The organism is Paraburkholderia edwinii (assembly GCF_019428685.1).
GTDB classification, from domain to species: Bacteria; Pseudomonadota; Gammaproteobacteria; order Burkholderiales; family Burkholderiaceae; genus Paraburkholderia; species Paraburkholderia edwinii.
Window position 1 is genome coordinate 3,791,990 of the sequence record NZ_CP080095.1, and the last position, 57,671, is coordinate 3,849,660.

The 57,671-nt window shown below is 61.2% G+C and carries 49 protein-coding genes and 4 pseudogenes (2 of these 53 running past the window's edge); 19 read left to right on the plus strand and 34 right to left on the minus strand.

Features of this window, described 5'->3' with window-relative positions; all coding sequences use genetic code 11:
* Positions 1-153, plus strand: partial view of a helix-turn-helix domain-containing protein gene (locus tag KZJ38_RS16770; protein ID WP_219797311.1) — the end only. Its footprint begins 819 nt before the window's first position; the window shows 153 of its 972 coding nt (coding positions 820-972); its start codon lies off the left edge, out of view; the stop codon is at positions 151-153.
* 300 nt (positions 154-453) lie between these two features.
* On the opposite strand, the gene KZJ38_RS16775 is transcribed toward KZJ38_RS16770, so the two are convergent.
* The 3 genes and pseudogenes from KZJ38_RS16775 to KZJ38_RS16785 all read right to left on the minus strand — a co-directional run.
* Entirely contained in the window at positions 454-1,038 is a 585-nt protein-coding gene (locus KZJ38_RS16775; protein ID WP_219797313.1) for a methyltransferase family protein, read from the minus strand.
* A gap of 130 nt (positions 1,039-1,168) precedes the next feature.
* On the minus strand, positions 1,169-1,519 hold the full coding sequence (locus KZJ38_RS16780) for a response regulator (protein WP_246641787.1): 351 nt from the start codon (positions 1,517-1,519) through the stop codon (positions 1,169-1,171).
* Between the two features lie 89 nt (positions 1,520-1,608).
* Positions 1,609-1,890, minus strand: a pseudogene (locus KZJ38_RS16785) (LysE family translocator); the annotation flags it as partial.
* A gap of 377 nt (positions 1,891-2,267) precedes the next feature.
* Here KZJ38_RS16785 and KZJ38_RS16790 point away from each other — a divergent pair.
* Positions 2,268-2,777, plus strand: a complete 510-nt coding sequence (locus KZJ38_RS16790) for a nucleotidyltransferase family protein (protein ID WP_219797317.1) — start codon at positions 2,268-2,270, stop codon at positions 2,775-2,777.
* Between the two features lie 294 nt (positions 2,778-3,071).
* Here the strand turns inward: KZJ38_RS16790 and KZJ38_RS16795 are convergent, their stop codons facing one another.
* The 5 genes from KZJ38_RS16795 to KZJ38_RS16815 all read right to left on the minus strand — a co-directional run bounded on the left by KZJ38_RS16795 (position 3,072) and on the right by KZJ38_RS16815 (position 11,374).
* A complete protein-coding gene (locus KZJ38_RS16795) occupies positions 3,072-3,572 on the minus strand; it encodes a TetR/AcrR family transcriptional regulator (protein WP_246641514.1) in 501 nt (166 codons plus the stop codon).
* A gap of 218 nt (positions 3,573-3,790) precedes the next feature.
* Positions 3,791-4,210: an outer membrane protein assembly factor BamE gene (locus KZJ38_RS16800; RefSeq protein ID WP_219797319.1), complete on the minus strand. Its 420-nt coding sequence runs from the start codon at positions 4,208-4,210 to the stop codon at positions 3,791-3,793.
* Between the two features lie 131 nt (positions 4,211-4,341).
* Complete coding sequence (locus KZJ38_RS16805) at positions 4,342-9,222, minus strand: beta strand repeat-containing protein (RefSeq protein WP_219797320.1); 4,881 nt, start codon at positions 9,220-9,222, stop codon at positions 4,342-4,344.
* Positions 9,223-9,992: 770 nt separating this feature from the next.
* The gene (locus KZJ38_RS16810) at positions 9,993-10,244 is read right to left on the minus strand and encodes a hypothetical protein (RefSeq protein WP_219797322.1); all 252 of its coding nucleotides are present in this window, start codon (positions 10,242-10,244) and stop codon (positions 9,993-9,995) included.
* Between the two features lie 689 nt (positions 10,245-10,933).
* On the minus strand, positions 10,934-11,374 hold the full coding sequence (locus KZJ38_RS16815; RefSeq protein ID WP_219797323.1) for a globin domain-containing protein: 441 nt from the start codon (positions 11,372-11,374) through the stop codon (positions 10,934-10,936).
* A gap of 808 nt (positions 11,375-12,182) precedes the next feature.
* Here KZJ38_RS16815 and KZJ38_RS16820 point away from each other — a divergent pair.
* A complete protein-coding gene (locus tag KZJ38_RS16820; protein WP_219797325.1) occupies positions 12,183-13,274 on the plus strand; it encodes a helix-turn-helix transcriptional regulator in 1,092 nt (363 codons plus the stop codon).
* Positions 13,275-13,620: 346 nt separating this feature from the next.
* Positions 13,621-14,166, plus strand: a complete 546-nt coding sequence (locus KZJ38_RS16825) for a carboxymuconolactone decarboxylase family protein (protein WP_219797327.1) — start codon at positions 13,621-13,623, stop codon at positions 14,164-14,166.
* Positions 14,167-14,476: 310 nt separating this feature from the next.
* On the opposite strand, the gene KZJ38_RS16830 is transcribed toward KZJ38_RS16825, so the two are convergent.
* Positions 14,477-14,929: an Lrp/AsnC family transcriptional regulator gene (locus KZJ38_RS16830; RefSeq protein ID WP_219797329.1), complete on the minus strand. Its 453-nt coding sequence runs from the start codon at positions 14,927-14,929 to the stop codon at positions 14,477-14,479.
* A 251-nt stretch (positions 14,930-15,180) separates the two neighbouring features.
* On the opposite strand from KZJ38_RS16830, the gene KZJ38_RS16835 reads away from it, so the two are divergent.
* Both KZJ38_RS16835 and KZJ38_RS16840 read left to right on the plus strand, forming a co-directional pair.
* Positions 15,181-16,002, plus strand: a complete 822-nt coding sequence (locus tag KZJ38_RS16835) for an HpcH/HpaI aldolase family protein (protein WP_219797330.1) — start codon at positions 15,181-15,183, stop codon at positions 16,000-16,002.
* A gap of 201 nt (positions 16,003-16,203) precedes the next feature.
* Positions 16,204-16,824 carry a LysE family translocator gene (locus tag KZJ38_RS16840; RefSeq protein ID WP_219797332.1) on the plus strand — a complete coding sequence of 207 codons (621 nt, stop codon included), beginning with the start codon at positions 16,204-16,206 and terminating at the stop codon, positions 16,822-16,824.
* A 42-nt stretch (positions 16,825-16,866) separates the two neighbouring features.
* On the opposite strand, the gene KZJ38_RS16845 is transcribed toward KZJ38_RS16840, so the two are convergent.
* Together KZJ38_RS16845 and KZJ38_RS16850 are read right to left on the minus strand one after the other, a co-directional pair.
* Complete coding sequence (locus KZJ38_RS16845; RefSeq protein ID WP_219797333.1) at positions 16,867-17,013, minus strand: hypothetical protein; 147 nt, start codon at positions 17,011-17,013, stop codon at positions 16,867-16,869.
* Between the two features lie 406 nt (positions 17,014-17,419).
* A complete protein-coding gene (locus KZJ38_RS16850; RefSeq protein ID WP_219797335.1) occupies positions 17,420-18,061 on the minus strand; it encodes an HD domain-containing protein in 642 nt (213 codons plus the stop codon).
* 142 nt (positions 18,062-18,203) lie between these two features.
* Here KZJ38_RS16850 and KZJ38_RS16855 point away from each other — a divergent pair, with 142 nt between their 5' ends.
* Positions 18,204-19,190 (plus strand): GlxA family transcriptional regulator, encoded by a 987-nt coding sequence (locus tag KZJ38_RS16855; protein WP_219797337.1) that lies wholly within the window; start codon positions 18,204-18,206, stop codon positions 19,188-19,190.
* Positions 19,191-19,218: 28 nt separating this feature from the next.
* Here the strand turns inward: KZJ38_RS16855 and KZJ38_RS37020 are convergent.
* Together KZJ38_RS37020 and KZJ38_RS16860 are read right to left on the minus strand one after the other, a co-directional pair.
* Positions 19,219-19,305 (minus strand): annotated as a pseudogene (locus KZJ38_RS37020) (CGNR zinc finger domain-containing protein); the annotation flags it as partial.
* Between the two features lie 24 nt (positions 19,306-19,329).
* The gene (locus KZJ38_RS16860; protein ID WP_246641788.1) at positions 19,330-19,488 is read right to left on the minus strand and encodes a hypothetical protein; all 159 of its coding nucleotides are present in this window, start codon (positions 19,486-19,488) and stop codon (positions 19,330-19,332) included.
* 708 nt (positions 19,489-20,196) lie between these two features.
* Here KZJ38_RS16860 and KZJ38_RS16865 point away from each other — a divergent pair.
* Positions 20,197-21,285 (plus strand): FUSC family protein, encoded by a 1,089-nt coding sequence (locus KZJ38_RS16865; RefSeq protein WP_219797338.1) that lies wholly within the window; start codon positions 20,197-20,199, stop codon positions 21,283-21,285.
* Between the two features lie 171 nt (positions 21,286-21,456).
* Entirely contained in the window at positions 21,457-22,548 is a 1,092-nt protein-coding gene (locus KZJ38_RS16870) for an alpha/beta hydrolase (protein WP_219797340.1), read from the plus strand.
* 137 nt (positions 22,549-22,685) lie between these two features.
* On the opposite strand, the gene KZJ38_RS16875 is transcribed toward KZJ38_RS16870, so the two are convergent.
* The 3 genes from KZJ38_RS16875 to KZJ38_RS16885 are packed head-to-tail and all read right to left on the minus strand — an operon-like array spanning position 22,686 to position 26,435.
* Positions 22,686-23,912: a hypothetical protein gene (locus tag KZJ38_RS16875; protein WP_425518365.1), complete on the minus strand. Its 1,227-nt coding sequence runs from the start codon at positions 23,910-23,912 to the stop codon at positions 22,686-22,688.
* Positions 23,899-25,149: an LssY C-terminal domain-containing protein gene (locus tag KZJ38_RS16880; protein WP_219797342.1), complete on the minus strand. Its 1,251-nt coding sequence runs from the start codon at positions 25,147-25,149 to the stop codon at positions 23,899-23,901. The genes KZJ38_RS16875 and KZJ38_RS16880 overlap by 14 nt, the downstream gene beginning before the upstream one ends.
* Positions 25,146-26,435 (minus strand): LssY C-terminal domain-containing protein, encoded by a 1,290-nt coding sequence (locus KZJ38_RS16885; protein WP_219800401.1) that lies wholly within the window; start codon positions 26,433-26,435, stop codon positions 25,146-25,148. Before KZJ38_RS16885 ends, KZJ38_RS16880 begins: the two co-directional genes overlap by 4 nt.
* Before the next feature lie 553 nt (positions 26,436-26,988).
* On the opposite strand from KZJ38_RS16885, the gene KZJ38_RS36920 reads away from it, so the two are divergent.
* Positions 26,989-27,222 carry a lycopene cyclase family protein gene (locus KZJ38_RS36920; protein WP_281425783.1) on the plus strand — a complete coding sequence of 78 codons (234 nt, stop codon included), beginning with the start codon at positions 26,989-26,991 and terminating at the stop codon, positions 27,220-27,222.
* Positions 27,219-28,508, plus strand: a complete 1,290-nt coding sequence (locus KZJ38_RS36925; protein ID WP_281425784.1) for a GMC family oxidoreductase — start codon at positions 27,219-27,221, stop codon at positions 28,506-28,508. The genes KZJ38_RS36920 and KZJ38_RS36925 overlap by 4 nt, the downstream gene beginning before the upstream one ends.
* A gap of 420 nt (positions 28,509-28,928) precedes the next feature.
* Here KZJ38_RS36925 and KZJ38_RS16895 read toward each other — a convergent pair whose 3' ends face one another.
* Positions 28,929-29,771: a sensor histidine kinase gene (locus tag KZJ38_RS16895; protein WP_246641516.1), complete on the minus strand. Its 843-nt coding sequence runs from the start codon at positions 29,769-29,771 to the stop codon at positions 28,929-28,931.
* A gap of 820 nt (positions 29,772-30,591) precedes the next feature.
* Complete coding sequence (locus KZJ38_RS16900) at positions 30,592-30,834, minus strand: hypothetical protein (protein WP_219797344.1); 243 nt, start codon at positions 30,832-30,834, stop codon at positions 30,592-30,594.
* Between the two features lie 254 nt (positions 30,835-31,088).
* Between KZJ38_RS16900 and KZJ38_RS16905 the strand changes: the two genes are divergently transcribed.
* Positions 31,089-31,493 (plus strand): transposase, encoded by a 405-nt coding sequence (locus KZJ38_RS16905; RefSeq protein WP_219797346.1) that lies wholly within the window; start codon positions 31,089-31,091, stop codon positions 31,491-31,493.
* A 34-nt stretch (positions 31,494-31,527) separates the two neighbouring features.
* On the opposite strand, the gene KZJ38_RS16910 is transcribed toward KZJ38_RS16905, so the two are convergent.
* Positions 31,528-32,409 (minus strand): LysR family transcriptional regulator, encoded by an 882-nt coding sequence (locus KZJ38_RS16910; protein WP_219797347.1) that lies wholly within the window; start codon positions 32,407-32,409, stop codon positions 31,528-31,530.
* Positions 32,410-32,585: 176 nt separating this feature from the next.
* On the opposite strand from KZJ38_RS16910, the gene KZJ38_RS16915 reads away from it, so the two are divergent.
* From KZJ38_RS16915 to KZJ38_RS16930, 4 genes are all read left to right on the plus strand, one after another.
* A complete protein-coding gene (locus KZJ38_RS16915) occupies positions 32,586-33,380 on the plus strand; it encodes a TerC family protein (protein ID WP_219797349.1) in 795 nt (264 codons plus the stop codon).
* A 145-nt stretch (positions 33,381-33,525) separates the two neighbouring features.
* Positions 33,526-33,849, plus strand: a complete 324-nt coding sequence (locus KZJ38_RS16920) for a TFIIB-type zinc ribbon-containing protein (protein WP_219797351.1) — start codon at positions 33,526-33,528, stop codon at positions 33,847-33,849.
* 359 nt (positions 33,850-34,208) lie between these two features.
* A complete protein-coding gene (locus tag KZJ38_RS16925; RefSeq protein WP_219797353.1) occupies positions 34,209-34,565 on the plus strand; it encodes a BON domain-containing protein in 357 nt (118 codons plus the stop codon).
* Positions 34,566-34,832: 267 nt separating this feature from the next.
* Positions 34,833-35,711: an alpha/beta fold hydrolase gene (locus tag KZJ38_RS16930; RefSeq protein WP_219797355.1), complete on the plus strand. Its 879-nt coding sequence runs from the start codon at positions 34,833-34,835 to the stop codon at positions 35,709-35,711.
* 233 nt (positions 35,712-35,944) lie between these two features.
* Here the strand turns inward: KZJ38_RS16930 and KZJ38_RS16935 are convergent, their stop codons facing one another.
* From KZJ38_RS16935 to KZJ38_RS16955, 5 genes are all read right to left on the minus strand, one after another.
* On the minus strand, positions 35,945-36,298 hold the full coding sequence (locus KZJ38_RS16935; protein WP_219797356.1) for a copper-binding protein: 354 nt from the start codon (positions 36,296-36,298) through the stop codon (positions 35,945-35,947).
* Complete coding sequence (locus KZJ38_RS16940) at positions 36,295-39,528, minus strand: efflux RND transporter permease subunit (protein WP_219797358.1); 3,234 nt, start codon at positions 39,526-39,528, stop codon at positions 36,295-36,297. Before KZJ38_RS16940 ends, KZJ38_RS16935 begins: the two co-directional genes overlap by 4 nt.
* Complete coding sequence (locus KZJ38_RS16945) at positions 39,525-41,144, minus strand: efflux RND transporter periplasmic adaptor subunit (RefSeq protein WP_219797360.1); 1,620 nt, start codon at positions 41,142-41,144, stop codon at positions 39,525-39,527. The genes KZJ38_RS16940 and KZJ38_RS16945 overlap by 4 nt, the downstream gene beginning before the upstream one ends.
* An 8-nt stretch (positions 41,145-41,152) precedes the next feature.
* A complete protein-coding gene (locus tag KZJ38_RS16950; protein ID WP_246641517.1) occupies positions 41,153-42,469 on the minus strand; it encodes a TolC family protein in 1,317 nt (438 codons plus the stop codon).
* A 109-nt stretch (positions 42,470-42,578) separates the two neighbouring features.
* Positions 42,579-42,950 (minus strand): hypothetical protein, encoded by a 372-nt coding sequence (locus KZJ38_RS16955; protein ID WP_343223827.1) that lies wholly within the window; start codon positions 42,948-42,950, stop codon positions 42,579-42,581.
* Between the two features lie 238 nt (positions 42,951-43,188).
* On the opposite strand from KZJ38_RS16955, the pseudogene KZJ38_RS16960 reads away from it, so the two are divergent.
* Positions 43,189-43,758: pseudogene (locus KZJ38_RS16960) on the plus strand (HAD-IC family P-type ATPase); the annotation flags it as partial.
* 481 nt (positions 43,759-44,239) lie between these two features.
* On the opposite strand, the pseudogene KZJ38_RS16965 reads toward KZJ38_RS16960, so the two are convergent.
* The 5 genes and pseudogenes from KZJ38_RS16965 to KZJ38_RS16985 form a co-directional block, all read right to left on the minus strand.
* Positions 44,240-45,291 (minus strand): annotated as a pseudogene (locus tag KZJ38_RS16965) (HoxN/HupN/NixA family nickel/cobalt transporter).
* Between the two features lie 160 nt (positions 45,292-45,451).
* Positions 45,452-45,898, minus strand: a complete 447-nt coding sequence (locus KZJ38_RS16970; protein ID WP_425518254.1) for a copper chaperone PCu(A)C — start codon at positions 45,896-45,898, stop codon at positions 45,452-45,454.
* Between the two features lie 26 nt (positions 45,899-45,924).
* Positions 45,925-47,394: a PepSY-associated TM helix domain-containing protein gene (locus KZJ38_RS16975; RefSeq protein WP_219797362.1), complete on the minus strand. Its 1,470-nt coding sequence runs from the start codon at positions 47,392-47,394 to the stop codon at positions 45,925-45,927.
* Positions 47,395-47,408: 14 nt separating this feature from the next.
* Positions 47,409-49,784 carry a TonB-dependent receptor gene (locus KZJ38_RS16980; protein WP_219797364.1) on the minus strand — a complete coding sequence of 792 codons (2,376 nt, stop codon included), beginning with the start codon at positions 49,782-49,784 and terminating at the stop codon, positions 47,409-47,411.
* 102 nt (positions 49,785-49,886) lie between these two features.
* Positions 49,887-50,204 (minus strand): DUF2946 domain-containing protein, encoded by a 318-nt coding sequence (locus KZJ38_RS16985; RefSeq protein WP_281425785.1) that lies wholly within the window; start codon positions 50,202-50,204, stop codon positions 49,887-49,889.
* A 438-nt stretch (positions 50,205-50,642) separates the two neighbouring features.
* Here KZJ38_RS16985 and KZJ38_RS16990 point away from each other — a divergent pair, with 438 nt between their 5' ends.
* Together KZJ38_RS16990 and KZJ38_RS16995 are read left to right on the plus strand one after the other, a co-directional pair.
* Positions 50,643-51,545 carry a hypothetical protein gene (locus KZJ38_RS16990; RefSeq protein ID WP_219797367.1) on the plus strand — a complete coding sequence of 301 codons (903 nt, stop codon included), beginning with the start codon at positions 50,643-50,645 and terminating at the stop codon, positions 51,543-51,545.
* 11 nt (positions 51,546-51,556) lie between these two features.
* Complete coding sequence (locus KZJ38_RS16995; protein ID WP_219797369.1) at positions 51,557-51,931, plus strand: copper resistance CopC family protein; 375 nt, start codon at positions 51,557-51,559, stop codon at positions 51,929-51,931.
* Between the two features lie 576 nt (positions 51,932-52,507).
* Here the strand turns inward: KZJ38_RS16995 and KZJ38_RS17000 are convergent.
* From KZJ38_RS17000 to kdpA, 5 genes are all read right to left on the minus strand, one after another.
* Positions 52,508-52,855, minus strand: coding sequence for a hypothetical protein (locus KZJ38_RS17000; RefSeq protein ID WP_219797370.1), 348 nt, complete (start codon positions 52,853-52,855; stop codon positions 52,508-52,510).
* Positions 52,856-53,531: 676 nt separating this feature from the next.
* Positions 53,532-54,227, minus strand: coding sequence for a response regulator (locus tag KZJ38_RS17005; RefSeq protein ID WP_219797372.1), 696 nt, complete (start codon positions 54,225-54,227; stop codon positions 53,532-53,534).
* Positions 54,228-54,423: 196 nt separating this feature from the next.
* Positions 54,424-55,005, minus strand: coding sequence for a potassium-transporting ATPase subunit KdpC (gene kdpC / locus KZJ38_RS17010; protein WP_219797373.1), 582 nt, complete (start codon positions 55,003-55,005; stop codon positions 54,424-54,426).
* Between the two features lie 85 nt (positions 55,006-55,090).
* Entirely contained in the window at positions 55,091-57,148 is a 2,058-nt protein-coding gene (gene kdpB / locus KZJ38_RS17015) for a potassium-transporting ATPase subunit KdpB (RefSeq protein WP_219800407.1), read from the minus strand.
* A gap of 85 nt (positions 57,149-57,233) precedes the next feature.
* Positions 57,234-57,671, minus strand: partial view of a potassium-transporting ATPase subunit KdpA gene (kdpA, locus tag KZJ38_RS17020; RefSeq protein WP_219797374.1) — the 3' end only. The gene runs 1,371 nt beyond the window's last position; the window shows 438 of its 1,809 coding nt (coding positions 1,372-1,809); its start codon lies off the right edge, out of view; the stop codon is at positions 57,234-57,236.

A 57,671-nucleotide genomic window follows, 5' to 3' on the forward strand; every position in this document is an offset into this window, starting at 1 on the left:
CGGGCAAAGCAGCTCCTCCGGGATCCTAAGCGCAGCGTCATTGATGCTGGACTTGACGCAGGATTCAGCAACCAGAGCCACTTCTGCCGGGTGTTTCGCAAGTTTGTAGGGGAAACTCCCTCAACATTTAGGTCCGAGGCACAGGCGCGCTGAGCCAACTCGAACGACCACCTTGCGACAACCGGTAAGATGGGAGACGATAAGCCCCCCGCAGGTCCTGAAACAAAGCCATGACACCCCTTTATGACGCATCGGAGTCGTCCAGCGGCTCGTCGCCGCCGAGTCGGACGCAACGGTTGTCAAATACGCCGGGCGATGTAAGAGTGGCGCGTCCTCTCGCGATTCTGCGGAGGCTTCCACACAGCCCAGGTCGATTTAGGGCCGTGGCGTTCGGACAGTAGCCGGCCATAAAGGAGTACGGGTGCTCCTAGTTCGTATTACTATCGCCTCGCGCTATAGGACAAACGGAATAAGCGCCGCTACGCGCCTTTTGTAGCGCTCATATCGCATACCGAAGATCTCGGACATCCATCTTTCCTCGAGCTTTAGCTTGTGCCACAAAGCGATCGTAACAAGCAAAAGCGCGGCGAGTCCTCTATACTCTCCATTGCAAAACGTCGAGCCAAATATGGCGACCAACAAACCAGTATAAATCGGATGCCTGACGAATCGATAGGGACCGGCTTCCACCAACTCGTGATCTTTCTTGATGCTGACCGACCCGCTCCAGTTGGCGGCGAGCTGAATACGTGCCCACGTGGCGAAGCCGAGTCCGGCACAAACGACAGCGACCGAGCTCATCTCGACAAGCGGCTTGCTCTCGATAAAGCGTTTAAAAAACCAGGCGAAATGAAAGCGAATCCAGGTTGGCCAAAACCAGTCGGCCGTCAGCAATACGAGCGACAAGTAGACCGATACGCTTCGGATCATTACCGAGACGCGTCTTTCTCGTCGGACCGTCGCCTTAACCTTGTTCGATGCGACCCGCCAGCCAATGGCCCAAGCGAGCCAGAAAAATAGAATCAGATCTTGTGACAAGTTCATCTTGTATGGAATGTAATTGCCTATGTGTGCCTCTTAAAAAGGAGTCTCGATTCGCTTGACGCCGCTGCGTAGCTCGCAAGCATGCGTGAAAACCTCACCGCCACGTGCCGGTCTGACGCAGCAGTCAGATAAGAATCGATCGCGCGAGCGAAACGAGTGCCGCTCCGTCGCTGCCTTTGCGAAACACCGCGTCAAAATGAGTGAGTGAGCCCATCGTCCGGAGTTCTGCCTCGCTGTAACCAGTCACTGCGACAATACCGATTCCGGAGGTCGATCGCATTTTCCGGATAATTGACGCGACCTGAAATCCGTCGTATCCGGGGAGTTTGACATCCAGCACGATCAGATGAGGCACCCATGGCCCGATTTGGCTGACTGCTTCGATGCCATCGCGGGCCGACCGGATATCGTAACCTTCGTTACCCAGGAGCGCAGCGAATGCCCGTACGTTGGCCGCATCATCGTCCACAATCATGATGCGCCCGACCTCGCCTGATAGCAGGATCTGGCGTTCAGTCAAACGATGCACGTTTGGCCAGGTGCCAGTGTCATTGGAAGCGAAGCCGCGCGAAAGGTCTTCCACGCTAAATAAAGCAGATAGGTAGCGCCAGCAAACCGCACTACGTCGTGGGCGATGGGAACAGCGAGAAACAATCGGGACAGGCCAAACGCTGCCGCGATTGCATGGCAATAGGTTCCCGCTAGTATTCCGGCTAGCGATGCAAAGCCGGCAGAGCGCCCCTGAGTCATGCTCCTTGACGCTATGAGCAGCATGTCCGGACCGGGCGTCATCGTTAGCGCGAGACAAGCTGCGGAGAACAGTCCGAGGGTGGCAAGGCTAACCATGAGAAGTCCCTTTTGTGTGGCACAAAAGGGACATCAGTTTAATGAGCGCGCTTTATTTGGTCAATTTTGAACGAGTGCTTCCGGTGAAGCAGTAGATCCTCAACAAGCGAGTCGCATTCAGTCAGCATAGGTACCCGCGGATAGTCTCGGTTGGCTGGATTTACGAAACCTTGCGGTATTGGTTGCTTCGGTCCGTCTGTATAAACAGAGGCTATGTGACCGGGGCTCGCGCGAGTAGGCCGAGATCGGCCATGAAGAGACGTTCGACACACGTTTCTGATTCGTCGACAATTCTTGGGAAACGTCGCCAAGCTTGAAGAGTCGACAACGAACTTTCGGGAATCAGCGTGCCAACTACCAATATGCAGACACGCCTTATGACGCTTGCACGTGAATCGAAATGGTTCTGGCCAGCGCTCGTCGCAGTACGCAGTCTCAATCTGCCCTCCTGGTGTATCGGTGCTGGCGCTGTTCGCAATCTCGTATGGGATTCGCTGCACGATTTCCGGACTGCATCTGCCTTGTCGGATATTGATGTCGCGCACTTCGATGCTTCTGATCTCTCAGGCGAGGGCGATGCGAATATTCAGCGCCGTTTGAACAATGTGCACTCGAACACGCCGTGGGAGGTCACCAATCAGGCTGCCGTGCACACATGGTTCGAAGCAGATTTTGGTCATCCGGTCTCGCCGTTGGTATCGCTGGAAGACGCTGTCGCATCGTGGCCTGAGTTCGCGACATCGGTCGGACTAACGCTACGGGAAGACGACTCGATTGACGTCATTGCACCGTATGGGCTTGACGATCTTTTTGCTATGGTGGTTCGGCGAAACCCGGCGCGTGTCAGCATCGACACCTATCGAAAGCGAATCGAACAGAAGCAATAGCAAAAGCGTTGGCCGCGCGTAACGATCGTGCCAAGCTGAGCGGCGCACGGATTGATCGACCGCTGTGGAACAGTGCGACTGCCACCATGGTGTCGCGATATGCTCATCGCATAGGGCAGTGACCGGCAGTTACCGACATTCCACAATCCGCTGAGGATGGCCGCTTTTCGCCGAAAGTGGCCATAATAGGAATGCCAATCTCAGGTGTTTCCGTGGGTAATTCGCTGCATCGATGCCGACTATCCATTTCGCTACGGATACCGCAGTCGCCGAATCGCCGTCCGGAAGGCATTCTCATGTCACGCCCTCGGCCACTGCAGAAAATAGCGCCTGTAGCCTTTCAGCATGTGCCACCGGTTCCCCGTGCGACAGTGCCATGGTCCGGCCTACGAACTGCATCGCCTGAAAGCTCGCAATGACCGACAGAAATACTCCGGTGCGCTGTGCCTTATCTGAACCGGGGATGAATTCTGGCAATGCCCATCCACAGTGCGCCACGAACCTCCTGCAAAGTATGGTCGCGGCCACTTCGTTGTTCATCGATCGCAGCATGATGAGCATGCCGTCCATCGGTGACGCGCGCGGTTCGGCTTCTGCCACCAAGGCGGTCGCGATGCTGCGGCATAGCGTCGTCAGATCAGGCGCGCTCTTCAGTATTTCCCCCGCAAAAACGGGAAGCACAGTATTGGCTACTTCGCGGAACAGCAGCTCCTTCGAGCCGAAGTACCGCTTGATCATCATGGCCGTCACGCCGGCGTTGCGGGCGATGTCGCGCAGGCCAGCGTTGTAACCCAACTGTGTGAAAGACCACCGAGCGGACTCGAGTAGCGCTTCGCGCCGGACGGCTCCCTTGCTGCTTAATCCCGTCATAAATAGATCCACATCCTATACGTCGGTTTCTCTCATACCCGTCACATTATCAACGTGCACGGTCGAACTTCGTCAACGATTGACTTGATGTTGCCTTGAGGATGTACGGCGAGCGCCGTGCATCCTTCTTGAGGTGAACGGCTCTACCGGGCCGGCGTGGCCGGAGAAGTCGCCTCGCCGGCCGCTTTGACGCCGACCAGTTCTTCGCATGCGTGATCGCGCCACCGGGTCGAAATCACGCGGCTATGGCTATCGAACCGGATCTGGAACTGACAGACCATCGTTTGATCGCCACTGCGAAGATGGAGCAGATAGTTCCATTCGCGAACGTGGAACACCGCTTCGTTGAAATGCGGCGGCCCGATCAGTTCATCGATCTGGCTCTTGGTTTGACCCGGTGCGACCATGCGCAAATTGTCCATATTCGGAAACGAGCCCTCTTTCGTCCACGCCCGGTCCGGATCGGGAAACGAACCGTCGGACGGCGGATAAAAAAGGCAGCCCGACAGGCCAAGCACGCTAGCGAGCGCAAGAGTAGTCGCGAATATCGATTTGATCTTCATATTTCGTTTGAGCCTTAAGGCAAAAAGCGTTGTGTCGGGAACGGGCAGCGCTCGGGCAGATTGACTCGCGCGAGGCTGCTCAACAACGGCGAAGAAGCGCAATGAAGCGCAAAATGAAACGCGCCCCGCCGCTACCACTGATACCCTGCGGCCACCGCCCCGCCATAGGTGCCGCGACTGTTGGTGGACACCGCCGCCTTGTAGATCCAGTGGTTGTTCTCCGAGATGGTCGAGATGCCAAGCGCCTGACCGGTTTGTCCGCGATACACGCTGCCGCCGAGCGACACCATGCTCATGCCCGGTCCGGACGGCTGCGGCAAAGCGGCAATGGCCATCGCGGCGGCGGTGCCGCCATCGGCGTCGCGCCGGTCGGTGTCAATCTGATTGCGCAGGCCGGCGATCTGGCTGTCTGTGTAGCCGTTCGCCTGTTGCAGCGTCTGGTTGAGCTGCTGCACGTTAACGGCATCGGTAGGCGCGGTGCCCGCCGCAACATTGACCACTTGCCGCGAGTTCGCCGCGCTGCCCACCGACACGACGTCGTTGCGGCCGCCATCGTTACTGTTGCTGCCGATCGCGACCGATCCGTTACCCGATGAAGTCGCACCGGTGCCGACCGCAGTCGAATTGTTGCCGCTCGATTGCGAGTTGTTGCCGACCGCCGTGCTGCCCGCGCCGGTTGCGGAAGAACCTGTTCCGCCAGCGGAAGAGTTCGAGCCGGTCGAAGAAGGCCCAGTCGATCCGCCGCTGCCCGTCGGGTTCGTCGAGAAGCCGCCACCGCCGCCCGTGCTGTTATTGTTGTTGATCAGCTGCGTGAGCTGGTTAGCCACCGCGTCGAGCTGCGAGACGTTGACCGCATCGCTGCCCGCCTTACCCGGTGCTAAACCGGTGATTTGCCGGTTACCGACGTTAACCTCGCCCACCGACGATTGCGGCGTGCTCAAGCCATAAGCGATGTAATTCGTCAATGCGCCGACCGTCGTCTGCGAGCCGGCGCCGATTGCGACGCTGTTCGCGAAGCTCGCGTTCGCGCCCGCGCCGAGCGCGACGGCATCGACGGCGCTGCTGCTCGAGCCTGAACCGATCGCAATGCCGCCCACGTTCGTGACACTCGAATTCGCGCCTTGCGCAATCGCTTCCGCGGCACTCGCGTTTGCGTTGGCGCCCAATGCGATCGCATCGACCTGCCCCGAGTTCGCCTGCTGACCGATCGCGACGCCGCCTGGCGCGAGCTGTTGGACGGTCGCGCCATTGCCGATTCCGACGCCGTTATCGCCATTGACCACCGTCTGCGGACCGACCGCAATCGACTCCGCGCCGACGGCTAACGAATCGGCTGCGGCAGAGTTCGCGTGGAAGTACTTCTGCGACGTCACTGCAAACGAGGAAAGCGAATTGGCAAGCTGCTCGACCGTCACCGCATCGTGCTGCGACGTACCGTCGGCCACGTTCGTGAGTTGCCGGAACGTGTTGCCGGCCGCGCTGCCGAACGAAACCGCGCCGAGCAGCGTACCGTTGGCAGTATTGAACGGCACGGACGACGTGCCGATCGTGATATTGCCTATGCCAGGCGCGATCGCGCGATCCGATATGGATCCCGAACCAATTGCAACGCCGGTTTGGACCGTGACGTTCGACTGGGCGCCGAGCGCCAGCGAGTTGTCCGCCTGTGACTGCGCGCCATTGCCGGCCGCGAGGCTGCTTACGCCGGCCGAAATCGCGGCGGGTCCGATCGCCACGCTATTTGTGCCTTGCGCCTGGCTGTCCGCTAACGTGGAGTTCGCGTGGAAGTACTTGATGCCTGCGTCGCCATTGACGATGTTGTCGACCTGATTAGCGACGTTCGTCACGTTCTGGTTGGTCGCGAAGAGCTGCGAACCGTTGACGGCATCGGTACTTGTCGCATTAACGGCGCCGTCCGCCACGTTGGTGATGTTGTCCGGACCGGCGCCTGCGTGATTGGCACTGAATGCGCCGGTACCGCCGTTGGCCGTCGGGTCCCACAACAGCGCATCCTGCGTCACCTGATTCACCTGCGAACTGACGGCCTGCAACTGACTCACGTTGACGGCGTCGGTCGAGGCCGCGCCCGCCGCGACGTTCGTGACGCGACGTTCGTTGCCCGCGGAACCGACGGACACCTCGCCGACCGGCGTTGCGCCGGCAATCGTGCCGGTGCCGGGATTGAATGCGGGCGTGGCCAGATTGGCCGTCGTCGTCGAGTTGGCGCCGAGCGCGACCGAATTGACCGCGCTTGCGACCGCGTTGGAACCGATGGCCACACCTTGCGTGGCGCCGGCCTGCACCACCGCGGTATCGCCGATCGCAACGGAACCTGCGTTATTAGCCTGCGACGTGTTGCCGAGCGCGACGGAGCCCTGACCGACCGCCACGTTGCTGTTACCGATGGCGACCGCACCATTGGCCTCGTTCCCGGCAGTGGCTGTCGCGGTGCCGTCGCTGTTGGCGATATTGTTCGCGCCGCCAACGAACGCGCCGTTGCCGCTCGCGAAGCTCGGATCGCCGAGCGCGACCGCGCCGTTACCAAATGCGGTGTTCGATGTGCCGATTGCCAGCGCGCCGTCGCCGGTCGCGTTGCTGGTGCGCCCGATCGCGACCGCGCCGCTCGTGGCGGTGGCGGAATTGGCCAGATTCCCGAAGCCCACCGAGACGTTCGCACCATTCGCACCTGTCCGTGCGGCATCACCGAGCGCGATCGAATCAACGCCGCCGGTGGCAGCATTAAAGCCGATGGCGATCGTGTTCGCCTGGGCTGCAACCGTGCTCGACCCGATAGCGATCGCACGGGCTGCAGTGGCCTGCGCGGGGTTGCCAAGCGGGCCGCCGCCGCCGCTGCCGATCGCAATGGCGTCGCCGGTCGTTGCGACCGCGCCCGGGGAGCCTGCGGGCCCCGACCCGATAGCTATCGCATAGGCGTTGCTCGACGATGCCGCCTGGCCGATCGCGATCGCGTTCGTGAAGAGCGCGGAAGCGTTCCCGCCGATGGCGACCGAACCGAACGAGCTGGTAGCAGCCGACGCACCGATTGCGACCTGGCTAAGACCGTTGGTTTGATTCGATGCGCCATCGCCTATCGCTACGCTATTCACGCCGACTGACGCCGCCGCCGGCCCGATCGCGATCGAATTTGCGCCGGTCGCGCCGTCATTGGCGAAGTTCGCCTGCTGCGTGCCACCATCGTTAACGCTCAAGTAGTGGGCGGCATCCGCCGCGATGGTGTTGCCGAGGTTCGTCACCGCCGTGTTGGTCGCAAACAGCTGCGAACCGTTCACGGCATCCGTCGAAGTGGCCGAGAGCACACCCGCGCCGACATTCTGGATCTGCCGCTCGGCGCCCGGGCTGCCCACCGAGACCACGCTGGTTCCGCCGGTGCCGGCCGCCGGCGTCGCGCTGCCGGTAATAACGAAGTTGCCCGTGTGCGAAGCCGCTGTCTGTGAGCCCGAACCGAGCGCCACGTCGCCCGCGGCGGCAGTGGCGTTCGCGCCGTCGCCGATCGCGACGTTGCCGGCCTGGCCCGCCGCGCCCGCGATCGACGCGTTGCCGAGCGCCACCGATCCCTGACCGACCGCGACGTTGCCGTTACCGATCGCGACTGCGCCATTCGCCGCATTCGCGGCAGTCGCGGTTGCAGTGCCATCGCTATTCGCGATGTTGTTCGCGCCGCCGGCGAAGGCGCCTGTGCCGCTGACGAAGCTCGGATCGCCGATCGCGACGGCGCCGTTGCCGACCGCGGTATTGCCCGCGCCGATCGATACGGCCGCGCCGCCGGATGCCGATGCGTTCTGACCGATCGCCACTGCGCTCGCCGAACCCGCAACCGAGCTGTCGCCGACCGCGACGCTCGAGTTGCCCGTCGTGTGCGCATTGATGCCGACCGCCGTCGAATTGTCGCCTGCCGCTGTCGCGCCCGGCCCGAGTGCGGAGGCCGAAACGCCAGTGGACTGCGCGAGATTGCCGAGCGCCACGCCGAACTGCTGGGTCGCCACCGACGATACGCCGAATGCAATCGACGACACGCCGCTTGCCGCGCTGGACAGCCCAATGGCAACCGCCTGATCGGCGGAGGCGAGCGAAGCTTCGCCAAACGCAATCGATGCATTGCCGGTTGCCTGCGTGCCCGAGCCGGGAACGCCGGCCGTGCCGCCCACACCGATCGCAATGGCGCCCGTGTTGCTTGCGCCGCTGTTGACGCCGATCGCCACTGCCGAAGCGCCATTCGACACTGCTCCGCTACCGAGCGCGACCCCGGCGTCTGCGCCGGCCCGCACCTGTGACTGATTGCCGATGGCGACAGACCCGACACCCGCGGCCGACGCCTGAAAACCGATCGCCGCCGATTGAGCCTGCGAAGCGTTCGAGGAGTGACCGATGGCAACCGCGTCCTGCGCGCCAGTGGATGAGGAGTCGCCCACGGCGACACTCGAATTCCCCGCTGCGTTTGCCGAGGATCCGACCGCAATAGCGGAAATCCCGCCCGCAATGGCAGCGGCGCCGGCGGCGAGGCTACTATTGGCGGTCGCCTGAGCGTTGACGCCGACGGCGGTAGCACCAGTGCCGGTCGCAACAGACCCTCCACCCAGCGCTGAACTTGCTTGTCCAGTCGCGTGCGTATTCAAGCCGAGCGCGACCGCGCTGTCCGCCCCTGCGTCAGCGCCGGCTCCCACAGCGGTCGCCGAGTCTCCGTTGGCCTGGGCATTGATTCCTATGGCCATCTGATTCGTTTTCGTCGGGTCTACGGTCTGAGAGCCGATTCCGACCGCAAGGGAATCGTTGCCGTTCGCCGTTCCGCCATCCAGCGAAAACTGGCTCTGGCCTGGAGATGTCGCTTGCGCGAAAACAAGCGGGCTCATCGCTCCAAGCCCGATGACGGCAGCCAGACCCACAATCGCGCGTGTCCTCTTTTCCCCTGCCCTGCCAGGCGCCTTGTCATGTTCCGATACCGCGACAAAGGCACCCAACGCCTTGTTATAGATCGTCCGACATATCTTGTTCATGTTTTTGCCTTTCTCCAAAAGTCCGATAAAAACTCGCGGCGACAAATGCGGACTGCTTCCTTCGAGCGCACGAGGGTCTTGCAATCGCGGCGGCGTGACCAAGTAATCTAATTAGCAATACTAAATATCTAGTGTCCGATATATTAGATAATTCAAATACTAAAATCTCGTGACGACTAACAGGAAAAAGTACGTGCGAAATCCGGCCGCACCATTTGACAATGGTTCGCTAAAGAGAAACTGGTAGATGCGATTACCGGATACGTCCGGCAGTTTTGGTGTGGGAAACCAGGTGAGGCTATTTACGAAGGGACGATGTATAGCGAATCGCTCGCACCCATTGCCGCGCGAAGTTGGATCAATGGCGCAAACTGTCCTGCGCCGGGCGAGTCCGCCGCGTTTTCTCGCTGAAAAGTGTCCATGTGTACCATCCCCAGAACAAGGCGCGTTGCCGGTTGTCCGGTAAGGTGCGCCCTGCGTCGCAAAGCCGCGCCGTATAGATTTCATACGGCTATCGATCTCAAGAATCGTGTGCCCTGACTGGCGAACGAGAGTTGTATTTCATGTGCGACGAATAACTATTCATCGTTCGCATAACGTAACTAAAAGTAACTAAGTGCGTGCTGGACTCTCTCATAACTTGACATGACTGTCTACAGAAAAACGTCCAGCACAGAGAAAACAAATCTGAATTTTTGTGAACCGTTTTTGGATCGATCCTATATGCAGCAATCGAGGTTCGCACTCTTCAACCGCGATTGTGCTATGAGTTATTCGAGATATCCCGGAAACGTCATTAAAATGAAAGGCATTGAATAAATAAAGGCGACCGCGATGCGTTTATGCAAAGAGATTACCGGTATGAGACTATGGGCGACCGCTTCGGGGTCGCTAGACGTCGAATAGAAATAATCGGCGAGGATGCCGCCTGCAACAGGTGACATCTGCAGCAACGCGGCTCCTGAGGACGAACGATGAGTGACGGCAAACCAGAAGTTACTGTGCACGTACCGGGCGACCATGGTGACCTCAATGATTGGTGAACCAGATCATGGACGTCACCAGCGTCGCATGCGTGGCACTGGGCTGATCCTGCGGTTAACGGCCGCTACTCGGTCGTGGGTTCGCTGGAGGCGCAACTCACCATGCCCGATGTGCTGGAAAAGGTTGCGCGTGCGCTCCGCACACGACTGGCCGGATCGATGCAGTAGACGGACATTCGCACCAAGCTTGTGAGGGTTCGCAATGGGTCGGGAGCACGCACTGACGAATGGCCGCTTCGTGGTCGCTGAATTCCAGTGACCGCTTTCGAGCGATGAGTTCGAAGAGCGGACTGACGCGGCTCGACCCGTTGCTGCCGTTCGCGGCTGGCCAGTCGAATGGCCGCTTGTGAAGCCGGAGCCGACGCGAGGTAGTGCTGTATCAGCCACCGCCTGAGTCGATGCGCGCTGACGGTGGCCCTCAGATCCCGAACCCACGGGAACAGCCGTTCTTCCATGTCGCCGGGGCGACCATGCTGAGCATGGCGAAACGCATTGGGCGAGATCCCCGAAGCACACTTAAACAGCGGGTTGAGGTGCGCCGCATCACTGAAACGTCACGACAGCGCGATTTCGGTGATCGTCCGGCGGCTGCCGCGATCGGCCAGTTCAGCACGACTCTTCGCGAGACGCCGCCGGGGCACTGATCCCCTATTACCCTTCGAAGGGCATCATGCTCCACGCGTGTAGAGACCGTGTTCACGGCTCTTCAATACATCTGCCAAAAACCAGTACGCTTCCCCCCAAGCGTTCAGGATGCGTTCATCCGCGGCATCCCCGAGAACATCTTTGATGGCGGGAAGCAACGCGTTAGCGACCGCCGGATAGTGCTCAGCCTTGACATGAGTTGCAACATGCCGTGCGGCAATACGCTCAATCGCCGCTGTTAAAACGTCGAGGTTGTCCGCGTTACTCGCAACGGCGAGAAGCGCGCCGGCCAGTCGCTTGGGTTGCTCCCCAGACTTTGATGCCGCCTCATCGAACAGTTTTTTCATATCCGGGTCTACGAAAAGCCGCTCGTACATGCGGGTCGTGATTGCCAAGCCGTGCTGTTGCATGACGGCAGCAGTCGATTGGACGATCGCAATTGTTTCTGGTGAAAGGGTATTCATGGAGTTCTATCCGAAAGGGGTCTGGTGAGAGAGTGTAAGCACCCGAGGGCCCGGCTGCGAGCGGTGAATTCAGTAATCAAGGCATGCTGACCTCTTGCGAACACTGTGACTTGCGGGCGGTGCAAAGAAAGTCAAATTAACGAAGGTCTGTATTGCTAAGCGAGTGCACGGATGTGCGCCGGAACCGAGCGCATGGGCTTTACGAAAACTGATCAAATGTAGGGTCTATTACAGAATTGGTAAGGCGACTACGCAACGCCAAGCTATTCGACAAAATAAGATTTAATCCGGAAAGGCTCGTATATCGGTAATTTCACGCAAACCCTACGAATGCGCTCCGTCAAGCCGCTTCTGCAAAATACTCGAGTTCGAATTCAGGGCGTGGCCGGCGCGCTTTCACCGGCGCTTACGACCTATGAATGGATTCGTCAGCATTTCGCCAGTGCGCGTCTAGTATGCCGGAGGGGTTCTTGCGGCGAGCCACTCGGCGGATCACCGCCGCACGACAAGGTCGCTGCAAGGAGCGTGACGGCTTACCGCGCACAACCGACGGGAGACCTCATCGATGATCTGTGACTTGCGCGTATGCTACCGGGTTCCACGCGCCTTTTCATGGCGAACATGGTCAAACTGCGCTGCGTCGAATAACAACGCGGGACGCAACCGCAGATGGTTGCTCAGGTGCTTGGCCTGACTGGAGCAAGACGGTCGGCAGGATTCGGCAGGAGACGTGTTGCGGGCTGGAGCGACAGCATCAAAGCAATGCGCGCACGATTCGTCGCAACGGCTTCTTCGAATTCGATAACACGTGCCCGCAAAGGACTATTTCAACAGCACCGATACAGTGCCGATGATATTCTCGTTCGAGAAATTCGTTCGGGCGCTCATGTTCTGTTCAGCCCGCCAGCCTAACCTTGAACTTTATCGTTGCATCATGCAAACCGATCGCTTTCAAATGGCACTAACACGTTCTCCAGGCAACAAGGAAGCGTGGCGCGACCACATCAGCGTTTTCGGACACCACTTGAGTTTTGGACAGGGCGATCCGACAGGATCAAAGCTACGAACGTGGCAACTCGGAGCCGCGGATCTTGTTGACGCTCAGTTTGCGCATATGTCGATTTCGCGTATGCGCGAAGAAGACGGCTTAATGTGTCTAAAGCTTGTCAGACGCGGAACTCTGGTCCTTGAACATGACAAACAGGTACGGCCGTTCAGGCAGAACGAAATCGTACTGGTCCGCGGTTCACCATCGGTCAGACAAACGTATATCGAACCGGCCGAGGTCACTTCCGTCAGGTTTTCACCGAGGAGCCTTAAGGAACGAGGGCTCCGTTTTGATGCGCACGGTTACGCCGTGCCAGACCAGGAGAGTGCAGATGTTCGCGCGATTGCCGACACGATCGCGCTGGTAGCCAATCAGAACGGCGACACGAGCGAAAAGATGCGGCGCCGTCAAGGCGGGCAGTTGCTGGAGCTTCTTGACCTGCTAATCGAAAGTCCTAACGCTCTGACTCGCAGACGCAGCGGCGAAGCGACGCTCTTTCGAGCAAAACGCTTCATCGCGCAAAATCTCCGCAACGCGGAACTTGACGTGCCATCGATTGCGGCAGCAGTACACGTGTCCAGCTCACAGCTCACGCGACTTTTCAGAGATGGGGGCGAGACACTGATGCGCTATGTCTGGAGCCATCGGCTAGCGCTCGCGGCCGAGCTGCTCCAGCAAAGCGGCATGACACGTTTGCAAATACGTGAAATCGCTTATCGATGTGGCTTTTCATCGCCAGCGCATTTCAGTCGGGTGTTTAAGGAGCGCTACGGCGTGTCGCCAAAAGAGGCAGCATGTGAAAGTCTGATTACATCAACCGATTGCGACCCAGCAGTTGATAACTCTAAGTGACTGTGCAGGTACGCACACCTCACATCCGCAAGCAATCAGCAAGTGAGACGGAGGCAGTTGCGCGAGAGAACCAGTCGGCAGAAACTGGGAACCGCAATTAAGATTGAAAAATGTTCGACGTGTACAGCAGGCAGCCCACCTGGAATATCGTGGCGAGCCGGTTGTTATTTCAATTGATCTCAGCATGAGCGAAACGTGCATACGTTCAGATACCGTTCGAGGAACGGAGCCTGAACTTACGTCCGTTCTGCGGCACAACGGCCTCGTGAAAGACGCATGCCGAGATCTGGTCGAACGTTGATTTTTTGTTTAGTGTTATTAACAAATAGTAACAGGAGATTTACCGATGGCTCTCATCAAATATGTGGACGACGAGGTTTACCAGGAAGCCTTAGGTTCACCACAGGTCGCCAACCTGCTGCGCGCTCTGTTCAACTCTCCGGACTGGGCCAAGGCCTTCTCGCATCTCGCAGGGGTGCAGATGAGCAAGCTCGCACTGCCGGCGGCAGACCGCGAGGTTGTGCTCTTACAAACCGGTGCGATTTTCAATGCAGACTATGTATGGGCTCAACACGAAGGCATTTCCGAGGTAGTGGGAATTTCGGAGCGACAGCGTAACGCAATCAAGATCGGTGACTATGCGGATGAGATTTTTTCCGTGAGACAGCAGACGTTACTGAAGTTCGTGCGATCTATCGCCGACCGCCAGGATAGCCTTGGTGCCTGCCTTGCCGAGGCGAAAGCTCATTTCACTGACCAAGAGTTGGTCGAAATCATCGGTCTTCACGGCTTTGCCTATACCGTGTCATCAATCACCTCGGTCTTGCAGATTGAGCCGGACCGAATGAGTGGAGCGGCGTTGCTGCGCTTCGCCGGGCAACTCGCCAAATAGTCGAGTTGCAATTTGGTTCCGCGACGTATCCGGATTTTCGGAACACTCACCGCCGCCTTAAAACGGGATCGATTGGACCTGGCCGGCGATTTTCGACGGCCGGGAGCGATGCTCCAGATAGACTGGTAACAACCACCGACCATCCGGACGAACGTCTCACGCCTCGACTGGCACCGAAACCAGCTGCAAGGCAGCCAATCATCGACGAATGCCACCGAAGACAGTTGCACGCCGATTCGTACTGCGATCCTGAGCGGACCATTTGTCGAGGTCGTTAATCCTATTGCGCACCCGTTCGAGACTGGCATCACTACAACGGAAGCGATCGATCCCGACAAATGCTTTTCATCACGATGGTCGACGTCAGTCGAAGCAAGCAAGGTAAGGCCAGAAGACTGCGGTCGTACAACGTTTGGAAGGTGCTCAAATCCTGCGTGACAACGTGCAGCATGTAGTCGGGGTCACCGAAAAGCCGCTCTGCGCACGTAATCTCAGGGATGTTCTGCAATGCATCTTCGAAAGACGCAACATCCTGGGTCGTCATGTGCCGTAACGTGGCAAATACTATCGCCGCAAAGTTCAGGCCGACTGCCGCCGGGTCAATGATGGCTCGGTAACCGCTAATGACTTTTGCCTGCTCCAGGGCTCGAAGACGCCTTTGACAAGAGGAAACGCTCAGGCCTATGTGCTCACTCAGTTCCGTGACCGTGAGCCGCCCATCCTTCTGCAGCTCAGCAAGAATCTTGCAATCAATGTCATCCATTCAAAGAAAATTCGCTCAAATCGCACTTCGTAGACAAGAAACAGGGAGCACTTTCGATGAACATCACAGTACCATTTTCTCGTCGGACCGAGTGCGCCCAAGCGCGGGAAAGTGGTCAACGACGAGCGCGGATACTTACTGGCAGAAAGCACTTCGCTTTCTCGACCAGTGGAATCTCACGTCACGTGCCGCGTTATTCAGTGCAAGGGGTCTTCGTCATCTTCAGGCAATGCAGTCAACGGAGCAACGCAATGCAAAGCAGCCCTGCAAACCCATCCGCTTACCTTGATAATCGCCTACAAAAGCCCGCTGGAATCAGATTGGGCGTGGGCGTCACGTCCCCCTCGCCTGAACTGGTGCAGATGTTTGCGCACGCAGGCTTCGACTTCATATTCATCGATATGGAGCATGGCCCGATTTCGATCGAAACCGCTTACCGGATGGTGACCACCACGATCGGCACTGGTGCTGAACCGTGGATACGTGTCACGCACAATGACGCCGCACAGATCAAGCTCGCGCTCGACGCAGGTGCGAAGAACATCGTCGTGCCGATGATCAATTCCAGGGAAGACGCTGAAGCGGCCGTGTCATACGCGAAATATCCGCCGCGCGGCACACGCGGCTGGGGGCCGTTCCGCACGCAATACCAGTGGCACACCAATATGCTCGATTATGCCCAGCGCGCTAACGCAGAGACCGGTGTGATCGCGTTGATCGAACATCCGAACGCAGTGCGCGACATCGATGCGATTCTCGACGTCGATGGGCTTTCCGGAGCCATTGCGGCTCCGTTCGATATGTCCGTGAACATGGGGTTCAGCGACGGTCCCAATCATCCGGAGGTGCGCGAAGCGATCGAACTGGTCATGAGGAAAATAAAGGCCAAAGGCATGCGGCTCCTTTCATTCGCCATCACGCCACAACAAGCTGACTCCGCGATGAATCTCGGGGTAGACGATCTGCTGCTGGGCTTCGATCCGATGTATATCCAAGCGTCGGTACAGTTATTCATGGAGAACGTGGCCAGACTACGTGGCACTGGGCAACAAGTCGCAAGCGTCCAACGTTGATGCGCGCGCGTGGCACCTCGCGTTCTCGCGACGATTGAAATACCGGGAGCAGTGAGAATGCCCAACGTTTTGTCTATTCGAATTCCTACTGAGAAGAGGACTTCGAACACCGTACGCATCGCTGCCGTCGGCCGCGAGCTTTCGGGCGAAGCCGTCCTTTCCGATTCCATGCCTTCGCCTAATTCGCAAGGAGCGCTTGTTATGAGTTACGAATCGCAACTGCTAACGGTGGCAGGTGTCATGTTGCTCGGCTGTGCCAGTCCCGGGCCTGATCTCGTGGCAATTACGTCGCACGCGTTTGTAAGACGCAAGGCAGGGCTATTCGTTGCGCTGGGCATCGTCACATCGCACGTCATATGGGCGGCACTGGCCGTCTTCGGACTAGGAGTGATCTTGGTAAAGATTGCATGGCTTTACGACGTCATTCGTATTGCCGGTGTCGTATACCTTTTATATCTGGGCGTGAAAATACCTGCCGGCCTGGGCGCGCCCGCCGCTGACATTGATTCGATGGATAGACCGGCTTGCAGCAGGATATTCGCTTATCGACGCGGCCTTCTAGTCGGCATGACCAATCCAAAGGGCGCAGCCTTCTTCGGCAGCCTGTTCGTTACGGTGTTGCCCGCGCACGCGCCCGCGTGGGTTCATGCAGCAACGCTTGGCATCGTTGCCGCTGTCTCCATCAGCTGGTCTTGTGGCATGGCTCTCCTGTTCTCTACTGACCGCGTGCAGTCCAGTTACAGACGACTCCACAAGCCGATCCAGGCAGTAATGGGATCAATCCTGATCGGCTTGGGTGCAAAGTTCGCCCTCGATCATTAAGCTTCTTGCGGAGATTCAAAAACCCTCGTCGGCGCTGCGACTTCACGGTAGTGCGTTTTGCTGCACGATGCCGCCGGTAAACGTCCGCTTCGGCATGCGCAGCCGACGTCCGCTTGAGCAAACACGGTCGGGGGCGACTGTCTCTTCCTGGCCGACCAGCGTCCTACGGTCGAGCGTGATGATCGTCACGGCCGCCCGTTCCAGGCAAAAGGCATTACCCGACCCGGAGCTGCCGTTCAGAGGTGGAGGCTGCAACGACGGCATTTAGTTGTACAACTGCCGTTCGCCGCCATTGCGCGATTTCACCTTGGGTACTTGCTCGGGCGCAACGGAAAGTAAATTCCAAACCTCGCTGGGTGCTGCACCGCGTTCCATGCGGGTTGAGTGTTGCGCGGCACCGAGGATACCTCGCCGAAGGACTGGGTCTTTTGCAGCTGGGCATCGCGACTGCATATCACTGCGTTGAACTAACGCACCACCTCACACGGCCTTGTCACGTTGGCAATTTGTGGGGCAACGCGTCACCTGGTCAGCCGCGCCACGCTGGTTGCCACGATTCGCGAGTGTGCGGCAGACGCCCCGCCGCCACACCCAGTCAACCCTTCCAGTGCGAGCAGCGGACCACGCTGCAGAAGTTGCCGCGATGGAAATGCGGTTCCTTGTCAGCAATCACATCGGCCATCACATTGGCGAACGCCGTGTCGGGCTTGTGCTTGACGCCGTTGTAAAACGCCTGAAGGAGGTCTTCCTTGGCGTGCTCGGTACGTGGGTGCGCGTGCACCACCACCTCGCGTTCCTTGTCGCTGTATTCGTCGTACTTGATGCCCAGCACATCCATTTCCACGCCGGCCGTGACCAGCGCGATCACCGGGTGCATGAACTCGGGCACACCCGGCGTGGCGTGCAGCGCAATGGCGATCCACACGCGCTCCACATCGTGTTTCGGAATGCCCCGGCTGCGCAGGAAATCGGCGGCCGCATTGGCGCCGTCCACTTCAAAGCGCTTGTCCGGACTGCTGTGTTCCACGGTCAGTCCCATGTCATGGAACATGGCGCCCGCGTAAAGAAGCTCCGAATCGAACTTCAGGCCACGGCGCTGTCCGGCCAGTGCTGCCCAGTAATAGACGCGACTCGAATGGTGGAACAGCAGATCGGACTCGGTATCGCGCACGAGATCGGTGATCTCGCGGGCAAGTTTGCTGTCGGGAATGGCGATGCCGCCTACGCTGATACCCATGACTGACTCCTTGTCGAGAGGGGTTGCCCTGAGTATAGGAGTGCGGTTAGCATGTCCGCAATGATCGCGATACGACGAAACAAGACATCGTCTTGAATGGTAACAACACCCGGGGCGATCCGGAAACAGGTAGGAAAACGATATGTCTCCACCCCGAATCATTGCACTCGTGGCGATCCAGGGCGTTCAGTTGCTCGACGTCTCGGGTCCGCTCGACGTATTTGCGGAGGCCAATCTCCAGGCCGGTGTCGAGGCCTATCGAATGCAAATCGTGGGCGTAAAGCGCGGTGCGATTCGTACCTCGTCAGGCGCGCGGCTGCTACCGGACCTTACCATCGAGGACGATCGCCGGGTCACCGCGCTGCCACGCCTGCACACGATGCTGGTGGCGGGCGCACCGCACGCCGGCGACGCACCGGCGGAGCCGATGCTGCTCGACTGGATTCGCCAGATGGCCCCGCGCACGCGCCGCTATGGCTCGGTGTGCCGCGGCGCTTTCCTGCTGGCCGAGGCCGGCCTGCTCAATGGCCGGCGCGTGACCACGCACTGGGCCGTGGCGGACCGGCTGGGGTCGTTGTTTCCCAAGGTGACCGTCGATGCCGACGCGATCCATATGCGCGATGGCAAGGTGCGCACGGCAGCCGGCGTGACCGCCGCGCTGGACCTCGCACTGGCGCTCGTCGAGGAAGACCTGGGCAGGGACGTCGCGCTCAAGGTTGCCAGCCAGCTCGTGATGTACTTCAAGCGGCCCGGCGGGCAGGGGCAGTTTAGCCGCCGCGCGGCCCCTGCCGCGGCCAACCGATCGGCCCTGCAGGAACTGCAGCGTTGGGTTGCGGCGCATCCGGGGCAGCAGCATGATGTGTCGAGTCTGGCATTGCGCATGGGCGTGAGCGCGCGGCACCTGACGCGGCTGTTCCGGGAAGAGGTGGGCGTGACGCCCGCGAGCTGGGTGGAAGCGGCGCGCGTGACCGTCGCGCGTGAACTGCTCGAGAACGGGGCCCTTGCGCCCAAGCAGGTGGCCGCCGAATGCGGCTTTTCAAGCGTCGATACGTTGCGCCGCGCATTCATGCGCGTGGTGGGCGTGACGCCGGCCGACTATCGCAAACGACATGCGATGACGGATCAGTGAAGCCACAGTCTTGCGACGACGTATCGGCCTCGCGCTTGCGATAGGCCGCCACCTTGTGCCGGTTGCCGCAGAGCGCCATGCTGCATCAGCGGCGCCGATGCAATCGCGTACGGTCAGGCTCGCGGTGAAAACGAGTCTCTCATGTCGCATTGTTTGTGATGGCAGCGATCAATTCCCTGGTTGTCGATACTTTATGGGCGTGAGTGAGGCCATCAATATCCATCGCAGCATGAAGTGCTTCATGTGAGCGCGCAGAGATCGCATCCCGAACGAGAGTTACGTGAAAGCCAAGTGCCATCCCGATGCGACCGGTCGCTTCAAGGCAGGTGTTCGCAAGCAGGCCAATCAAGATCGGGCTTCGAGTGATCCACGTTGGATTGATTGTGCAATGGAATTGATGTTTGCAAAGGCGCAGTAGGACATTGAACGGCCGGTACGAATTTCATTGCGGACTTCGGGTTTTCCTGACTGAAGGACCGCTTGTGGCCGCCTCCGGAAATTCGTCTGATGCGCGCTCGCCACTGATCGCGTCGACCGGCGAGCTTCCTTTGTCGACCCACTACCGACGTTGCACCGCTTATTCGCGTTGGTCCGTTGATGAATGAAGAGCAGCCACAGATCCACTGCCTCAAGCATTTCGTAGTGCGGGGACGCGCGCAAGGGCACAATTGGCATATGCGGTCGCTGTTTCGGCGCCAGAGTCGGGGAGGTGCAGTAGTTGTGGTGAAGTGCCAGAGGAAAACCGGGAGCGAAGGTCACGCTATAAGTCTGACGGCGATTACGAACTCAGCTGCGGCGGCGAGTGCTATCGTCGGGTTGAATTCCTTTGCTGCGAAAAGCCTAACTTCGCGTGTTCGTGAGCTTGTCCGCCATTGTGGGCAGCCTGTCTTATGTCCCGTAAAACGCTTCGAAGAAGGTCTGCAGTCGTGACGCGACTCTAGCGCGTCGTCGGGCGGCAGGTATGCCGCCAAGTCCGCTTTTGCCAACGCGATAGGGGGAGCGTCGCATGCGTGAACTTATCGAGACAATACTGGCATGGCTTGAACGTATCGATCCGGGCGCGTATCGACGCGTGAAAGGGCTACGGATCGTCACCGCATATGGCGTTGCAGTCGCATTCGGAACTGTCCACGACGTAACGGTGCTCGACCCCGGTCACGCATCGCTTGCGTCGCTCGCTGGCGGATTTGCGCTGTGGGCAAGCGTTTTCGAAGCGCGCGGCACCCGTTACCGATCGACTCGCGACCTCGTTTTACTATGCGGTGCCGCAGCGATTGGCGCATTGTTCTTTGCATTGCTTGCGCCTCTACTGAGTCTTTCGATACTACGACGATATGGATTGGGTGGCGGCGAATGGATTCTTCTGCCTGCTGTGTTTCTTACCGGTTTCCTTCGTCGATTTGGCGTTCTCGGAACGGGTGTTGGCTTGCAACTATATATAGGTGAGCTACTCGCTTATGGCGCCGGCCTCACACCGGTCGACGCGCGCGAGATCGGTATTGCATTGGCGATCGCACTCGTTGCATCGGTTGTGCCGCGTCTGCTGACCGGTCCCGGAGAACAGCCAGCCGCGGTTGCGCCGCCGTTGCACTCCGCCTGGCGCGCGTCGCACTTCTCGGCCGAATTCATCATTGGGCTGCAGGCAAGCGCCACGGCAGTGATCGTCATCGTGTTGAACAGCGTGTTTGGGCTCATTGAACCGTCGTGGGCCATTACGGCCGGTGTGTGTGGCACGACTGTCACGGCGACGGGTACGGCCGCACGTATCAAGCGGCGAATTGTTGGCACGCTTGTCGGCGTGCCGCTCGGACTTGCGTGTCTACCCATTGCCTCGCATGCGCCTCTCATCGTGTGCGCTTTAGTGGCGCTCGCTCTTGTCGTATATACGATGACGCTGCCCGATCGCTACGACATCGCTTGCGCCACATTCTCCTTTGTATTGATGATCACGCTGGCTGCCACGGGAGAACATTCGGTTTCGGTGCTGGTTGCCCGCGCCTGGGAAACACTCCTTGGCGGAGTGATCGCCTTGCTGATAGCCGTATATGTGATCCCACTGCGTGCGGTGCAGGAGTCGGAAGAACGTGTGGCCTAAGGCACCCATCGTTGATCGCGGCTTGAGCACGCTCTGGGCGTTGGTGGGCGAGATGACGACTATCGTTCGTCAGCTAACATTGCACGGCTTGACGGATAAACTGACGAACACAATACTCTTCGATCATCCCTTTAAACGAAGTCGGGTAACAATGAATTGGGAGGAGACGTCATGCCATCGAAGCAGAACGCGCTTTTTCTGTTCTTGTTTTTCGTTTCGATTGTTTGCGCGTGTGTGCAGGCGCAGCCGCTCAACCGAAACTCCGCCAAAGCACTCACCCCAGTCGCCCAGCATACCTATTTTTTTGTTGGCGGCAGCTATGGTGGCGACCCCGCCAAGCCGCTGATGAATGGCCAGATGTTTGTGGAGAAGCTCACGCCAGTAAAACGGCGGCACCCTTATCCGATCTTGCTTATCCACGGCGCGGCACAAACGGCGACAAACTGGATGGGCACACCCGACGGGCGGGAAGGTTGGGCTCAATTCTTCTCTGCCCAGGGCTACGATGTCTACATGGTGGACCAGCCTGCGCGTGGACGATCCGCCTGGCAGGAAGGCATTGACGGGAAGTTGAGCACCTTCGACGCGAAAACCGAAGAGAGCCTGTTCTCAGTGCCCGAACAATATATGCTCTGGCCACAGGCGAAGTTTCATACCCAGTGGCCGGGCAACGGCCCGAAGCATGGCAAGATCGGTGATCCGATATTCGACCAGTTTTATTCTTCTCAAGTGCAGTTCGTTGCCAGCGAGACAGAAACGGAGACGCTGATCCAGCATGCCGCTGCAGCCCTGCTAGATCGGATTGGACCTGCGATCGTACTGACCCACTCGCAATCGGGTACGTTCGGCTGGCTGATCGCCGATGTGCGGCCGAAACTGGTCAAGGCAATTGTTGCAATCGAACCCTCTGGTCCACCATTGCAGAACGAAATCCCTTTCGGTACCGACAAAGCGCGAGTCTGGGGCGTGACCGACATACCGATCACCTATGATCCGCCGATCACCGATCCTTCGCAGCTACAGGTCGAACAACAAGACAAGCCCGACAAGCCCGACCTCGCACGATGCTGGAGCCAAAAGACGCCTGCGCATTCCCTGGTGAATCTGCGAGTTCACCATGAGCGATCTCATGGCGGAATTCGACTTCGAACCAATCAAATTCAGGCTTGTACGGCGTCGATAACGCCGATTCCCTTCCTTCGAGCATCCGGCTGGTTCCTGAGTGAACCGGCCATTGGAATGACAGCATTCCGCGTTCGGTGACTGGCAACTATTGGCCGCACTCTGCCCGACGCGGTCGGCTCAGCTCGACCCGTCGCCGCCTCTCGGGGTCGGCTCCCCCAAGGTCCCAAAGGCGATGCCAAGCTGCCGTTCGCACCTGCGTCACCCGCCATTGTGTTTCAAGGCGACCTGCCGGGACGGATGGCTGCGTACGGCCCGCAGTGCCTGTTAGATCTGCACAGTCCTGATCTTCCGTAGGCTGGTTCTGCGAGATCTTCCTCCACGGAGCGCAAGATTGCCTCTACCAGAGCCTCTCGTGGATATGCGTTCTGCGTGACGAAGAGCGCGCCGATCGTCGGATGCGTCCGGGCAACGGGTACGGCCAGCGCCCAGTGATCAGCATTTACATAGCCGAGAAGCGAGCTTCCTGGAATGACCTGATCGTAGAAGATGACCTGACTGTCGTTTCGTGGGTCGACGCGTGCGAGCTTGTCATAGCTCGATTTCAGCACAGATGAGATGCGATCGGGATGCGGGAAGGTCACGATCGAGTAAAAGGGTACTTCGTCCGGAAGTGGGTGCTGCGCGAGCCACGCCTGCCGGGTCGCCGGTCTCAGGCTCTGCACGCCACCCCCGTCGCCCGACGTGCAAGTCGCGCCTGGAAGGTATCGGAGCAGATCGGCCTGATACTGCTCGGCATCGTTGGCAAGCGGCGACCCGCCGATCGCGCCGGCGGCACTTACCACCGCCGCCACACGGCTCCGGATTTCCGGATAGGCGACGATCGCTTCGAGGACGTCGGGCGCACCCTTCGAATAGCCAATCAGTACAATGCGCGGCGCTCCCTCAGGGGCGGGCATGGACATGAGCGCATCACGAATCTGGCGCGCGTTATTCGATGAACTCGACAGCGCGTCGACCTCGAGCAGCATTGCGCCAAATCCCGACAGACGGAGGTGCGTCACGACGGTATCCGGCGGATTCAGCCACGGTTTGAAACAGTCGTAGCCAATGCCGGGTACGACCGCTGCGACCAGGTGCCGGCGGGACGGACCAAGATCGACGGAACTGCCAGTACCCGCGGGTTCCGCGCCTACACGCGTCAGCGCGTCCTCACAAGACCTGTAATCAGGGAGTGCTGGACCGCGCGCTTCCAGGACCGCGCAATAGATTTCGCGGAAGCGCCCTCGCTTATCGAGTATCCCCGCCTGCGAGGCGGACACGAGCGCCAGCGGCGGCGTATCCGTAGAGTACGGGACCAGCGGCTTCGTAGTACATGCGCTAAACGCAACCGTTGCCACCACCGTTGCGATGGCAATCTGAAGCCCACGCAACGCATCCAGGGTAGCAGCCGGCCGGCTCGATGAGAGGAGCGACAGTCTCCCTCTAAAGTCACTGACGCGCATCGCCGGATGCTCCAGGTGGAAGGGCATCGGGTTCATCCAGATACGGCACCCAGTCGAGCATATCGACCTCCGACAGGCTGTGCGGTCGCGTCGCAAAGAACACGACCGCACGTAAGCCGTCCGTATAGTAGGTTGCGCCGTCCAGCGTCGTCCTTGGATGATTCGGCGATGCCGCGCCGACACCGTTCACGAATCCGAGCTTCTCAAGACCGCTCGAGTACATCAGGTCCTGGATCATGAGATTCCGCGCCTCGTCGATGTTCCCGTGCAGCGTGACATGTGTCCCGTCGCGTGGCGTGAAGCGCCCGCCGACAGGCCGACCGACCTGTGCGATATAGACCAGCTGACCCTGAAAGCGGATCGGCGCGAGCCATCCGCGAATCCATGTGGCAGGCGCGTTCGCCTGTGCCTGCTTGCGCATCACGAAGTCCGGTTCCCGCCCGAACACACGTTGCGCCCGATCGGACGGTTGCTCGTCACGCCGATAGTTGCGCCGGACCAGCGCGGCCCCGATGTCGGCGAGCTGGCCGACACCGACGGCGTTCAACGGATCGGCCTGCACCGTCCCGCCAGGGTCGGTGGCGCAGCGTGGCAGCTGTTCGAGTGCGGCGCGCAACGATGCCAGATCCTGGTAGTCCGTGACCGCGGTTTCGGGAAACGGAAAGGGAATCTGTGCGAGATGCGGATCCACCGTGCCACCGGGCACGCGCAGAAAGAGGGAGAACGGAATCAGGGTCTCGCTTCCAAACAGATCGATATTGACCAGCTTGATGCCATTAACGGGATTGGTGAAGAGAATGCCCGCGCGCGTCTCTCCCGGTGGGATCGGGTTAGGGAATGCGAGTTCACTGAAATAGTCGTCCATGCTCCTGTTCGTTGCTCCCCCGAACACGGTATGCATGGACCACGCCGCCTCGTGCGGCGAGAAGTAGGCCGGGTCGGTACCGGAGCGCAAGAGCCACAGCGCCTGTGAGGACCCATTCTGCACCTCGACCCATAGCGGCTGGATGCCTGCTGCGTTGACGTCGGTCCCATACATGCGCCGGCTGTCTGCGCTATCGAGCACCGTTGCGCCCACCTGCACGCGTTGACTGGCGGCGCGCACCTCACGCTCGCGCAGCGGTCCGACGTCGACCTGAGAGGGGGCCTGCCACGTCGCGCAGCCAGCCAGCAACAGCACCGGACCCAGCATGCGCACGGGCTGCCGTCGCGCGCGACGGATCGACTGAAGGTTCATGGCGCTGGCCCCTCGACAGCATGCCTGACCTTGTAGGGGGTGATCCAGGGGAAGACCTCGATGTGGTCGATCGATGTCGGTTCGCGGTCGAATACCAGTACGACGCGATAACCGTCGGTGTGATAGGGATCAGTGGTCAGGTTCTCGCGTGGCGCGGCGCGCGGTGCGGCGCCGACGCCGTTCACGAGACCCATCTTCACCAGATTCTGCGAATACACCATGTCCTCCGTGAACGCGGTACGCGCTTCGTCCACGTCAGGGTCGATCTTGTGTGTGGTGAGCGTCGGCGAATGGACGGTCAGACGGGTGCCGATATCCCGACTGATCTGTCCGACCCAGACGGGCTTGTCGTGGTAGCGAATGTTGCTGAGCCAGAGCCGCATATGGTTGCGCTGATGAACGTTGTCCCGAGCCTTTTGCAGTGCGAGATCCTGCGCGCGCCCAAACAGGTAAAGGTCGCTCACGGGTGCGTTGACGTAGGCTTTGCCGGACAGCGCAGCACCGATCATCCGCCAGATCGCCCCCGACCACTTCTGCTCCGTCAGACTCCAGCCTCGACGCACGAGGGCCGGAAAGGCGTCGTCGAGGCCGCCGACGATCACCAGATTGAGCGGGTCGCCATTCTCCGTGCCGTCCTTGTTCGTCGCGCAGCACGGCAGCGCTTCGAGCGCTGCGCGCAGGTTCGCGTCATTCGTGTAATCCAGAGTGGGCTCTTGCGGATCGGACGCGCGTTTGAATACCTGACTGGTCTTGTAGTCGGCCTCAAACCCCGGCACGGCCACGAATACCGAAAAGGTTCGGGCCCGTTCCCTCGCGACCAGATCGATCTGGACCAGCTTCGCCCCTTCGTTGAGGTTGGTCAGCACAAACCCCGCGACCGTCTCGCCAGGTCGGACCGGGCTACGAAAAGCGAGGGAACGAAACCGCCGGTCGAGTTCGCTCTCATGGTCGTGTGAGGCAGTCCCGGCAAACGCTTCGGCCGCCTCCGATGCAGGAAAGAAGTTCGGATCGAGCCCTGGCGACAGGAGAAAGTAGCTACGGTCCTCGCGATTCCGAACCTCGACCCAGACTGGCTGGATTTTTTTGTCGGCAAGTGGGACACCGTAGACGGCCGTGCTTTCCTCTGGCGATAGGACGGCTATGGAAACCTGCAGGCCGCCCTCGGTGCGTGTCACGGTGCGGTTCTGGTATGCCGGAACGGAGACCGTTGACCGCGTTGCGGTGCAAGCTGCCAGCGCACCGCTGACGACGACAACAACGATCAAACGCATCGCGACGCGGTTCATCAAGATACCTCTTCGTCGGAATCCTGATGCGTGGTCGCCGCCAGCCACTAACGCCGGCTGCTAGTACCGGGCTGTGCCACTCAAGGCCAGTTCTCGCGCACGCACTGAATACTGTCCAGTCTAGCGGGTCAGAACACGCGCGAAGGACGTTTTTCGGACTGTAAGAGCGGTGTTTCTTGTCGGAAGAAAAGCCTTCAGGCCGACGACCATCGAAGCCGCAACCGTCGTACGAGGCAAGCGTGAGAGCAGGGATGCCAGCAGCGGTCAACGGCGAGTTTCGCTCCGCTAATGAATTCCATGCCTGGCTTTGCGCCGCGCACTTCGTCATTGCGGCAAGCAGATAGTTCGGGGAAATTGGACGATGTTTCCAATGAACTTTGCATCTTGCGCCGAAGACGAACCCCTGCGTAATCCGAAAGATTGCAGCACGCCTTTCCCCTTCAAATCCATCGACGAGGACTGAGATGCAGAAGCGCACCCGCATGACGAGAGACAACACCGCCGATATGCCGTTCGCCGTGCTGATGGGGCAGATCGCCGAGGCGGGTGCGAAATGAGCGATCTGAGTGACTCACACGACGTCATCGTCGTCGGCGGCGGCTCCGCCGGCGCGGTGCTTGCCCGGCGCCTGAGCGACGACGCGAGCCGCACGGTACTGCTGCTCGAAGCCGGCGAGGCGTATCGGCCAAACCTGTTCCACGCGATCTGGCCGACGCCGACACGGTCACCGGACCGGACGGCCACAACTGGAACTACCAGGCCGAAGTCGGTCTCGGCGACCGGATGATGGCCGCGCCGCGCGGCAAGACGCTCGGCGGCAGCTCCGCCGTCAACGCCGCGGTGGCGATCCGCGCGCGCGATGCCGACTTCGCGAAGTGGCGCGCGGTGGGCGGCGACGGCTGGGAGTGGAGCGAGCTGTTGCAAGACTACCGGGCGATCGAAAACACGCCCGACGGCGACGATCGTCTTCGCGGCCGTCACGGCCCCTTGCCAGTCCGTCAGCGCCGGCCCGACGATTCCACGCGTGGCTCGACCGCGTTCGTCGAAGCGACCGCGAATCTCGGCTTCGCGCGCGTCGAGGATTTCAACGGTGCGCAGCAGGAAGGCGTGTCGCTCTATCCGCTCAATGTCGTATCCGGCCGGCGCATCAACACAGGCATTGCGTTTCTCGACGATGGCATTCGCGCACGCCCTAATCTCACGATTCGCGGCGGCGTGGAGATCGACCGGGTGTTGATCGAAGGCGGCAATGCGGTCGGCGTGGTCGATGCGAACGGACAGACATATCGCGCGCATCACGTCGTGCTGAGCGCGGGTGCGTTCGGCAGTCCGGCGATCCTGCTGCGTTCCGGCGTGGGTCCCGCGCAGCGGCTCGAGGCGCTCGGCATAGATATCGCCGCAGATCTGCCTGTGGGGCAAGGGCTTCAGGAGCATCCGTTCTACTACAACATCTACAATCTGAAGCCGGAGGCCAACAGCGCGCATCCCGCGTCGGGCGCGATTCTCTGGGCGGCGTCGTCGCTCGCCGAGCCGGGCGATCTCGATCTGCACGTGTCGGCGACACATCTGTTTCCATCGGATCAATCGCCGACCGGCGGCGCGATCGTGCTGGCGTGCGCGGTCACACAGCCCGAATCGCGCGGATTCGTCGATCTGGTCGATCGCAATCCGCGTAGCGCGCCGCGTATCCGCTTCAACATGCTCAACACGCAACGGGATATGGACCGGATGCTCGAATGCGTGAAGATTTCGCGTTCGATCGGCCGTCGGGCACCGTTCGCGAATCTGATCGATTCGGAGATGACACCGGGCAGTCATCTCGCCGACGGCAGCCCCGCGTTGCGCCAGGCGATCGAGCAATCGCTCGACGGTTACGCGCATCCGACGTCGACGTGCAGCATGGGCCGGCCAGGCGAAGGCGTGGTCGACAGCGGCGGCCGCGTGTACGGCGTGGACGGTCTCTACGTGATCGATGCGTCGATCATGCCGCAGGTTTGCAGCGCGCCGCCCAACATCACCGTCATGATGATGGCGTGGCATCTGTCGCGCCGCACGTTCGGCGTGAAAGGGTAGTGGCTTAAGTGCTTGTCATCCGGTCTGTCGAGCGACTCTCGCAGACCGGATGAACGCATCAATCGACGCTTATTTCTCCAGGTGTTCCGACAGAACGACGCCGTCTTTTCGAGCGCGCGCCGTGCCGTGCGAACGCCACGTTTAACAGATGGCGGCTTTGCGCCTCAGAGCGGTCGTCGCCAGCGAATTCGCGAACGGCTCTAACTGGCCGGTTGCAGTCCTATGCAATTTGCATGAACAGCTGGACTTCGGAATATCACACCGGGCAGCACACGACCCGCAGCCGACATTCGGCTGCGTGCCCGCGCGAGTCAGTTCTGTGAACCGCAGCGGCCATTCGCACTCAGGCCAGCGGTGACCGGTCTGCCGCACAGGAGCGGCAGACACCAATCTCGCCGTGCAGGATTCGAATACCGAAACTCAGCGTGCCGTCGCCGGAAAACGGGGGATATGCACTGTGAAGGTCGTCCTGCCTCCTGTCGATTCGGCCTGTATGGTGCCGTTGTGTGCACGTGCGATGCAGCGGCAGATGTAAAGTCCCAAGCCCATGCTCGAAGATGGTCCACTCGGCCTGGGCGAACGGTTTGCCCGTGTTAATGGATCAAACAGCGTCGGCAGGGCGGCCGCCGGTATCGGGGCTCCTTCGTTCGCCACGACGAGATTCAGCTCCTCATCGTGACCGAGAGCGCTCACGGCGATATTTCCTGATCCGTGCTGGACAGCGTTCACGAGCAGGTTAACCAGCAACTGGCCCAATACGGCCGCTGTCCCACCTGCCGGCAAGCTCGCCCGTGACGCACACGTCGATGCATGCGTCCGGATATGACGCGCGACCTCATCTGCCGCATCGTTGCAGATCCTTCCGATATCCTGCGGCGCGAAATCGACCGGAAGCGTATCACCCGGACGGGCACGGGTGAACACGAGAAGATCGTCAATCATATGCTTCATGCGCACGGCGCTGCGTTGCGCAATCGCGACCGCCCTGACGCTGGGTGACGACAGGCCACTGTCATGCAGAACGACCTCCGCCGAATTCAATATCGCGCCGAGGGGAGAACGCAGGTCGTGCGCCAGTACGCCGGCAAACAGATCCCGGATCCGCTCCGTACGTTGCGCGTACTGCCGGACCGATTCCGCGAGCATATGGTCGATTGCCTCATTGAACCGGATCATCTCCTGAGAGGCCGCCGCATCGCCGGGCAACGTCTGCTGCCATCGGCGCAGCACGCTGGCGCGCAGGGCTCGATATTCCGCCACCACGTCGTTGATGCCGTAGCCTTGTGCACGACGATCGTCCGCGTGCTCGTGGGCGACCCCTGTCGAAACCGGATGCCGGATCGTGTTCGTCGCCGCGCGACCTGGCCTGCTGCTGCTCAGCGGTCTACGGTTCGCGCATATCCACCGCGATCCGGATCAGGATGTCGCGTGCGGAGTTCCGCAACTGCGTGTCCGTGAGCCAGCAGAAGCCACTCAGTGCACGCCAGCATGCGTCTGCCCTGCTCACTTATCACGCGCTCGATGTCGGCCGCAGCCAGCGTTGTGCGCCCTCGATCGCCGCGGGCCCGGAGTCTGCCAGTTCGCTCAGTCGGCGCTGCAGCTGTGCCGGTTGGGGCTGTCCGCGCGCGGATGATGAGCCAAAGGTTAGCTCGACTCCGCTCAAATTCTTAGCCACGACGCCATGATGCACGCGCTGGCCGTCTCAGGAGTCGTCGGAAAGGTGCCGGCCAACGTCTACATGAAGTCACGTCTTTTGAGGCTCCTGGACCGGGCCGGTCCACCTTGCGGCAGTCGGCCGGGCGCGTCCTGATCGACCCGCCGACACCAGTTGTCAACGTCGGCCGCACATCCCTCAGATCCATGTTCGAACGATATTGATAGTTCAACCTTGAATGAATCTCGACAATGAAGCTCAATCAGCCCCAAATCGACGCTCATTCACTTTGAGATGTACCTGCTGGCGCGCGCGGCGGCTGTCGGGCCGGAGGACCCCCGGCTTTATCCTAGGGGTATCCCCCTAGTCGATTGCCAGGCGTACGACCGTGTGATGCCGCCTGACAGTGAACGGCGACCAACTACGCAGTCACCGGCTGAAATGATTGCGAAATGTCACAGCCGCAATCACCGCCACGCAGGGAATCAGCAGCAAGGCGCCCCACGGCAGTTCATTGCGCTCGACCGCGACATACCAATAGAGCCAACCAAAGCCGAGCGCGAGCACCGCAATGCCGACCAGCCACGTAATAGTGGCCAGCATCGCTTGCGACGGCTTGCGCACAGGTTTCGAATGTTCGGGAGTAGCGGGCATCGTGTGGTCTTTATTCATTTGGAGTGTCTGCATGCCGCCGGGCTTTGGCTCCGGCACCGCGCCTGCAGGCCCTTTAAGATTACTCGAATAAGCTGACACGCGCCTATCGCAACGCTCACAACGCGCATGCGGCTCCCCCGTCATCGCCAATTATCGCACTTCGCTTTTTCCGAACCCCAGCTTCCGCGTTTGCAGGTTTATCCGAATCCGCGCGTCCCCGAAACTGACGGCTCCCATCACTGCGGATCCAATCCGCGAAAAGGAGTCGAGACATGCGCACCTATCGTCGTAACAGCCCCGAAGCCGCCGCGCGGATCGTCGCACTGGCGCTGACCGCGGACGGACACGTCTGCAGTTCCGAAGACCGCGCGCTCGACCGGCTCAACGTCGCGCGCGAGCTCGGCCTCGCGCCGGGCCAGTTCCCCGGCATCGTGCAGGCGCTGTGCGAAGACCGGCTGCTGTCGCCCGCGTCGTGGGCCGATGCGACCGGCGATCTCGACGGCGATCTGCTGACCACGCTGATGGCCGAAATCGACGACGCGGCGCTGCGCCGCAAGGTGATGCGCCTGTGTCTCGCGGTCGCCGTCGCCGACGACTATCTCGCCGACGGTGAAATCGCACTGCTCGCCGCGATGCTCGAAGCGTGGCGCCCGCATCGCACGGCGATCGCGGTGTGACCGCGCTGTGACATAAAGCGGCAATGCCGCCGCCCTACCCGCGCGGCGCGGCCAGCACCTGCAACGCAAGCGGATGATGCTGGCCGCGCCGCGAGCGGATCGCGTGAATCTCCTCCACGACACCGTCCGCGCGGCCTAGCCAGCGCAGCCCGCGCATCAACGACAGGTCTTCCGCACCAAGCTCCGCCAGCGGAAACACCCCGAGCCCGCGCGCCGCGAATACCGCCATCAGCGCGCTATCTTCGAACTCGCCGGCCACCCTCGGCCGGATGCCCTCGGCCTCGAACCATCGGTCGAGCCGCGCACGCAGCGCGGCATGCCCCGTCGGCAGCAGCACGGGCAGTTCCGCGAGCGAAGCAGGAAAGTGGTCCTTCGCGGACTTCTTCACGAGTGCGGCCGGCCCGTACCAGTCAACCGCCGACTCGGCGACGCGCTCGCTGAACACGCGCAGATCGCTGTTATGCGGCGCCGGCTGACACGCCAGCACGAGATCGAGCCGGTGCTGCGCCAGCTCCGTCAGCAACTGGCCATGCTCGCCCTCGTGACACAACAGCCGCAGCGACGGCGTATCGAGCACCGGCTCAAGCAGCGCATGCGCGGCGAGCTTTGAAATGCCGTCCGACAAACCGACCGCCAGCCGCGCAGCCGGCTCATTGGCGGCCTCGCGCACCTCTTCGACGAGCGTCGCACCGAGATGAAAAATTTCTTCCGCGCGCCCGAATGCGGCCTGCCCTGCTTCGGTCATCGTCACGCCGCGCCCGGCCGGCTTCAGCAACTGGCGGCCCATCGACTTCTCGAGCTCGCGCACCTGCGCGCTGATGGTCTGCACGGCCATGTCGAGATGCTCGGCCGCCCGCGCGAAACCGCCCTCCTTCACCACGACCCAAAAGTAGTACAGATGGCGAAAGTTCAGCATACCGACCTCGTTTCGGAAAAACCGATGCAGAACTGCGATTATGTCTGATTTCTTCGAAGCGAAAAGTAGCCGAAGATAATGGCTAATGCACCACCTGACGCATCACGCAATTCCCTGAAATTTCCCGCGCCTTTCAGCGCTTCGTCTGATCAATTTCAAGTTGCCAACCCACCGCCATGGACTACCTGCTCACTCTAGCCGCCGACCCCGCCGTATGGGCGGCGCTCGTCACGCTCGTCGTGATGGAAGTCGTGCTCGGCATCGACAACCTGATCTTCATTTCGATCTTGAGCAACAAGCTGCCGGAAGCGCAGCGCGAACGCACGCGGCGCATAGGCATTCTGCTTGCGCTCGGCATGCGGCTCGGTTTGCTCGCAACGGTCGCGTGGATCGCGCGCCTCACCCAGCCCGCGTTCGAACTGTTCGGACACGGCTTTTCGTGGCGCGACCTGATCCTGATCGCCGGCGGCCTGTTCCTGTTCTGGAAAGCGACGCGCGAAATGCACCATCACGTCGCGCATGACAGCACGAACGGCGGCGCCGTCAGCGCGGTCGGCACGCTGACCGCGTGGGCCGCGATCAGCCAGATCCTGATGCTCGACCTCGTGTTTTCGGTCGACAGCATCATCACGGCGGTCGGCATGACCGAACACGTGCCGATCATGTTTGTCGCGGTCATCGCCGCCGTCATCGCGATGATGTTCGCCGCCGGGCCGCTGTCGCGCTTTATCGAACGCAACCCGACCGTGGTGATGCTCGCGCTCGCGTTCCTGCTCGTGATCGGCATGGCGCTGATCGCCGAAGGTTTCGGCACTCATGTGCCGAAGGGCTACATCTACGCCGCGATGGGTTTCTCCGCGTTCGTCGAAGGTCTGAATATCGTCGCGCGCCGCTCCAGAACGCGCGGCGCGGCCCGCACAGAAGAAGCCGATCGCCCCAGTGCGGAAATTTCGAAGTCGAACCTCGGATAAGCCAGATTTTTTCGTCGTGCGCGGCGCGTTAGATTGAACCCATCGCCGCGCTGAAGCGAAGCTGAACCGAAGCGGCCCGGCGCGAACCTGAACCGGACTCGAATCGAACTCGAAGCAGCGCGAACGAAACGCAAAGGAGCACATCATGAAATGCCCAGTCTGCAAGACCCCTAATTTGCTGATGACCGAACGTCAGTCAATCGAAATCGACTACTGCCCGAGCTGCCGCGGCGTATGGCTCGATCGCGGCGAACTCGACAAGCTCGTCGCGCAGGTCGAGACGACGCCGGCGCGCGGCGACGATCGGCAGAACGCTGCCGCTCATGACCACCACCGCGCGCGCCCGCACCACGACAGCGATCGCCGCTACGACGACCGGCATCGCGACGACTATCGACACGACAGCCGATACGGACAGAGTGGATACCGTAAGAAACGCTCGCTGTTCGACATGTTCGACTTCGACTAAGCCTTCAACAAGGCTACGTCGACGCAAAAGACAGACCCTCTGGCTCTGGCCGCCAGGCCCTCGGATTGGCTAGAGCTATTTGGCCGGCGTAAGCCGGCCTCTTTTTTTGCCCGCTCGCTTCCACTATTGTTTCCGCCCGCTTCTTTCCGCCCACTCGATTCTCTCTTTCATCGCTCCCCATTCCGTGCATTTAAAGAACTTCAGTGCGCGGAAGGAAGTCCCATCTATTTTCGAAGGACAGAATGCGTGGCGAGCGGAATCGTGCCAACCGCGTGTACCGCGTGTGCCCATCACGTGCACCAACCGCGCGCACCCACCACACGTACCCGCCGCGCCATTCATTCCAAGAGGAGCTGATTGTGAAATTCCCGGTTCAGAAGCTGTTCGCATCCCGTACCCTTGCAGCCTGCGTGGCCGTCGCCGCGTCCTTCATCAGCGTGGCCGCGCTCGCGCAAACCGCGCAAGCCGACGAGCAGCCGACCCGTGCAAGCATTCGTAAGGCAAACCATCGCCTCGAGCACAACGTGCGCACGGCGATCACGCGCGCGAAAATTCCCGGCGCCGATATCCGTATCGTCGCGCGCGGCGGCAAGGTCACGCTCGACGGCACCGTTCCCGATCAAGCCATGGTGCAGCCCGCCGGCACAGCCGCAGGCACGGTGGCGGGCGTCACATCGGTGCAGAATCTGCTGACGATGCGCGAAGCCGGGCACTGAACCCGCCAGCGGCGGCGGCAGGCGTCGCCGCGTGTGCGCTGCATGAGCGCTGCCGGGCCGCGCGCGCCGCATCGAACCGCATTCGCTGTGCGTACAAGTCTGCGGAACACGCTGCGGCGTGGCTCTGCGGCGTCCAACATTAAACTTCGCGCCACTGAGCGGAATCGCGCCGCCGCTTCAGTATCCTGAGTCCCGATTTGAATCCGGCTCACCGGGCACGGCATCATGCCGCGCACCGGTGACTTTTTCATGCACTCGAGGACTCGCATGCGCGCAAAGCTCAACGGCACACAACTCTATTTCGACATCGACGGCGCCGGTCAGCGCGCATCGGGCGGCCATCTGATCGACAAACCGACCTTGATCGCGCTGCATGGCGGCCTCGGCTTCGATCACGTGTATCTGCGCGACGGACTCGGCCCGCTGCGCCACGACGCGCAGGTAATCTACGTCGACTTGCGCGGCCAGGGGCGCTCCGGGCGGCCCGCGCTCGCGTCGTGCACGCTCGAGCAGATGTCCGACGATATTGCCGCGCTGTGCGACATGCTCGACATCGAGCGAGCATTCGTGTTCGGCCATTCGGCGGGCGGCTTCGTCGCGATGCATACGGCGCTGCGCCACCCGTCGCTCGTGCAAGGGCTGATCCTGTGCGGCACGTCGCCGACCGTGGCGCCGCTGCCCGACTATGAAGGCGACCCTGCGCCGACGCTCGCGTCGCGCGGCAACCGTGAAGCGCTCGAGGTCATGGCGCGCATCTCAAGCGGCGACATCACGACGCAGACCATGGATGACTTCGCGAAGATTGTCGGGCCGCTGCACACCACGCCTTCGCGGCCCGAAATCTTCCCGCGCATCTTCGCGGCGTCGAGCACGACGATCGAGATGATCCGGCATTTCATGCAGTCGATCGCGCCGACCTACGATCTGCGACCGATGCTCGAACGCATCGCGGCGCCGACGCTTGCGATCGTCGGGCGCCACGACTGGGTGTGCCCGCCGCGAGCGAGCCGCGCGATCGCGCGAGGCATACCGGGCGCACGGCTCGTCGAATTCAACGATTCGGGCCACTTTCTGTTCTCCGAAGAACCCGAGAAATTTCGCGAGCTCGCGATCGGGTTTATGACGGCTCACGCGACTCAAACGTAAGCATGCACGGTGGGAGTGTTAGCATTCTCGTCACCTTTTTTTGCGGGGCACCGCCCCGGGCGTAGGCTACGTACGTCCTACGCCCGGTTGCGCATACGGCTGTACCCGGCCGCTTTCCGCCGGCGCAGTCTGTACACTCAGACGCCGCTATTCCAGCGGCTGCGACGGCATCGCGTCACCACGATTTCATGGCCGGGCGTGCGAACGTCTTCGATCACGATCGGTTCGACTTACTACTTCGTCATCTTCACGATGGTCATGGTGCCGTTCACGTTCTCGACTCGCACCTTCACGTTGTCGCCTTCCTTGACGCTGCTCAGCATCGCCGCATCTTTCGCCTTGAACGCCATCGTCATCGCGGGCATGCCTACATTGGTCAGCGCCCCGTGCTTGAGCGTCACCATGCCGCTCGTCGCATCGACACCCTTGACGGTCGCATCGGTCAGTGCGTTATGTTTGCTTGAGGCCGAGTGGTTCATCATCGCGCCATTGCTCATGTTCATGCCGCTCATGTCATCGGCAAGAGCCACCCCGATGCTTGCGGCAGCGGCGACAAATGCAGCGGACAGAATCATCGACTTCTTCATAGTGTTTCTCCAGTGTGGGTATGCGGCACGGACGCGCCAATAGGGGACGAGGGCACTCGCGTGCCGGTCTGGACTGCAAAAGTTTTCGATACTTCACGGCTACGCGGCAGACGGCGGCGCTGCAATAACAGCCACGCCGCGGGAATGACAAACATCGACAGCAGCGGCGCGGTGATCATCCCGCCGACCATCGGCGCGGCAATCCGCTGCATCACTTCGGAGCCGGCGCCATGGCCGATCATGATCGGAATGAGGCCTGCGAGCACGACTGCGACCGTCATCGCTTTGGGCCTCACGCGCAACACCGCGCCCTCGCGGATCGCGTCGGTCAGGGTCGCTTCGTTCAGCGGTTCGCCTGCCTTCAGGCGGCGGTTCAGCGCTTCCTTGAGGTACAACAGCATGACCACGCCGAATTCCGCGGCCACACCCGTTAGCGCGATAAAGCCCACCGCGGTCGCCACCGACACCGCATGGCCGAGGATCCAGATCAGCCAGAATCCGCCGACCAGCGCGAACGGCACCGTCGACATCAATAGCAGCGCGTCGGCGGCCGAGTTGAACGTGAGGAACAGCATCACGAAGATCACGACCAGCGTGACCGGAATCACCAGGCGCAGTTTCGCCGCTGCGCGCTCGAGGTATTCGAACTGTCCGGACCACTCGATCGAATAGCCGGGCGGCAGCGTGACCTTCTGCGCGACGGCCTGCTGCATCGCCTTCACGGCGGTTTCGAGATCCACGTTCCGGATGTCGATATAGACGTAGCCGGATAGCCTCGCGTTTTCGCTGCGAATCATCGGCGGACCATCCTCGATCGCGATGTGCGCAACGTCACCAAGCGTAATCTGCGCGCCACGATCGGTGACGACCGGCAACTCGCGCAGTTTGTCGACCGAGTCCCGCACGCCTCGCGGATAGCGGATATTGATCGGGAAACGCTCGCGGCCCGCAATCACTTCGCCGACGTTATCGCCGCCGACCGCCGACGACACGACGTCCTGGATATCGCCCACCGCGAGCCCGTAGCGGGCCGCTGCCTGCCGGTCGATATCGACGTCGATGTAGTGTCCGCCGTTCAGTCGCTCCGCGAGCGCCGACGTGACGCCCGGTACGCCCTTCACCGCGCCTTCGATCTGCGCGGCAACCTGATCGATCTGCTTCAGCTCCGGCCCGGAAACCTTGACGCCCACCGGCGTCTTGATACCGGTCGACAGCATGTCGAGCCGGTTGCGAATCGGCGGCACCCAGACATTCGAGAGCCCCGGCACCTTCACTGTCCGGTCGAGCTCGTCGACAAGCTTCTGGGGCGTCATACCCGGCCGCCATTCACTGCGCGGCTTGAACTGGATCGTCGTCTCGAACATCTCGAGCGGCGCCGGGTCGGTCGCGGTGTCCGCGCGGCCGGACTTGCCGAATACCGTCTTCACTTCCGGCACCGTCTTGATCAGCCGGTCGGTCTGCTGCAGCAGTTCGGACGCTTTCGAGGCCGAGATGCCAGGCAGCGCTGTCGGCATATACAGCAGGTCGCCTTCGTCGAGCGGTGGCATGAATTCGCCGCCCAGATGCGAGAGCGGAACGACAGTGAGCGCGAGCGCGACTGCAGCGAGCCCGATCACGAACCACGGCCGTCGCAAGGTGCCGTTGAGCAGCGGACGATACAGCTTCACCAGCACACGGTTGATCGGATTGCTGGTTTCATGCGGGATACGGCCGCGTATCAGATAGCCCATCAGTACCGGCACGAGCGTCACCGACAGTCCGGCGGCGGCCGCGATCGTGTAGGTCTTCGTGAAGGCCAGCGGCGAGAACAGCTTGCCTTCCTGCCCCTCCAGCGAAAACACCGGAATGAACGACAGCGTGATGATCAGCAGCGAGAAGAACAGTGCCGGACCGACTTCCGCCGCCGCGGTCGCAACCACCTCCCAGCGTTGCGCCGTTGTGATGGGTTCGTCCGGGTGTTCATGCTCATAGGCCTCCAGGTGCTTGTGCGCGTTCTCGATCATCACGATTGCCGCATCGATCATCGCGCCGATTGCAATGGCAATGCCGCCCAGCGACATCAGGTTCGCGTTGACGCCCTGATAGCGCATCACGATAAAGGCGGCGAGCACGCCGAGCGGCAACGAGAGAATCGCGACGAACGCGCTGCGCAGGTGGAACAGAAAGACCGCGCAGACGAGCCCCACGATGATGAATTCCTCGATCAGCTTGTCCGTCAGGTTGTCCACCGCGCGTTCGATCAGCTGTGAGCGGTCGTACGTCGTGACGATTTCGACACCGGGCGGCAGCGAGCGCTTGAGGTCCGCGAGTTTCGCCTTCACGCCTTCGATTGTGGTCAGCGCGTTCTTGCCGGAGCGCATCACGATCACGCCGCCCGTCACTTCGCCTTGTCCATTCAGCTCGGCGATGCCGCGGCGCATTTCGGGGCCGATCTGGATGCGCGCCACGTCGCCGAGCAAAACGGGTGTGCCCGCATCGTTGGTGCGCAGCACGACGTTGCGGAAGTCGTCGAGCGTATGCAGATAACCGGACGAGCGCACCATGTATTCCGACTCAGCGAGTTCGACGACCGAGCCGCCGGATTCCTGGTTCGCCTTCTTCAATGCGTCGGCCACCTGCTGTTCCGTGATGCCATACGCGCGCAGCTTGTCCGGATCAAGCACGACCTGATACTGCTGCACCATGCCACCGATGCTCGCCACTTCCGACACATCCGGGACCGCCTTCAGTTCGAACTTCAGGAACCAGTCGTTGAGCGCGCGTAGCTGGCCGAGGTCGTGATGGCCGGTTCGATCGACGAGCGCGTACTCGTACACCCAGCCCACGCCGGTCGCGTCCGGCCCGAGCGAGACGGTCGCGCCCGGCGGCAGACGGCTTTGCACCTGGTTCAGATATTCGAGCACGCGTGAGCGCGCCCAGTACTGGTCAATCTTGTCGTCGAACAGCACATAGACGAAGGCGTCGCCGAACGACGAGTAGGCGCGGATCGTCTTCGCGCCGGGCACGCCGAGCAAGGTGGTGGTGAGCGGATACGTCACCTGATCTTCAATCACCTGCGGCGCCTTGCCCGGATACGATGCCTTGATGATCACCTGCGTATCCGACAGATCGGGCAACGCATCGAGTGGTGTTTCACGCAGTGAATACACGCCCCACGCGACCACCAGCACAGTCGCGAGCAGCACGAGAAAGCGGTTCTGGATGGACCAACGGATGATGCGTGCGATCATTTGGCGCCTCCTGCGGGTTCCACTTTCGTGAGCCGATAGCCGTCGTCGGACTGTTTGAAGACGAAGTGCACGGTGTCGCCGACCTTCACGTCTGCGAACGCATTCGGCGCGGGCTTGTTGAACGACATCGTCATCGCGGGCCAGCCGAGCGCGGGTATCGGTTGATGCGAGAACGTCATGCCCGTCGGCGTGACCTGTTCGACCTTGCCGGTGGTCTCGTAGGTCGGGGCCGCGCCGGCAGTCGATGCCGACGTGGGAGCGGACGCGCCGGATGCGGTCGTAGTGCTTGCAGCTGTATCGCTCATCGGGCCCGTCGCGCCCGATCCCGACACCGGTGCGGACGCCGGTGCCGATGCACCTTCAATACGCGGCAGCACCGACTTCAAACTCGCTTCCGAATCGATCAGGAACTGCCCCGATGCAACGACCGTGTCGCCATCGTTCAGGCCGCCCAGCACTTCGGTTTCGTTGCCGACGTCGTTGCCGACCGTCACAGTGGCAGGCTGCAGGCGTCCGTCGCTGTTTTTCACGATCACGACCGAGCGCTTGCCGGTGGTAATCACGGCTTCGGACGGCACGAGCAGGCGCGATACCGTTTTCGCGCCGCTTACATGCGCGCGCATCAACATGCCGGGTGTGAGCCTGCCATCGCCGTTGTCGATCTCGAGCCGAGCCTGTAGCGTGCGGCTCGTCGTGCTGATGCCCGGCAGGATTTCGCGAATGCGGCCCGTGAAGTGCCGGGTCGGATCGCCGCTGAAGGTCGCATCGACGCGCATGCCGGGCCGCGCCTCGAGTGCGAGTGCCTCCGGAATCTCAACGATCAGCCACAGCTTCGACAGGCCCGCTACTTTCGCGAGCGTTTGACCCGGCGTCACCATCGCGCCGTCGCGCACGTTCAGTTCGCTGACGACGCCGCTTTCGGGCGACGACAGCACGATATGCGTCTGCGCGCGGCCTGTGCGATCGAGGCTCGCGATCACACCTTCGGGAATCGACATCGCACGCATGCGCGCACGCGAGGCCTGCAGCAATGCATCGTCCATACCGCCGCGCTTGAGCGACAGATATTCCTCCTGCGGCGCGAGCCAGTCGGGCGCGAACAGCGATGCGACCGGCGCGCCCTTCGCGATGCGCTGCATCGGTGCACTCGCATACAGATGGTCGATATAGCCGTTCACGCGCGACTGCACGACGTCAGCCTGCGATTCGTCGAACTGCGTGGTGCCGATCGCGTCGAACCCTTCGCTCGTTTCGCGCCGATGCACGGTCGCATAACGGATACCGAGGTCCTGCTGCAAGCCCGGATTGATGCGGATGCCGGTGCTGCCGCCGCCATCGTCCGCATAGACAGGCTGCAGCTGCATATCCATAAACGGTGATTTGCCCGGCTTGTCGAAGTGCTGGTTCGGTACCATCGGGTCGTGCCAGTACAGCACCTTGCGCCCCGCTTGCGGGTCGACCTTGTCGCCCGAGGCCGCAGTCGCGGCCATTGCGGGCATGGGACGCGTCGACGCCGCGCGATGCACGCCGATGAAATAGCCTGCTGCTAGCAACGCCACGCCCGCAAACACCGAAAGCACCGACGCGACGATCGGTACGATTAGCTTCCTGTTCATTGTTGTCCTCATTGGCCAGCGGCCGCGATCAGTTCCGGCGGCAGGACCTGATATTCGAGACCGGCCCAGACAAGCGACACCTGCCGCTCGATATTGAGCACCTGAAGCTGCGTTTCGAGCTGCATGTGCCGCGCTTCGAACGCATCGGCGAGCGAGCCCGTCCCCGACCGGTAGGCCGCGTTGGCCAGCTGCACTTTCTGATCGGCGGCGGGCAATACGGTCTGCTGCAGATTGGCGAGCCGTTCGCGGCCGCTGGCGAGCTTCGTCGCGAGCGTCTGAATCCCCGCCATCACCTGCCGCTCGGTGTCTTCGTAAGTGAGCCGCGCCTGCGTACCCATCTGCGATTTTTGTTCGACGTCGCGGTCCTCAAGGTTTTTGCGGTTGATCGGCAATGGAATCGACACGCCGAGCGACACGTAATCGGAGAAATTGCCGCCGCGTTTGAAATAGGTCAGTCCCCAGGTCCAGTTGGGACTTCTGTCGCTGCGGGCGACGTCGGTCGCCGCGTCCGCAACGGAGATCGCCGTGCGTGCGGCAATCAGCAACGGCTGCACCTGATCGAGCTGCTCGGCGCTCATGCCCGATACGGACGATTCGAGCGACGGAGTGTTGTCGGCCACTTGCAGCACATTGCCGGCCGCGGTCCAGCGCGACAGTTCGATCAGCGCGGCTTTCTCATCCTGTTGCGCATCGATCAGCGCGTCGCGTGCATTGCCGAGCGTCACGCGCGCCTGCGCGATATCCGACGCGCTGCCCTGCGCGCCACGGTACGAGGCCTGCCGGGCGGCAAGTTCGTCCTTCAGGTGATCGACCAGCGCCTGGTTCAGCGCAACGGACTTCTTTGCGAAGACGGCATTGAGCCACGCCATCGCGGTTTGCTGGCGAACCTCAGCGAGCTTTTCCAGGTAAGTCGTCCGGCCCTGATCGACCGTGCGATTGGCGAGCGCCGTGCGAAGACGGCGCTTCGTCGGCGACACCCACTCCTGCTCGATGCCGATGCCGCGCATCGTGAAGTCGTCCTGCCCGATGGTGAACGCTTGCGGTCCGTTGATCGGCAGGTCTTCGACGCTCAGCTTCAAGGTCGGATTCGGCAACTGTCCTGCCTTGACGACGACGGCCGAGTCACCGCGCACGGCTGCTTGCGTGGCCTCGATTGACGACGAGCGGTCTTGCGCGACCTGAAGCGCCTCGTCGAGTGTCATGCCCGCGCCCTGCGAGTAAGCGGCACGGGTGCCGAGCATGACGAATGCCGCGAGCGCGATCAGACGCAACATCACGCGCAACGCGACGCGCCGGCTACGCGCCGGCGAAAACGGGAAAAGCATGGTCAACCCCGAATGGTCGAGCCTACGCCGCGCTTGAGCAGGCGTAACAGCTCACATCCTGTGTCAGGACGAACGTCACCGCGCACGGCGGTGTGCGAGAAGATCGGAGTTAGACGGAACGCGGAGGTCGCCACAGGCCATCCGGCGCGCGGATGGAGAGCGACTGCGAAAAGTGGAAGACAACGCGGCTGGACACAGGCGTTGCATGCCGGACGACGGTTGCATCGGCGCCGGGATAGTAGACGCTGCCGAACTGGCATTGCGCGGTCATCTTGCAGAACCCGGCCTTCGATGCCTTACCGCCCGGCGACGGTTGCATCGAATCGCAGCCCGGCATTGCATCCGACGGGTTGCTGCCGTCCAGCGTCGCGACGGACTGCTCCATCGGACACTCACCGGCCAAGCCGCTCGCTGCCAGCCCGGTAATGGGCAGCATCGCGCACAGCAATAACACGAAGAGGGTCCGGATGAATTTCATCATAGCGATCGCAGGTCGCGACATTTTACCGGGTTGGCAGAATTCTGTATCGATCGGCGCGAACCGTCCGGCTCGCGCGGCGCCCCGCTATCGGTTGATCAGTCTGACAACGGTCGGTGTGCCGCTCACGTTTTCGATGCGAACCTCGGGGCGCACGAGCTGGGTGTTCGGGCTCGTCAACGCGGTTGCGGTGCTGATCATCGCCTGCCCCTGCGCGATGGGTCTCGCTACGCCGATGTCCCTCCTTGCCGTCTCGGACCCCGTCAAACCGAGCACGACCGAAGCGTTGGCCGAGTTGAAGCGCGCTGGTATTCGCGTCGTGGTCGCGAGCGGCGATGCGTCGGCGACCGTCCGGTCCGTTGCGGCGAAACTCGGTATCGACGAATTCCACGGCGAATCGAAGCCGGAGGACAAACTCGCGCTGGTGTCCCGGCTGCAGGCGGAAGGGGCCGTCGTCGCGATGGCCGGCGACGGCATCAACGATGCGCCTGCGCTGGCCAAGGCCGATGTCGGAGTCGCGATGGGCACGGGCACCGACGTGGCGATGCACAGCGCGCAAATCACGCTGGTGAAGGGAGACTTGCGCGGCATCGCGCGCAGTCGTGCATTATCCGACGCGACCGTGCGCAACATGAAGCAGAACCTGAGTTGGGCGATGGTCTACAACGCACTGGGCGTGCCGCTCGCTGCCGGCGTGCTGTTCCCATTCACGGGCTGGCTGCTTTCGCCGATGATCGCCGCACTGGCGATGAGTCTGAGCTCCGTATCAGTCATCGCAAATTCGCTGCGCTTGCGGCGGGCAAGGATCTGACGATGAAAGCCGGCGCAACGCGTCCTCGACGTGCGTGCGCCGCAACCCGCTGCTGATTGCCACGGTGCGGATTCCATCGTGTTCCTTACGCACCAGAAATCCTCGACGGGCACGACGGCCACGATTCCGTCGCGACTCGACCGATCATTTGCGACTTCGGCGATCTCCTTCGCGAGCGCCTCTAACCGCTGTACCACGGCTTGATGGACAAAAAGCCTGAGACCGACATGGCGATGGGCTCACAACCAGGTTTGGCATCCCGTCCGGCCATAACCAGCACGATGCCACGCCGTTCTTCATTTCCGTTATGCGAGCGTCGCTTGACCGACAAGACCAGACATTCGAGCGCGCGTTGTCGATGGCCCGCTTGTGGCCGACTTTTGTCGGACGCGTTTGTCTCTCGTTGATCTTACCCACTCTGCAGATGACTGCTTTCGGACGCGAAGCGGGCAGCAGGGGAATCTTTTGTGACCAGACTTTGTCAGCCGACATTGACCGGCAAATCATCGTAGCGTTTGAACCTGTAGAACAGCACAGAAATCAACCAGCTCAAGACGAAGACGCCGATGACCGCATAGCCGAGCAGACCGAAATTGTCCGACGCCGCGCTCACGAGATCCCACAAGCCGCCCTTCAGCTCAAGCTTGTCCGCAATCAACGCCAGCGCTTCGATGCCGCCAATCAGCACGGCGACTACGACCGACACGAAGGTAATCGTGATGTTGTAATAGAGCTTGCGCACCGGCTTCATGAAGGCCCAGCCATACGCGCCGAGCATCAGTACGCCGTCTGCCGTATCGATGAGGCACATGCCAGCGGTGAAGAGCGCCGGAAAAATCAGGATGGTCCCGAGCGACATGCCGTCGGCAGCCTGCGCGGCGGAGATACCGAAGAGCGCAACCTCTGTCGCCGTATCGAAGCCCAGTCCGAACAGGAAGCCGATCGGATACATGTGCCAGCTGCGCGTGACCAGCCGGAACAAGGGACGAAACATACGTGAGAGAACGCCACGCTTGTTAAGCAGCATGTCGAGGTCTTCCTCGACCAATCGCTCGCCGCGCTGCAAGCGCCGGAAGGTTTTTACAACCGACACGAGAATCACCACGTTGACAACGGCCAGCACCAGCAGAAAGCCAGCAGACACGGAAGTGCTGATCACACCGCCGATCGCCTTCATGTCTTCAAAGCGCGACTTCAATGTGACCGCCGCAAACGCCACCGCAACCGATAGCGCGAGACGATCGTCGAGTGCCCCAACGAAAAGAAGAAACGCACCGCGACGGGCCGCTTGCCGCCTCGCATCAGCTTGCGCGTGGTGTTGTCGATCGCTGCAATGTGGTCGGCGTCGACTGCATGACGCAAACCGAACGTATAGGCGAGTACCGCGGTGCCGATGAGGCCGGGGCGCCCATGCAGCGCGGTCAGCGCCCAGATCCAGATGCCGATGTTCGCGGCGATAAGCAGCGAAAAAATGCCGATGACCTTGCCGCGCAGTGCTTGCGCGCCATCATCGAAAAGACGGGAAAGGTACAGCTATGGCCTTGGCGATCGCCTCACCATATTCCCTATTGATGCCTTGCGGCAACCATCGCACCTGCGATTATCGCGCGGAAAGCGCACGAATAAATAGCCGATGCACCTTCGCCCGATACGTTATGGTATGCATGCAAGGTGCTTCATGAGGCACCAGGTTTCAGTGACCCATCGTGGCCGGACTTTTCGTTTCACATTCGGCTTGCAGATGCTCGCCGTCGCTGAAGACGAATGTGAAGGGAATCCTGTCGCCGATCTTGAGCGGCCGTTTAGGCTGCTCCAGCATCACGTGATATCCGCCTGGCTTGAACGCAAGCGTGCCATCGGCAGGCACACTGACTTTATCTACCATGTCCATCTTCGATGTACTGCCGTTGCTGACCGTCTGGTGCAGCATCGCGCTGCCGTACGCATCGGTCTGAACGCGAAGCAGGTCGACCGGCTTCTGGCCCATGTTCATGGCGCTAAAATAGCCGCCCGACGGCAGATCGCCAGGCAACAGCCGGATCCAGCAGCCGGACACCATCATCGACCCGGGAGCCGCTACCGCACTTCCCGCGCATGCGAACGATGCCGTAAGCAGAAGCAATGCTCGTGTGATCTTCAAGTCGCTCTCCTGTGTATGCTGCGAAGTCAGACTACAACCTGTCGAGACGCGCGACCGAACAGCACGCGGTCCATCAGACAGACCATAACCAGCGTTACGCCCATCAACGGAAATACCAAGCCCAGCACGATGAGGCCGGCTTTCCAGCCCCGCATCGGCATACCAGCGCGCTCGCGCGCCGGTGCGCCAAACGTGCCGGCCGGCCGCCGTTTCCACCACATCACGCAGCCGGTCGACGCAAGCGTCGCCAGTCCAAGCGAAATCACCGTACAGACAAGCTGGTTCGCAAGGCCGAAGTAACGGCCCATATGCAGCGACGTCCCATAAGACACGGCCTTCCCCACTGCGCCGTAATCGCTGTAGCGTATGTCCTTCAGTATCGCGCCGCTGTACTGATCGATGTACAGGGTGCGCTCGAGCTTCGGGTCGGCCGGAAAATACGACACCGAGTACACCCCGCTTGCGGAAGCGGGTAACGCGACGTCGTAGCCATCGGAGAGGCCGAGCGCACCCACCTGCGAAACGATCTGGTCGAGGGTCAATGACGTGGGACCCACCTGCTGCGACTGCGGCACGCGAGTCGCACCGGCAGCCCATGGAACCTGCGGCAGCGGCAGATCGTCCATCGTCATGCCCGGCATCGAATCCATGTCCGAGTCGCGTGACGCATGCGACGCGGACATTGGCTGCGCTTTCGCGCCCGGTATCGTCGAACGCAACGGCGAACCGCCCCACGCGCCCTGTGGCGAGCCGAGCTTTGCGCTTGTCGCCAGCGCCTTGAACTGCTTGCCCCATGACCCGGTCCACGGCAAGCCCGTGACGACGAACGCGAGCGCGCCCACGGCAAGCCAGATTCCGAGCGCGGCATGTATGCTCTTCCAGAACGGCCGGCCGCGCAGCACAAAATGCGGCACGAGCGCGCCACGTAGCGACGCCCCTGCCCGGGGCCACCAGAGCGCGACGCCTGTGCCGATCATCACGAGCGTCCAGCAGGCGACCAGTTCCATCAGCAGTTCACCCGGTTTTCCAAGCAACAGCTTTCGGTGAATCATCCGGTCGAGCTGCATGAAGCGGCGATCGACGCTCAGCGTGCCGAGCACGGTGCCGTCGTACGGATTCACATACACGCTCTGTTTGTCGCCATCGGGCAGGCGGAAGACGAACTCCGCACTGCGGTCCGTGCGAGAGGAGATGCGTGCGGTCGTCGCGACCGAGCCTGCCGGCAGTGCACGGCGTGCATTTGCGAGCAACATGTCTTCGGCAAGACGCGGCGTTTCGCGCGGCTCGACGACGAGCCGATGCGGATACAGCAGCGGCTCGATCTGCGGCTGGAAGCAATACAGCGTACCGGTCAGCGCGAGCACGACAAGAAACGGCATCACGAACAAGCCGGCATAGAAATGCCAGCGCCACAGCGTTCGATAACCGCGGCCCGCTGCCGTGGCGGCAGCCGGCGTCGTGCGCGGGTTCGGTGGTCGGGTTACGGTAGTGGACATGACATCCTCCTCCTTTAAAGATGAAGCCGGCCTTCGACGTAGAACGTACGGCCCGGATAGGGGTGATAGACGTAGTAGCGCTCATCGAAGAGGTTATCGATGCCTACGCCGATTTCGCTCTGCTTCGTCGGCCGGAATGTGAACTTCGCATCCGCGACCACATACGTGCTGGTGCCGCCGAACACATCGGGATTCGTGTCGGTATTCGTGAGCGTGTTGTACTGCCTGCCGGAATAGCGCACTGCAAGCGTCAGCGCCGAACGTGCATCGAAACGGTAAGTGCCGGCGACGTTCGCGCGCCACAGCGGAATACGGTAGAAGTATTTGCCCACCGTAGCGGGATTCTGCGCATTGGCGATGATCTTCGACTGCGTGTATGCGGCATTCGCGATCAGATCGAAACCGCGCAGAAACACGTCCTGCCCCTGGTAGCTGACTTCGACGCCGCGCGAACGCACCTTGCCGATGTTCTGGAAGCTCGTCACGTTTGGAATCACGGTCGTATCGGTCTGGCTAAAGATCGTGTTCTTTACGTCGTCCTGAAACAGCGAGAGCCGGAACAGGCCGTTCCAGTGTGCCCATTCCGCGGTCAGCTCTTTCGACAGGTCGTCCTCTGGCTGCAGATTCGGGTTGTTGTTGATGATCGACGAACCGTTGATTTGCCCCTGGAACAGCTCGCCGACCGTCGGGAAGCGATACGCGCGCGCGATCGATGCGCGCAGCGTCAGATCGTCGGTCGCATCGAAAGACAGCGACGCTTTCGGCGAAAAATGATGCTGGTCCGCTTCGGGGTAAGGCAAGGTTGCGGCACCCAGCGCCTGAAAACCGTCGTACGCGCGCCAGTCTTCGTAGCGCACGCCATAGACGAATTTCCAGCGCGGCAGAAAACGCCACGCGTCCTGCGCATACGCGGCCTGCGTTTGCGTGCGCCCCCTGAACGCGTTGGCGAAACTGCCGGACGCGCCGTCGCGCCAGGCCGCCGTGTTGTAGGTTTCGTTGTCGAGGAAGTAGTTGTCGTAGTGATAGCCGAACGTCAACGCATGGTTCAGCAGGCCCGCTTGCGGCGATGCGGGCGTGTACGTCGCTTTCAGGTCGAGCGTTTTCCAGCCGGTGCCGTCACCGAACGTGACCACACCCGGTCCGTTACCGGGACCGCCCGCGTTGGCGGTGCGCGCGACGCTATTCGACACGTCGTAGTACGACGCAATGGCCTCGCCGTTCCAGCCTGACGCGTTATGAGTCTTCAACCACGCGCCATACAGCCAGTTCTCGCTATTGCCAAGGCTCGGCGCCAGCGCTGCGGCCGGAATGTTGTACTCGAAGCCATTGATCGCGACCTTGCCGCTGTACACCGGATTGCCGTTCGCGTCGCGCAGAAAAGTCGACGTCTCGCTGTTGTACGTCTGATGCCAGTACCCGAGCGTGAAACCTGCCTGTACGGTCGGCGTGAAGTCGTACTGCATCTTCACTTTCAGCTGATCCTGGATCGTGCGTTCGATCCCTTCCCCATTGACGCCGAGCACCGCGGTCGGCGCGTTGGTCTGGTTGTTGTAGAAATAGGCGCCCGTGACCGGTGTGTCGCCCGGCTTCGCAGGCGTGCTGGATTGCGCGAGTGTCGCGAACTGCAGCGGCTGACCGGTGTTCTCGAGGTGATTCGCGCCGACGAAGAACGAGAACTTGCCGATCCGGTCGCCGATGGTCGCGCTCGACTCCGTGCCGTTGAAGTTGCGATTCACGCCGAACAGATCGAAGTGTTGCGTAAACGCCTTGACGTCCGCACTGGCTTCGAACTTCGTCGGCATGCGTGTCGTGATCAGCACCGTGGCGCCCAGCGAGTTACCCGGATAGAGCGCGGAGTACGGACCGTAGATCACGTCGACCTGCTGGATCTCGTCCGGAAACACCATCGACCAGCGCGGCGGAAACGAGTAGCTGTTGCCGAGCAGATTCGACAACAGCAGCCCATCGGCGTAGACGAGGCCGCGTGCGCTTTGCACGTTGCTCGTGCCGCGCACCGCGATAATCGAGTTCAGGTCGCCGATGAATCGTTTGCGCACCGCGAGGTTCGGCAGGTACTTGAGCACGTCTTCCGTGTTGACCACATTCCAGTTCTCGAACTGCTCGCGCGTGACCGTTTCGGCCGATGCGGGCAGATTCGGATCGACGACCGGGCGGTAGCTGCCGGCACCGCTTGCCGTCACGGTGACGGCCGGCAGTTCGTTGGCGGTGGAACCGGTGCTGGTCCGAGCAGTAGACGACGCGCCCACAGGTGTGCCGGCTGTGTCCGCAAGTGCTGGAGCGGCCAGCGTCAGCGGCAGAAGCCCGACAGCGACATGGCGCGTGCACGGCCGAATGCCGCGGCGAAGGCTTCGCAAAGCGAAGTACAGCATGTTGGATTATTCCTGTGCGTGTTGGTGAACACGCCACGACAGGCGGCTGCGTGCGCCTTCAATGGGCGCAGGCGGGCCGGTGCGGCGTGCGGCGAACGACGGTCAGGAAAGGGCGGGAGGGTCGCGTGGACGCCCGGATGGAAACGCACCGAGCGGCGTGAAGCGTGTAGAGAGCGCGACGGTTGTGGCCACAACCGGCAGCAGAAGAACCGGGACGATGGTCGGTGCAATAGGCGGCGGCGCCGCATGCGTGGCGAGCAGATCGCAATAGCCGCACGCGGAAAGCAGATCGCCCGCATGATGGCCGCCACTATCCGCTTGCGTGGCAGAGCAGAGCGCCGCGACCGGTTCAGCGGCATGAGTTGACGCCACGAGCTGACTCACGACCGGCACGAACACGACTAGGCACATGGCAAGCATGCCACGCCAGGCGCTCCAATGTCGACGGGCGTGAAAATTCATGAGTGAGGTGCGGAAATGAATCAGCGAGCGAAGTTTAGCACCGGTTTAATACCTGGTTAAGCAAACGTTGGTCTATTTCCCGATCCCAAAGTAGCTTGATCGGGACACAGCCGACGATCTGCGGGTGGCATAATCGACCCAATAACAGGCCGATGTGAAGGCCGCATTCTGCGTAAAACCGGTAGCTTCCCTGGAGTGCTTGCGATCGTGACGACATCTCGCATTCACTCGCCGAGCCGCTCAGCTCGCCCAGGTCGCGCGCCTCGTCTGTTCTTCTTTTTCTGATCCGTACTCGTTTCTGTACATTGCGCCGCAATTCCTGTCTGCGTGCACGTTCTTGTCGATGAATCGGCGGCGCTCAAGGTTCCGATGATGTTGAAGAAGAAGGAGGGGGCCATGCATTTTCGTTCAAAGCGAAGTGAGGCGCCGCGCGCGTCGCTAAGGAGCACAGCGGTCGCGCTCAGCATCGTCTCGGCCGTGCTGCCGTCGCAAGCCAGGGCCCACTCGATTGCGGGCGACCGGGTTTTCCCTGCAACCATGACCATCGACGATCCCGGTGTCGGCGATGAAGCCAATCTTCAGTTCGGCCACATTCGCGTGCCGGGCGATAACGGCGATCAAAGCATCAACACTTTCGATTTCGAGTACGACAAACTCATCACATCGCGGCTTGCGCTGTCGGTAGGCGGCACGTACGTGATGCAGAACAACCCGACTGCGCACGGTTTCGACAACTTCGAGGTGGGCCTGAAATATCTGCTGTACGTCAACGACGCGCACGAATTCATGACCTCGATCGGCATCAGCGCGGAAATTGGCGGCACGGGCAGCCGGGCAATTGCGGACAATTTTTCGACCATCTCGCCGACGATCTATGCTGGCAAGGGCATGGGCGACCTGCCGGATGCGCTTGTCTGGCTGCGCCCCGTCGCCATCACGGCGGAGGCCGGGCCGGCACTCACGACGGGCGCCGGACAGCCCAATGCGTTCAACTACGGCTTTACCGTGCAGTACAGCCTGCCATACCTGGAACAGCACGTGCATTCGCTGGGCTTGCCGCAGCCGCTTTCGAACCTGATTCCGCTTGTCGAGATTCCACTTTCGCGAAGCCAGGGGCAGACCACCGGTACCGTCAACCCCGGCTTTATCTGGCTCAACCGTTACGGTCAGTTCGGCATCGAAGCGCAGATCCCGATCAACCGCGCAAGCGGCTCACACGTCGGTGTTCTGGTACAGGCACATCTGTTCTTCGACGACATCGCGCCGACAACCATCGGCAAGCCTTTGTTCAACTGGTAATGGAGCATTGCATGTACTCAAGCCGTCGCTTCCGGACCTGCATCACGCTCGCTGCCTTCGTGCTCGGATCGGGGGCGGCCGGCACGGTCTGGGCGCATGTCTTCCCGCGTACGCAGGTGCCCGCAGCTGGCGCCACGGTGACTTCGCCTGGCGAGGTGCGAATCGTTTTCGATGGGCCATTGGAAGCCGCCTTCTCGACTGTGACCGTCACCGATGCAAGCGGCAAACAGGTCAACACTGCAAAAGCCGCCGCCGATGCGAAAGATCAGGATGCGATCGAGGTCGCTTTGCCGCCCTTACCGACGGGACACTACACCGTGCATTGGGCGGCAGTTGCATCCGATGGTCACCGCACGCATGGCGACTACGGCTTCGACGTAAAGTAGGAATCAGCGCTCAAAACCGGATTGTGATCCGCGCATTTTCTGACGTTTTATCCGGCGGCGCGTAGGACGACGGTCCGGTACGGTGTCGAAGCGGATGATCGCAGCAGTGGAGCGAGCGCCGCGGTTCATGACCGGGTACCGCCTCGTGCACTTCGCATGCGCGCCTGCAGCGTCGCGAGGCCGCAATCGGCAGCACGCGACCCGGTGTCGACCTTCGTAGGACTTGTGCGAAGGGCCGTCCAACGCCTGAGAGCGGCCATCCATGTCGTCTTTCGAGGCCTGCCACTGGCCGGCAAACGACACGCGCGAACCCTTGTAGCACTTTCGTCTGTTTCGCCTTCCCTGGAGCGCCCTACCTTGATCCGGGCTACCGAGTGCTTCCCAAGCCAACGGGCTTTGCGCATGGACATCAGCGCGCGTGATTTAGAACAAGGAAAACTGCCCACGCGAGCGAGACCATCGCGCAGCTCCAGAGAAGGATCGACGTCAAGGCATCGCGACTGATCTTCGGAATCTTGGGATTCCCGGCAGCCGGGCTATCCTTGATGTTTAAGCCTGCGGTCCTGCGTCGTGCTTTCATGAAATCTCGACCGAGCCATGGTCATCGCAATGATCGCCGTGCGGATGATGCAGGTGGCCGTTGACCAGGTAATCGACATGATCGCCATGCGGTACTGGCTCGTGTCCGCAGCCTGGGCCATGTACATGGCCCGATTCATGGCCACCGCAATCTGATGTACATTGGTCCGGATTTACCGAACTGACCTCGATCTTGTGTTCGTCTACATGATCGCCGTGCGGATGGTGCAAATGACCATCGTGCAGGTAGTCTACGTGGTCGCCATGCTTGATTGCGGTGTGTCCGCAGCCTGGGCCGTGCTGATGTTGATGGTTGGCGTGATGAGGTTCGTTGCATGCACTCATGCTTGTCTCCTTTGTCCGCTTGGCCGCACCACCGGCCACCTGTGTACTCGTCATCGATGAGGACTTCAACGCGTCGAACCTGCCCGGAGGGCAGTCGCGCGCCACCCGGACAATCGCGTGGCTCGCTTGCCATAAAGATACTCCTAGCCACTACGAAAATCACATGCAGACTTCCGCGCAGGCAGCGCATACTTTTACGGGTTGTTTACATCCCTTTCTTCGGACTGCAGTCCGGCCGAGAACCGACGCTCGCTGGTTTTACGTGAATGACTCAGCTTGGCCGCACTCCGTCCGATGCTGAATCGATAAGGCATGCCGCGTATTCAGCGTGCGGCAGTCACAACCTGACCAAATAGAGACTTCAGGTAAATTTTTGTGAGCGTCCGATGGTCCGCAGAAAGCGGACACCGGCTCGCAGCCAATCACGTCTCGTGGAATCCAACTCGACCGAGCGAGCGTGTACAGATCGAACATCCTGGCTACGGGTATCGAATAACCAGGTCAGCTTGCGGCTGGAAGTTGAAACTGGTCAGCCAGGTCTCCAAGACTCCAATCATGGCCTATTTCATGCTGCACATCCTGGTCCGCTGCCGGTCGCCCGCCCCGCAGTGAATTCGTCCGTAGTCGCCACTTTCTGGCGGCCCGACGCTCGCGCAACACCTGAACCAGGCGTCAGCTACGTCACTCCGACGAGACGATAGCCCACGGCGGTTTCCGTCAACATGTACTCGGGTTGCGCTGGATCACGCTCCAGCTTCTGCCTGAGATGGGCCATGTAAATGCGCAGGTAGTGAAGATTGCTCGCCCGTCCGGGGCCCCATACCTCGATCAGTAGCTGTCTGTGCGTGAGTACCGATCCCGCACGTCGCGCAAGCGCGATGAGTAGCCGGAATTCGATTGGAGTCAGATGAACCGGTAGGCCATTCCGCTCGACAGTGCGAGTCTCCAGATCGACCGCGACATCACCGAACCTTATCCGGCGCGAGTCTGCTGTCACGGACGGGTTCAGCCTGCGCAACTGGACACGGATACGCGCGGCGAGCTCCGCAATGCTGAAGGGTTTTTCGACATAATCGTCAGCACCGGCGTCCAGTGCTGCGATCTTGTCTTCTTCGCGACGACGCGCGGATAGCACAACGATCGGGATCGAAGACCATGCGCGCAATTCGCGAATTACCTCAAGGCCGTCCATGTCAGGAAGACCCAGATCGACTATGAGGATATCCGGTCGCATGCTTGCGGCTGCGGTGATGCCCTGCCGGCCTGTCTCGACGCCGGTGATGCGCAGAGTTTCATTTTCCAGTGCCGTGCGCAACATGCGTCTGAGGTATTTATCGTCTTCGATCAGCACAACATTGACTGCTGGTTCCATCGGGCTTGTACTCGTTCGTCGCCGCGCCAGATACGAATGCCGTACGAGGGCCGGCGCAAATGCGCCAGATCGTCGTGTCAGGAAGACATTGCGGCTCAGCTACCAGCACTCAATAGGGGCGCGACAGGCCCCACGCGCGTCACGCTGTTGCATCACGCGCGCGGGTGCCGTTCTTACCGGAACATGGTCCGTGCAGTCAATTCACTGGCTTGAGATCGTCGAGTGCGAGGTTAAGCTTCAGCACATTGACACGCCGCTCACCGAAGATGCCGAGCTGGCGACCGCTCGTGCTCTGTGCGATCAGGCCGTCGATCTGTTCGCGCGACAACCCGCGCGCTTTTGCGACCCGGGCAGCCTGATAGGCTGCCGCAGCGGGACTGATTTCGGGGTCTAGGCCGCTTGCGGATGACGTTACCAGATCGACAGGAATCGGTGCCGTGTTCGCAGGGTCCGCATCGTGAAGGGCCGAGATGCGCCCCTTGACCTCGTCTGCGAGTGCCGGGTTAGTGGGACCCAGGTTCGATCCGCCCGACGACTGTGCGTTGTACGGATTCGGCGTCGTCGCCGAGAGACGGCCCCAGAAATAGTAGGGCGCATCAAACTGCTGACCAAGCAGTGTGGAGCCCACAGTTTTTCCGTTTTTCTCAATCAGGCTGCCGTTTGCCTGATTCGGAAACACAGCCTGACTCACTGCGGTCACGGCAGCGGGAAAGATGAGGCCCGTCAGTACCGTCATGGCAATGAACAGGGTAAACAGCGGACGTAACAGATTTTTCATGATCGTTAGCTCAAAAATGCGAGTCCATGTGCAGGGTGCCAGGGAGACGGGCTCGCGAGATCCTACTCACAAGGCCGCACACAACTCATGCCCAGCCGCATGCGGCAATCACCATGTCAATCAGCTTGATGCACGGGAACGGCAGGATGATGCCGCCGAGGCCGTACACCAGCAGGTTGCGGCGCAACAGCGAAGCCGCACCGATCGCGCGATACTTGACGCCCTTCAATGCCAGCGGAATCAGCATCACGATGATGATCGCGTTGAAGATCACCGCCGACAGGATCGCCGAGGCCGGCGTGGTCAGATGCATCACGTCGAGCACGCGCAGTTGCGGATAGGTCGAGGCGAACGCCGCGGGAATGATCGCGAAGTACTTCGCGACGTCGTTGGCGATCGAGAACGTGGTCAGCGAACCGCGCGTCATCAGCATCTGCTTGCCGATCTCGACAATCTCGATCAGCTTCGTCGGATTCGAGTCGAGGTCGACCATGTTGCCCGCTTCCTTCGCGGCCTGCGTACCGGTGTTCATCGCCACCGCGACGTCGGCCTGCGCGAGCGCCGGTGCGTCGTTGGTGCCGTCGCCGGTCATCGCGACCATGCGGCCTTCGGACTGGTGCGCGCGGATCGTCGCGAGCTTCGCTTCCGGCGTCGCTTCCGCGAGGAAGTCGTCGACGCCTGCTTCGGCTGCGATCGCCGCGGCGGTCAGCCGGTTGTCGCCGGTCACCATCACGGTCTTGATGCCCATCTTGCGCAGTTCGGCAAAGCGCTCCTTGATGCCACCCTTCACGACGTCCTTCAGCTCGATCACGCCGAGCACGCGCGCGCCATGCTCGCCCTTCTCGGCGACCACGAGCGGCGTGCTGCCGCGCCGCGCGACTTCGGTCACGACGTTGTTCACTTCAGCCGGGTAACGGCCGCCGCGCGCTTCGACGTAGGCCTTCACGGCATCCGACGCGCCCTTGCGGATCTCGCGGTCCGCGAGGTCGACGCCGCTCATGCGGGTCTGCGCACTGAAGCCGATAAAGACCGGGTGGAGCGCGGCCATATCGCGCTGGCGAATGTTGAAGCGCTGCTTCGCGAGCACGACGACGCTACGGCCTTCCGGCGTTTCGTCGGACAGCGACGCGAGTTGCGCGGCGTCCGCGAGTGCTTCCTCGGTGACGCCCGGCGCCGGCACGAAGGCCGAAGCCTGGCGATTACCGAGCGTGATCGTGCCGGTCTTGTCGAGCAGCAGCACGTCGACGTCGCCGGCCGCTTCAACCGCGCGGCCCGACGTCGCGATCACGTTCGCCTGCATCATGCGGCTCATGCCGGCCACGCCGATCGCGGACAGCAAACCGCCGATCGTGGTCGGAATCAGGCAGACGAGCAGCGCGACGAGCGCGGTGATCGTCACCACGTGACCCGCCTTGACCGCCTCGACCGCAAACATCGAGAACGGCAGCAGCGTGGCGGTGGCCAGCAGCAGCACGATCGACAACGCGACGAGCAGAATGGTCAGCGCGATTTCGTTCGGCGTTTTCTGACGCTTCGCGCCTTCCACCATCGCGATCATGCGGTCGAGGAACGCTTCGCCCGGGTTCACCGTCACGCGCACGACGATCCAGTCCGACAGCACGCGCGTACCGCCGGTCACCGACGAAAAGTCGCCGCCCGACTCGCGGATCACCGGCGCGGATTCACCGGTAATCGCCGATTCGTCGACCGATGCGACGCCTTCGATCACTTCGCCGTCGGCCGGAATCGTGTCGCCCGTTTCGACGAGCACGACATCGCCCTTGCGCAGATCGGTAGCCGTCATGATGCGGATCGGCGCCTTCGGATGCGGCTCGTTGAGCTTCTTGGCCATCACGTCTTTCTTCGCACTGCGCAGCGACGCGGCCTGGGCCTTTGAACGGCCTTCGGCAAGCGCCTCCGCGAAGTTGGCGAAGAGCACCGTGAACCACAGCCACAGCGTCACGGCGAGAATGAAGCCCGCCGGCGCCTCGGCCTGTCCGAAGAGCGCTGCCAACCACAGGATCGTGGTCAGGATGCTGCCGACGTACACGCAGAACATCACCGGGTTGCGGAACTGCGTGCGCGGCGTCAGTTTCCTGAAGGAGTCCACGATCGCCGGCTTGACGAGTGCAGGGTCGAACATCGAGTGTGCCCTGTTACCGACCGACCCGGACCAGTCGTTATTCTGGACCGGCGTCTTGTTCGCATTATTCATAAATACCTCGAGTTCAGTGACCCGCGAGCATCTGCAGATGCTCGGCAATCGGACCCAGGGCGAGCGCCGGCACGAAAGTCAGCGCACCAATCAGCATGACCGAGCCGAGCAGCATCACGACGAACAACGGGCCGTGCGTGGGCAGCGTGCCTTCGGTAACCGCGAGCCGCTTTTTTGCGGCAAGCGAGCCAGCAATGGCAAGCACAGCGACGATCGGCACAAAACGGCCGAACCACATGGCGATCGCAAGCAGCACGTTATAGAACGGAGTATTGACGGAGAGGCCCGCGAAAGCGCTGCCATTGTTGTTGCCGGCCGACGTAAAGGCATAAAGGATTTCCGAGAATCCATGGGTGCCGGGGTTGGCGATGCCTGCAGTGCCGAGTGGTGAGATCACACCGATCGACGTACCTACCAGCACGATCATCGGCATCACGAGGATCGCAATGGA

Coding starts and splice junctions, on each gene's coding strand:
- KZJ38_RS16780 (WP_246641787.1), bottom strand. CDS start 1,519: ATGATTGTGGACGATGATGCGGCCAACGTACGGGCATTCGCTGCGCTC.
- KZJ38_RS16790 (WP_219797317.1), top strand. CDS start 2,268: ATGACGCTTGCACGTGAATCGAAATGGTTCTGGCCAGCGCTCGTCGCA.
- KZJ38_RS16800 (WP_219797319.1), bottom strand. CDS start 4,210: ATGAAGATCAAATCGATATTCGCGACTACTCTTGCGCTCGCTAGCGTG.
- KZJ38_RS16805 (WP_219797320.1), bottom strand. CDS start 9,222: ATGAACAAGATATGTCGGACGATCTATAACAAGGCGTTGGGTGCCTTT.
- KZJ38_RS16810 (WP_219797322.1), bottom strand. CDS start 10,244: ATGGTCGCCCGGTACGTGCACAGTAACTTCTGGTTTGCCGTCACTCAT.
- KZJ38_RS16815 (WP_219797323.1), bottom strand. CDS start 11,374: ATGAATACCCTTTCACCAGAAACAATTGCGATCGTCCAATCGACTGCT.
- KZJ38_RS16825 (WP_219797327.1), top strand. CDS start 13,621: ATGGCTCTCATCAAATATGTGGACGACGAGGTTTACCAGGAAGCCTTA.
- KZJ38_RS16830 (WP_219797329.1), bottom strand. CDS start 14,929: ATGGATGACATTGATTGCAAGATTCTTGCTGAGCTGCAGAAGGATGGG.
- KZJ38_RS16835 (WP_219797330.1), top strand. CDS start 15,181: ATGCAAAGCAGCCCTGCAAACCCATCCGCTTACCTTGATAATCGCCTA.
- KZJ38_RS16840 (WP_219797332.1), top strand. CDS start 16,204: ATGAGTTACGAATCGCAACTGCTAACGGTGGCAGGTGTCATGTTGCTC.
- KZJ38_RS16850 (WP_219797335.1), bottom strand. CDS start 18,061: ATGGGTATCAGCGTAGGCGGCATCGCCATTCCCGACAGCAAACTTGCC.
- KZJ38_RS16855 (WP_219797337.1), top strand. CDS start 18,204: ATGTCTCCACCCCGAATCATTGCACTCGTGGCGATCCAGGGCGTTCAG.
- KZJ38_RS16860 (WP_246641788.1), bottom strand. CDS start 19,488: ATGGCACTTGGCTTTCACGTAACTCTCGTTCGGGATGCGATCTCTGCG.
- KZJ38_RS16865 (WP_219797338.1), top strand. CDS start 20,197: ATGCGTGAACTTATCGAGACAATACTGGCATGGCTTGAACGTATCGAT.
- KZJ38_RS16870 (WP_219797340.1), top strand. CDS start 21,457: ATGCCATCGAAGCAGAACGCGCTTTTTCTGTTCTTGTTTTTCGTTTCG.
- KZJ38_RS16875 (WP_425518365.1), bottom strand. CDS start 23,912: ATGCGCGTCAGTGACTTTAGAGGGAGACTGTCGCTCCTCTCATCGAGC.
- KZJ38_RS16880 (WP_219797342.1), bottom strand. CDS start 25,149: ATGAACCTTCAGTCGATCCGTCGCGCGCGACGGCAGCCCGTGCGCATG.
- KZJ38_RS16885 (WP_219800401.1), bottom strand. CDS start 26,435: ATGAACCGCGTCGCGATGCGTTTGATCGTTGTTGTCGTCGTCAGCGGT.
- KZJ38_RS36920 (WP_281425783.1), top strand. CDS start 26,989: ATGAGCGATCTGAGTGACTCACACGACGTCATCGTCGTCGGCGGCGGC.
- KZJ38_RS36925 (WP_281425784.1), top strand. CDS start 27,219: ATGATGGCCGCGCCGCGCGGCAAGACGCTCGGCGGCAGCTCCGCCGTC.
- KZJ38_RS16900 (WP_219797344.1), bottom strand. CDS start 30,834: ATGAATAAAGACCACACGATGCCCGCTACTCCCGAACATTCGAAACCT.
- KZJ38_RS16905 (WP_219797346.1), top strand. CDS start 31,089: ATGCGCACCTATCGTCGTAACAGCCCCGAAGCCGCCGCGCGGATCGTC.
- KZJ38_RS16910 (WP_219797347.1), bottom strand. CDS start 32,409: ATGCTGAACTTTCGCCATCTGTACTACTTTTGGGTCGTGGTGAAGGAG.
- KZJ38_RS16915 (WP_219797349.1), top strand. CDS start 32,586: ATGGACTACCTGCTCACTCTAGCCGCCGACCCCGCCGTATGGGCGGCG.
- KZJ38_RS16920 (WP_219797351.1), top strand. CDS start 33,526: ATGAAATGCCCAGTCTGCAAGACCCCTAATTTGCTGATGACCGAACGT.
- KZJ38_RS16930 (WP_219797355.1), top strand. CDS start 34,833: ATGCGCGCAAAGCTCAACGGCACACAACTCTATTTCGACATCGACGGC.
- KZJ38_RS16935 (WP_219797356.1), bottom strand. CDS start 36,298: ATGAAGAAGTCGATGATTCTGTCCGCTGCATTTGTCGCCGCTGCCGCA.
- KZJ38_RS16940 (WP_219797358.1), bottom strand. CDS start 39,528: ATGATCGCACGCATCATCCGTTGGTCCATCCAGAACCGCTTTCTCGTG.
- KZJ38_RS16945 (WP_219797360.1), bottom strand. CDS start 41,144: ATGAACAGGAAGCTAATCGTACCGATCGTCGCGTCGGTGCTTTCGGTG.
- KZJ38_RS16950 (WP_246641517.1), bottom strand. CDS start 42,469: ATGCTTTTCCCGTTTTCGCCGGCGCGTAGCCGGCGCGTCGCGTTGCGC.
- KZJ38_RS16955 (WP_343223827.1), bottom strand. CDS start 42,950: ATGATGAAATTCATCCGGACCCTCTTCGTGTTATTGCTGTGCGCGATG.
- KZJ38_RS16975 (WP_219797362.1), bottom strand. CDS start 47,394: ATGTCCACTACCGTAACCCGACCACCGAACCCGCGCACGACGCCGGCT.
- KZJ38_RS16980 (WP_219797364.1), bottom strand. CDS start 49,784: ATGCTGTACTTCGCTTTGCGAAGCCTTCGCCGCGGCATTCGGCCGTGC.
- KZJ38_RS16985 (WP_281425785.1), bottom strand. CDS start 50,204: ATGCTTGCCATGTGCCTAGTCGTGTTCGTGCCGGTCGTGAGTCAGCTC.
- KZJ38_RS16990 (WP_219797367.1), top strand. CDS start 50,643: ATGCATTTTCGTTCAAAGCGAAGTGAGGCGCCGCGCGCGTCGCTAAGG.
- KZJ38_RS16995 (WP_219797369.1), top strand. CDS start 51,557: ATGTACTCAAGCCGTCGCTTCCGGACCTGCATCACGCTCGCTGCCTTC.
- KZJ38_RS17000 (WP_219797370.1), bottom strand. CDS start 52,855: ATGAGTGCATGCAACGAACCTCATCACGCCAACCATCAACATCAGCAC.
- KZJ38_RS17005 (WP_219797372.1), bottom strand. CDS start 54,227: ATGGAACCAGCAGTCAATGTTGTGCTGATCGAAGACGATAAATACCTC.
- kdpC (WP_219797373.1), bottom strand. CDS start 55,005: ATGAAAAATCTGTTACGTCCGCTGTTTACCCTGTTCATTGCCATGACG.
- kdpB (WP_219800407.1), bottom strand. CDS start 57,148: ATGTTCGACCCTGCACTCGTCAAGCCGGCGATCGTGGACTCCTTCAGG.